A 54,900-nucleotide genomic window follows, 5' to 3' on the forward strand; every position below is an offset into this window, starting at 1 on the left:
CGATCAGCAGGCACGCCGCGCCCGGTACCGACTGGCCTATCGCCGAACCCCGGCGGCGCAGCTGCGCCAGGCACAGCACAGGCGTCGCCGTCTGCAGGATCATCCCCGTCGTCACGCCGTACTGGTCGCCCAGGGCACGTCCGGCGAGCTGGAAGGCCGTCGCCGTGACGACGAGTGCGATCAGCACGGACAGCATGAGGCGCCGGCGCGGGACCCCGGGGTAGTCGGCGGGCCCGTAGCGCCAGAAGAGCCAGAACAGGTAGATCTCGAAGGCGACCAGGAACGGCTCGAAGGCATAGGTCAGGCTCCACGCCGTCGTGACGCCGAAAAGCATGAAGCCGTCCCAGGCGAAGATGCCGCACAGCACCAGCGGCGGCAGCGGGGAACGACGGTCCCGGTGGCCCTGCACGACCGACAGGGCGATCCACAGCAGACCGAAGACGAACCCGATGAGTCCTGAGATGACGAAGGCAGGCTGCACCGCCCCTCCTCACCGCCGCGCATCACACTTGACACCCGACGCGATCAGCTGAACGGGACCGTCAGGTCCGGCGTGTCTCCGCAGCACGTGGGATGTTCTGTCCTTCCGGGCCCCGCGTCAACCCCGCCGTGCACCGCGTTCCACCGGACATGGGGGCGCGCTGGCGCGCGACGCCGGCGTGCGTAGCGTTGGTGCGGCGCGTGTGACCGGGCGCGCCCCCGGCTGCCGTTGCCCACCGCCACCGGACAGGCATCTACTTGTCAGCACCCCACCGCTCCCTGCCTGATGCACGGGCCGCCTGTCGACGCGGCCCTCGATGCCGTACCCCGGCCAGGCCGAGCGACGACCGGAGCCCCCGATGACGCGCGACCCCCAGCCCCCGCCCGCCGTGATCCACGTGATCGACGGCCCGCGCCCCAACTCCTACCGCCCCAAGGTCGAGTACACCTACGACGATCCCGTCTGGATGTGGCAGAAGGCCCTCGGCTCGGACACCCTCCTCTTCCAGTTCGGCCTCTTCGACGCGGACGAACTCACCGAAGGCCCCACCCCGGGCCCGGTCGGACCGGCCGAACTTCGCCACTTCGAGCGCCAGTTGACCATCGCCGGCCTCACCCGGCCCGACTGCCCGCCGGTACGCCGCATCCTCGACCTCGGATGCGGCTGGGGCTACCTCTCCTGCCACCTGGCCCAGCGGTTCCCCGAGGCGCACCACATCGACGCCGTCAACATCAGCCGGCGGCAACTGGAGCACTGCGCCCACCGGCTCACCCAGGAGCCCCAGGCCGCAGACCGCGTCAGGCTGTTCCTGTGCGACGGCCAGGACGTCGACCTGCTGCCCGAACCAGAGGTCCCCTACGACCTGGTGATCGTGCGCGGGGTGTACACGCATTTTCTCAACGACGTCTTCGAGGCATCGGTGCGCGCCGTGTCGACGCGCATGCGCCCTGGCGCTCTGCTGGTCATATCGGACACCCTCTACAAGGGCGACCTGGCACAGTACACATCGACCATCCCCGATCGGGTCGACCGGCTGGCCTGCGGAAACCGCAAGTCCCCGGCGTACTTCGTCCGCGTCCTGGAGGAACACGGCCTGCTCCTGGAGGACATGCGGATCATGCCGTCCAACGCGGAGATCATCCACTGGTTCCAGAAGGTCGGACTCAACATCGAACAGCACTTCCCGGACGGGGCGACCGGTCCGATAGAGGAACTGCGGGAGATGGCGGTGAGCTTCTCCGCCTCCCTCGCCCAGGACAAGGCATCCGTCTACAGCATCATCACCCGCCGCACCGATCCCGCCGCGTCCTCCTCTCCGCGGGTCGGCGTCTCATGACCGAGCCGGCCACCCCGCGCGCAGCGGCAGCCGCCTCGCTGCTGGCACGTACCCGGGCCGCCGTCGAACCGGTGCTGCGGGACGCCGTCGCTAGCCTCCCCGGCCGTATGAGGCTCGTCGCCGGCTACCAGCTGGCCTGGTGGGACGAGCACGGCATCCCGATCGACGCCTCGCCTGGGAAGGCCCTGCGGCCTACGCTTGTGCTGGCCGCAGCCCGTGCGACGGGCGGCGACGACACCATGGCGCTGCCCGCCGCGGCCGCCGTCGAACTCGTGCACAACTTCACGCTGCTGCACGACGACGTCATGGACCGCGACGAGCTGCGACGACACCGGCCCACCGCATGGCGCGTCTTCGGAGTCAACGACGCTCTGCTGGCCGGGGACGCTTTGCATGCCCTGGCGTTTCGGATACTGGCCGACGCGGCGGCCTCGGTACGCCTGGCGGCATGCGTGATCGAGCTGTGCGAGGGCCAGCACGCCGACTGCGCCTACGAGATCGACAGCACGGTGACGCTGGCCGACTGCGTCACGATGGCCGAGGCCAAGACCGGTGCGCTGCTGGGCTGTTCCGCCGCGCTCGGCGCCCACGCGGCCGCTGCCCCGCAGCACCGGGTGGTCCAGCTGGACGCCTTCGGCCGCAGGCTGGGGCTCGCCTTCCAGATCACCGACGACCTGCTGGGCATCTGGGGCGACCCGGAGCGCACCGGAAAGCCGGCAGGCGCCGACCTCGCCGTACGCAAGAAGTCCCTGCCCGTGGTCGCCGCCCTCCGATCCGGCACCCCGGCCGGGGAGCACCTGCGCACCGCCTACGCCGCCGACAGCGGGGCCACTCCCGCAGAACTGGCCACGCTGGTCGAGGCCGCCGGAGGCCGCAGCTGGGCCCGCACACAGACGGCCCGCCACCGCGAGGAGGCCCTCGCCCTCCTGCACCACGCCGTCCCCGACTCGAAAGAAGCAGCCGACCTCCTCATGCTGGCATACCAGTTGACGGAGCACAGCCGCGAAAGCTGAGATCATCCGCCGCCCCGGGCTGGGGAGCGCCCCGCGAAGAACCTCACCTTCTCCGAACCGCGCGACCCCGGCAGGCCCCTGCTCGGCCTGCATGCCTTCGAGCACGTCGAGCTGCCCCGCCTGCTGATGACCACCAGCCGTCCCGACGGCCACGCCTCCCCCGTCCAGGTCGCCGCCGCCGACCGCCTCCTCCAGCAGGCCCCCTTCGGACCGGCCGGACTCTTCTCCGACATCGACCCCACCGCCGCCGCCGTCGCCGCAGCGCACTGGCTCGCCGCAGCGGCCGAAGTCACCGCCGACACCTCCGGACACAACCCCGTCCAGGTCGTCCAGGAAGCCGACAACATCGAAGCCCTCCCCCACGAAACCCCCACCCTCGTCCTCGGTCTCATCGACGACGGAGCCACCCCACACGAAGCCGTCACCGGACTCGTCCGCCACGCCATGCACGTCGCCGACGGCCTGCTGCCCGACCCCGGTGCCTTCCGCGAGCAGCTCGACGACGTCGAGCAGACCCTCGCCCGCAGCAGCGACGACGGCCTCGATCTCGAAGACGTCCTGCTGCGCCTGACACCGCTGGACCCCAAGCGCCCCGCCCGCGACCTCCTCGAAGACCTCCTCACCGGCATCCACGCCTGCTGGCTCCTCCACAGCGAATACGACGACTACGCCGGCGAGGACGACACCGACGACGCGCAGGACTGGGACGACGCACAGGCGGAGCAGCACGACAACCGCAGCCGCGAACGCTTCGCCCAACTCGTCCGCGACACCGCCGCCACCCACCACGACCGCCTCCTCTGAGTCGGCCCCGACGATCGAACGGACCTGCGGGTCTCCCTTTGCCGCTGGTCAAGGGAGACCCGCAGGTCACAGGCATTCTGCGAGCTTGGTGGTCGCACGGTGGTCGCCCCGCGGAGGCAGACTGGAAGAGCAAGAACGACCCCGCGCGCGATCCTTCGAGGCGATCACCATGCGCTGCTCACCGAACCCCGGCAACGACCGAGGCCGCGTCTACCGGCGCTGCGGCTGCCGCGACGACCACCGCCGCCAGCTCGGCACCGCCTGTCCCCGCCTCGCGGTCGACCCCCGCCACGGCACCTGGGCCTTCGCCGTCGACACCCCGCCCGTCGACGGCCACCGTCACACCGTCCGCCGCGCTGGCTTCCCCGACGAACTCGACGCCCGCACCGCACTGCGCCGCTTCAACGAGGGCCTGGCCCTGTGCGTCATCACCGACCCACGGCAACGCACCGCCGAGTACCTGCGGGACTGGCTGGACGAGAAGGAACTGCACCTCAAGCCCACCACGATGGCCCGCTACCGCGCCTACGTCGAACAGGACCTCATCCCCGCCCTTCGGCCAGATCACACCCGCCGGCGGCTACGTCTTCCACCGCCACGGCCGCCCCCTGCACCCCAAGCACGTCCTCGACCGCTTCCACCTGCTCTGCGACAACGCCGGCGTCCCCCGCATCGCCCTGCACGACCTGCGCCACCTCACCGCCAGCTTCGCCACCGCGGCCGGTGTCCCGATGCCCGTCGTCTCCAAAACCCTGCGCCACCGCACCCTGTCCACCAGCGCGAACATCTACACCGACCTGACCTTCCCCACCGCCCGCGCAGCCGTCGACGCCGTCGCCTGGATCCTCGACAACGCCGACCGCGCAGCCCTCGGCCGACCCACCTGTCGCGCCCAGCGCCCCTGGCACCAGAACCCCCGCCCGCACCGGCAACTGCCCGCACACCAACCGCAGCGAACAGATGAACCATCAGCGACCTGGCCGATGTGGCGCGGCGATCACCATGCGACCACCACCTGACCGAACAACAGAAAGAGCCGGCACTCGGTTTCCCAAGTACCGGCTCTCACAACCGACTTCACAGTCGGGACGACAGGATTTGAACCTGCGACCCCTTGACCCCCAGGGGTTCAACTATTGTCGGCAGCCGAGACCTTGAGGTCTCGGCTTCTTTGTTGCTCAACCATCCTGAGGCACACGTGAGTTGGCGGCTTTCGACGAGAGCGGTGCGGCGAGCAGCTGACAGTTCGCCAATGTTTACTTTGTGCACGAGCGTCCGTTTTGGTCCATCGGCGTTCATGAGCGCTCATCGCGTGTGGTCCCAAAATGGTCCCCAAGCCGACCGCCCCGCCCCAGCTACTGCCGGTGACCGAGATCTGTCGGACCTTCAGCAAGCACCACCTTGCGATCCCGACAGCCGCTGCTTCGACGGCGCCTGCCGGCTCGCGGAGCCGGCTCCCGCGGGCGGATCATGGTCGCTTACCCACCGGTTGCGGATCGTGATCTTCCGGGCGGTGTGTCGTCTTGAGCGTGTCGTCTCCAGATGGTTCTGACGTGCTTCGCGCACCGCCCCGCACGCTCTGCCGCCACACCCGACACGGCAGCCACTCTTATCCCAGAGTCACCACCCAGTCCAAGAGAAGGGGAAGCTCATGGGACAGCGTGCGCAGCGTGGTCGGGTGTACCGGCGGTGTGGTTGTTCGGACGGGCACGGGAGGCAGTTGGGTCCGTGGTGTGTGCGGTTGTTGGAGGAGGCGGGTCACGGGTCGTGGACGTACTGCGTCGACGTGGCCCCGGAGGACGGGAAGCGAAAGACCCGTCGGCGCGGTGGGTTCGCCACCCGCGCCGAGGCGGCCCGGGAGATGAAGGCGGTGCTGGACGGTGAGCTGCGCGGGGTGTACGAGGACCGTCGCGTCACGGTGGCGAGCTTCCTGCGGCAGTGGCTGGCCGTGAAGAAGGAGGAGCTCGCGCCGAACACCTACGCCGGCTACGAGGCGTGCGTGGAGCGAGACCTCATCCCCGCCTTCGGCCACTACCGGCTCCCCGACCTGCGCCCGAAGCACATCGAGCGCTGGATCGCCGCCCAGCGCAAGGCCAAGCGTGGCAAGGTCACCGTCTACCGGATCGTCTCCACCCTGCGTAACGCCCTCAACCACGCGGTGCGCGCTTGGGGGCTGCGTTACAACCCCGCCAAGCACTCCGTCCCAGCTCGGCCCCGCGCCGCCGAGCGCACCTGCTGGACCCCCGACGAGGCCGCCACCTTCCTGCCCCACAACGCCGAGCAGTATGCGGATCAGCTGACCGACCTGTTCGAGGTCATGCTCGGCACCGGCATGCGCCGCGGCGAGATCCTCGCCCTGCACTGGTCCGATATCCACCTCATGGACCGCAAGCTCTTCGTCCGCTGGACCCTCGCTGCCATCGACAACGGGAAGATCCACCTCGGGGAGCCCAAGACCGAAGCCAGTAGGGCCTGGATCAGCCTCTCCCCCAGAGTCATGGCCGCCCTCCATCGCCAGGCCGCGATCCAGATGGCCGCCCACCCCGACGGCCGGCTGGAGGGGCTGGTCTTCGCCCGCCCGGGTGGAACACCGTTGCGGCCCCAGTGGGTCCTCGACCAGCTCCGCAAGCGCACCGACGAACTCGGGCTAACCCGCATCGGCCTGCACGACCTGCGCCACACCGCCGCCAGCATCATGATTGCCGAGAACATCCCCATCGCCGTGGTCTCCAAGACCCTGCGCCACTCCACCATCGCCGTCACCATCAACCTCTACGGCCACCTCCTCAAAGACTCCGCCGACGAAGCAGTCCTCGCCCTGGCGAAAGCCCTCGACCGCGCCCAATCAGGCCAGCTCCGAGAACTCCCCCACGGCGGCCACGACCTGCCGCTCGCCGCGTAGCAGCCGCGGACGGGGCCCCGGCCGGTGCGATGTAACAGCATCGGACCGGCGCCCCGGTGTGGGCAGTCTTCAGACCGCAGGGTCGGCTGGCCTCCCGCTCCGCCAGCACAAGGGCCGCGGTCTACCAGTCCAGAAACAGCTGTACGGGGACTCCGGAGGCGGTGTTGACTCGTGCGGCCAGATCGGTCGGGATCGGCACGTCGAGCCGTACCGCGGTCGGTGTGTAAAGGTCGGTCTCGATTTCGGGTGTCGTGAGGGACACGAGCAGGGCATACGAGACCGGTCGGCCGACCCGGTCGGATCTGTTGTTGTACTTCCACCAGCCGCCGGCCGGGTAGACGGCCAGGGCTCCGCAGTCGGCGAGCTCGGCGGCGGTGCCGCTCCAGATGTCGGCGTGGGGGGGGGAGCCTCGGTTGCGGTTGTCGGAGCCGACGAGCCGTGCTTTGTCGCCCTCGAACTTGCCGACCGTGGTCATGCCGTCGTTCGCGGCCTGCGCGTCCTTCGCGACGCGCCCTTCGAAGTCCGTGAGGTTCTCCAGGGGCCCCTTGATCGCGAACCGCAGCTTGTGGGAGGCGTAGGCGTGCTGGCCCATGACACCGCGTCGGCCGGGGTTGGGTTCGACGAAGTAGGAGAGGGTGACGCGCAGCTCGACCGGGGTGGCGCCGAGGTCGAGGAGCTGCTCGCGTGGCCAGGGCAGTTCGTGGAGCTTGAGCTCTCCCAGGTGCACGCGGCCCTTGTCGCGGCGGAACGGGATGAGGGAGCCCTGGATCATCAGCTCCCGCGAAGCGCCCATACCACGTCAACGGCCCGAAGAGCCTGAGGCTACGGGTTGATGATCTGCAAGCCCTAACTTCGTGGCATTGGTCGAGTATCTGGCGGTGGCAGTAGCCCTCCGGTCGCCCGCCCCGGCCGCTCATCCACGCCGGCACCGGCAGCAGGTCCCGCACCGCCGCCCACTCGGCGTCGGTCATGTCGCTGTCGTAGCGCCGAACACGCTCGCCGTGGTCGCCCGCGTTGCCGTATCGGTGTGCGAAGCAGTCACACCTTGGGGGGACGGAGTTGCCGTCGACTGCGGCGACGGCGTACAAAAGCGGCAACAGGGCTTCCTCGCAGCTTTTCGGTCTCGACAACCTCCAAGCTGCACAGGGGCCCTGTCTTCATGCGGCGACAACGCCGAGATCACCCGAATCGGGAACCCGCGAACACTCGTGCTGGTCCCAAGCCCCGTCACGGGTTTGCGGATCGCTTCTGAGGGCTTGCCGGAGTGATGGTCATGATGCTGTGGGGGCGGCGCCACACGACTTCGTCCAGGTCGGCGACGCGCTCCAGATTCGCACCCGGATGGGCGGGCTGAGCGCCGAGCCACTGTCCGCTTCAGGCGCGCGGCGAGTGCGGCACCGACTTGCGCAACGGACTGTCCGAGGACGGCGGCCTGGATGAGGTGGAGGAGTCCTTCACCTGCCGCCGCTTCTACTCGGCGATCTGCGCGTCCTGTTCCGCCGTCCGCGCCCCCACATGCTTGATCGTGGCTGCCTACTCGGCGATCACATGCATGAGGTCGTCGTACGCCGGTTTCTGGCGCTTGACGACTCCCACGCGCGGACCAGCGACCAATCTGCCACCCAGTTCACAAACGATCGCAAGTAGTCAAAAAGGGCTCACCTTATGATGTACGTGATCGAACCAGGCCATCTTCGGGCTGATACTAACGCGATACCGGGCTGAGGGTGCCCCGATACCACCTACATCCATGATCGAAGGCACCACCAACTACACCGCACGTGACACTGAAAGCTCCGCGAGCACGCCCAAGGGGGACGGGAAGTGGTTCGGTGATATACGAGCATGCCTATGAAGTGATCACGGGCGATGTTTTTCTGTCGCTTGACGGTCTACTTTCCGAAGGGAATGCGTACCTGAAGCTGGAGGGCTTGAATCCGGCCGGATCCATAAAACTGAAGACCGCTCTAGGCCTGATCGCCAACCTGGAATCTGGCGGCTATCTGAAACCCGGATCCCGCCTCATAGAGTCGTCCTCGGGAAATCTTGGCGTCTCTCTGAGCATGATATGCGCAGCCAAAGGATACAGATTCACTTGCGTGACCGACCCCCTGGCCTCTGAAGATAACATCGTTCTCATGCGAGCGGCTGGCGCCCATGTCATCCAGGTTGATGAGCGCGATGAGAGCGGCGGATACCTGGGCACCCGAATCCGGTGCATCGAGGAGCACCTCAAAGCGGATCCGGAGCTCATCTGGACAAATCAGTACGCGAACACCGCAGGACCGAGAGTGCACGCAGACCGCACGGCACAGGAGATCTTGCGTGAATTCGATTCGGTCGACTATCTGTTTGTCGGCACTGGGACGACCGGGACGCTCATGGGGTGCCTTGACCGATTCCGGAAGCAGTCACCACACACTCGAGTCATCGCGGTCGATGCCTACGGTTCGGTCACCTTCGGTTTTCCGCCAGCTCGGCGGCACCTCCCCGGCCTGGGCACCAGCCGACGTCCAGGACTGCGTGACCTCGACGAAAACCAGCCAGACGAGGTGATCCGGCTGAAAGAGGCGGACGCTATCCGAGCCTGCCGCCACCTTGCCATCCACCGGGGAGTCTTCGTCGGCGCGTCCACCGGTGCAGTGGTCGCGGCGATGCTTCAACGTGAGCGGGACTTCCCGCCCGGTGCGACGCTGGTCGCTGTCTCTCCTGATATGGGGGACAGGTACGCCCGAACCGTCTATGACGAAGACTGGGTTCTGCAAAATTACGGGGCAGACGTCGATACTGGGGTAATCCTGCCCGACGCAGAAACGATCCGCGACGGAAATGGTTGACATGCCGTCATTCCATATCATCGACGGCCACGCTGTCGAGTCGGTTATATCAAGCTCACGAAGCCGAGTGGTGGACTGGGTCAAGGAGGCCTACCTCTTGCACGCAGACGGGGCTTCGGTGAACCCGGACAGCTACTTTCTCAATTTTCCGAAAAAACCCGGCACTCGCATCATCGCTCTCCCTGCGTTCCTTGGCGGAGACTACGAGGCAGCAGGAATAAAATGGGTGAGCAGCTTCCCGTCTAACATCGAGCGAAACATGCCCAGGGCCTCCGCCACCCTTATCCTGAACGACTATGAAACCGGCTACCCTTTCGCCTTCCTGGAGGCCTCGCGCATCAGTGCAGCACGCACCGCAGCCTCAGCAGTACTCGGCGCCGAAGAACTGACAGGAAGCCGGAGCGCTGGAACTATCACCGTGATAGGAGCGGGGGTAATAGCCCGCACCGTAGTGGAATTCTTCGAGTCTCGCGAGTGGTCCGTGGATCAATTCCTCATACACGATCAAAAAGCACATTACATGAGGTCGCTCGCACACTACATAAACTCCTCGACCCCGTACCGCGCAGATACGAGGATTTCGGTGGAGTCCGCGATATCCGGCTCCGACGTGGTGGTCCTGACGACCACCGCCACGACCCCGTACATCACGCAGCCCGGTGCCTTTTCGAGCGGGCAGGTTATTCTCAACATCTCGCTGCGCGACATCGGCCCCGAGATCGTGGCCGCCTCTCACAACATCCTGGATGACGTCGATCACTGCCTCAAAGCAAACACCTCCCCGCACCTGACCGAGCAGCTTCTTGGGCACCGCGACTTCATCGACGGCTCCCTGTCGGAGCTCATGACACGCAAGGTCCAAGTGAGTGAGGACAAGCCCAAGATCTTCTCACCCTTCGGCCTTGGTGTGCTGGACCTGGCAGTCGGACTGAACGTCTACCAGGCTGCCCTCGATCGAGCTCTGGCGACCGAGATACCCAACTTCTTCGGGGACCTGACGAGGTGGCCGTAACCAGTAGGAGGAAGGATGGAGGGCTGGGCATGACGAGCAATGTCTTCCTGCACCGGATGATCGAGAAACAGGCGAAGCGAAACCCGAACAGCATCGCCATATGCGCGGCCGGCGAAGAGCTCTCCTATAGGCGCCTCAACGCTCGGGCGAACCAGCTGGCACGGGAGATGATGGCTCGTGGTGTTGGGCCTGAACGGAAGGTGGCAATCGCCCTGCCACGCTCCGTGGACTACGTGGTGACGATACTCGCCGTACTCAAGGCCGGCGGCGCGTATGTACCGGTGGATCCCGAGCATCCGGCCGAGCGTCTGCGGTTCATGCTGAAGGATGCTGCACCCACGCTCGTCGTCAGCACCACCTCGGTGGCCCCCAGTCTGCCGTCGTCGGACGTCGCATACCTGCTACTCGACGATCTGCGTACGGCGGAGAACCTCGCCGGGTTCGCCCTGGTTGACGTCGCTGACGAGGAACGGCACTCAACGCTGTCCCTTCAGAATGCTGCGTACGTCATGTATACCTCCGGCTCCACCGGCCGCCCGAAGGGCGTCATGATCGAGCACTCCGCGCTGGCCTGCTATGCGGCACGCGCACGCGATGAGTACGGCGACGACGCAGAACAGTCGCTCGTGCTCTCGCCAATGACCTTCGATCTGACCCTCACAGCACTGTGCGCGTCTCTACTCAGCGGTGGCTGTGTACACCTCATGGACACGCAGGACCCTGCCTCACCCACTCGGCGACCGACCTTCCTGAAAGTGACGCCAAGTCAGTTCATCTATCTGACAAGCCTGTCCAAGGAGACAGCCCCCTCCCGTAAGCTCATTCTCGCTGGGGAGCCGCTGACGGGCAGTGCCATCGACGCATGGCGCGCCGATCACCCGGACGTCACCGTCATCAATGCCTACGGTCCGACTGAGGTCACGGTCAACTGCCTGGAATACGTGCTGCCTCCGGGAACGGCCACCCCCAAGGGTCGGGTCCCGATAGGAACCGCGTTCCGCTACTTCCAGGTCCATGTCCTCGACTCTTCGCTGTCCCCCGTCGCGCCGGGCGGGGACGGAGAGCTCTACGTCGCCGGCGAGGCACTCGCTCGCGGCTATTTGGGCCGGTCCAGGCTCACCGCGGAGCGATTCGTTGCGAACCCCTTCGGCTCGGCCGGAACACGCATGTACCGTACGGGCGACTATGTGCGGATCACCCCGGACGGCCTGCTCGAGCACTTAGGGCGAGTAGACGACCAAGTCAAGGTACGGGGCTTCCGGGTGGAGCTTGGCGAGATCGAAGCAGCACTGGCCCGGCACCCCGGCGTCGCCCAGGCAGCCGTGGTGCTCAGGGAGGACACGGTCGGCAACCCCCGGCTCGTCGCCTATGCGGTGACCCGGCCGGGCCATGACCTGCAGCCGGGTGACCTTCGAGTGTTCCTCGCGGCCGACCTGCCAGAATACATGGTCCCGTCGACCTGCTTGCTGCTCCCCGACATGCCACTGACAACGAACGGAAAGATCAACCGTAGCGCGCTCCCTGCGCCTGGCCCCCTCGCTCCGGGTGCGAGGCGTTCCCCTCACGACGGCCGGGAAGAGCTGCTGTGCAATCTGGTCGCCCAGGTCCTGGGAACCGAGCGAGTGAGTATCGACGACGACTTCTTCGAACTCGGCGGCAACTCCTTGCTGGTGGTGCGGCTGATCAGTCGCATCCGCGTCGCGCTGAAGGTGGAACTCAGTCCGCGGGCGCTCTTCTCGGCACGGACAGTCGCGGGGCTGGCCCGGGTCATCGATGCAGCCGACGGAGCACGCCCACCACTGGAGAGACGAGCACGTCCTGCCGTCCTGCCGCTGTCCTTCGCCCAGCAGCGGCTCTGGTTCGCGAACACCGTCGAGAACCTCCGGCTCTCCTACAACATCCCATTCGTTCTCCGGCTGACGGGGGAACTCGACGTGTCGGCGCTGAGGGCAGCGCTGGAAGACGTGGTCGGGCGCCACGAAAGCCTGCGCACCGTGTTTTCCGAGGTGGATGGGGCACCCTGCCAGATCGTGCTCGACCCGGCGCAGTCAATTGGCGAACTGACGGTGAAGGCTGTCGCCCCCGGTCGACTGGAGGAGGAAATCAGCGCGGTCATGGAGCACTGCTTCGATCTGGGAGCGGAGCCACCTGTCGCCGTCAGGCTCTTCGGAGTCGAGCCGAACCACCATGTGCTGGTGCTCGTCCTGCACCACATAGCCACCGACGAGTGGTCCCGTGAGCCCCTGTTCAGGGATCTGAGCTCGGCCTATACGGCCCGGTGTTTGGGGCAACCGCCGATGTGGTCCGACTTGCCGGCGCAATACGCCGACTACACGCTGTGGCAACGTGACCTGCTGGGATCATCCGCCGATCCGTCCAGCATGGTGTCACGTCAGCTGGAGTACTGGGAAGAGAACTTGACCGGCGTCCCAACAGAGCTGGCTCTCCCCGTGGACCGCCCTCGTCCCTTGGTGCCGAGCCGCAATGGAGGTGTCGTACATCTTCGGGTGGGCACCGAGGTCCATCGGAAGATGGTGCGGCTCGCCCAGTCCTCCGGAACCACAGTGTTCATGGTGCTGCATTCGACCCTGGCGGCACTGCTTCACCGACTGGGCGCCGGAACGGATATCCCGATCGGTACTGCGGTTGCCGGGCGCGCGGACGAGGCCCTCGACGATCTTATCGGCTTCTTCGTGAACACGCTCGTGCTTCGCACGGATGTCTCTCAGGACCCCACATTCCGCGAGCTGCTGGCCCGCGTGCGCGAAGTGGATCTCGAGGCGTACGCGAACCAGGACGTGCCATTCGAACAGTTGGTTGAGCGCATGCGTCCAGAGCGCTCCCTCTCCCGGCACCCGCTCTTCCAGGTCATGCTCATCCTGCAGAACCTCGACGGAAGCGAACTGAGACTGCCTGGCCTGTCCGTCATTGAGACACCGCCGAACCCTGCGCGCGGCGCGTTCGACCTCACCTTCGAGTTCACCGAGCACCTGGGACCCGGCGGTGAAGCAGCTGGTCTAAGCGCCGTCGTCGAGCACAGCCGCGATCTGTTCGACGATGCTACCGTCGAGGGATTCGCCCAGTACTTCCTGCGGATTCTCGATCACGCCGTGGAGGCTCCGGACGAGCGCGTCTCGGGACTCGACCTGCTTTCACCAGACGAGCGGCGCATGATGCTGAGCCGGTGGAACGACACTGCGATCCCCGTACCGTCGTCCACGATGCCGGAGCTCTTCGAGCGAAGCGTCGCGAAACACGCCGATGCAGTGGCCCTAGTGTCCCAGAATACGGCGTTGACCTACGCGGAGGTCAACGCCCGTGCCAATCGTCTGGCCAGGGTCCTGCTTGAACATGGTGTGCGCCCGGAGGACAAGGTCGCACTGGTGCTCCCCCCTTCGGTGGAGCTCGTGACGTCGGCTCTCGCGGTGCTGAAGGCGGGTGCCGCGTATGTTCCCATGGACCTCAGCTATCCAGCCGACCGGCTGACCTTCATGCTTGCGGACGCGGGCCCCAAGTGCGCGATCACGTTGGCTGACTTGATGGGGACAGTGCCCGCTGAGCTGCCCGTCCTCGTGCTCGACACGCCGCACTTCATGGCAACGACGGGGTCCAAGTCCAGCGCAAACGTCACGGATTCCGAGCGCGGTTCGCCCCTGCTGGTCTCCCACCCCGCCTACGTGATCTACACATCGGGTTCCACCGGCCGGCCCAAGGGTGTTGTGATTGAGCACGGTGCGCTGACTAACTATCTGCTGTGGAGTCTGTCTGCTTATCCGTCTCTCGCCGGACAAGCCCTGTTGCATACGTCTCCGGCGTTCGACCTTGCGGTGACATCACTTTACGGGCCGCTGTGCGCGGGCGGACGCATTGTCATTGCGTCCTTGGACGAGGAGGTTGAGGCGGCTGGTGAGGTGACCTTCCTCAAGGGCACGCCCAGCCATATCCCGCTGTTGCGCGGGTTACCGCAGTATCTCGCCCGGGGCGGTGAGTTGGTCGTCGGCGGTGAACAGCTCACCGGTGAGATGATTACCCCGTGGCTGGCAGACCATTCCAGGACGGAAGTGGTCAATGAGTACGGTCCGACGGAGGCCACTGTCGGGTGTCTCGAGTTCCGTATAGCGAGGGACGAGGGTGCCCCGGCCGGAGTCGTGCCGATTGGCCGGCCGCTGTGGAACACCCGGGTGTATGTGCTGAATGAGTATCTGCAGCCAGTGCCAGTGGGTGTTCCGGGTGAGATATATGTCGCGGGTGTCCAGCTGGCGCGGGGGTATCTGAAGCGTCCGGGTCTGACGGCGGAGCGGTTCGTGGCGTGCCCGTTCGGGGCTGCAGGTGAACGGATGTACCGCACGGGTGACCTCGGCCGTTGGCGTGCGGACGGCGAACTGGTGTTTCTGGGGCGCACCAACAACCAGGTGAAGATACGCGGCTTCCGTGTCGAACCGGGTGAAATCGAAGTGGTGCTGGCGGATCACCCGGATGTGCAGCACGTGACTGTGCGAGCGCACGAGTTCCAGCCGGGTGACAAGCGTCTTGTAGCCTACGTCGTGCCGGCGGCGGGACGGCGTGACGAAGCAGCACTGCGTGACCACGCCCGTGTCATTCTCCCCGACTACATGGTTCCGGCCATGGTGGTCTACCTGGATCAGCTGCCGCTGACCGCGAACGGAAAGGTGGACCACAAGGCGCTGCCGACTCCCGACTTCTCGCCGCGCTCTTCGGGACGGCCGCCGCGCACCGTCCTGGAAGGAGATCTCTGCCTCCTGTTCGCCGAGGTCCTCGGCGTGGAGCAGGTAACCATCGATGACAGCTTCTTCGAGCTTGGTGGGCATTCACTCCTGGCCATCAGGCTGATCAGCCGCATCCGATCGTCGTTCCAAGCGGAGATCGGCGTGCAGGCTCTGTTCGCCACCCCCACGGTTGCCGGTCTGAGTCAGATCTTGCACCAGGGGCGGCAGGCACGGCCAGCGTTGGAACCGCGATCGCGTCCCGAGGCGCTCCCGCTGTCCTTTGCGCAGCAGCGGCTGTGGTTTTTGAACAGGCTGGAGACACAGCGGGCGGCGTACAACACGCCCTTCGTCTGGCACCTATCGGGGTCGCTGGAAATCGAGGTCCTACAGCAGGCTTTGGAGGATGTCGTCGGCCGGCACGAGAGCCTGCGCACGGTGTTTCCCGAACGTGACGGCGAACCGCATCAGATCGTACTCCCCCCGCCGGCGAGCCTGCTGACGGTCACCACCGTCGCTGCGGGCGGTGCAGCAGCAACGGTGGCCGAGCTGAGCAGTCAGGAATTTGACCTGACCGTCGACATCCCCGTCCGGGCGCACCTGCTTTCCAGCAGCACAGCTACACACACGCTGGTTCTCGTCATCCATCACATCGCGGGCGACGGGTGGTCCCAGGGCCCGCTGTTCCGGGATCTGCGCACCGCCTACGAAGCCCGCCGATCCGGCCAGCCTCCGCAGTGGTCCAGCCTCCCGGTGCAGTACGCCGACTTCACCCTGTGGCAGCGCGAGCTGCTGGGCTCGGAGTCCGATCCGGAGAGTCTGCTTTCCCTTCAGCGAGCGTATTGGACGACGGCACTCGAAGGCATCCCCGAGGAGCTCAACCTCCCGCTGGACCGCCCACGTCCCGCCCTGGCGAGCTACACCGGCGGCGCGGTGCACTTCCGACTCACCGACGAACTCCACCGCAGCGTCCACGATCTGGCCCGCGCATCGGACACCACGGTGTTCATGGTGCTGCAGGCGGCGTTGGCCGCCCTGCTGCACCGGCTGGGCGCAGGCACGGACATCCCCCTGGGATCGGCCGTCGCGGGGCGCATGGACGATGCTCTCGACGACCTCGTCGGGTTCTTCATCAACACCGTCGTGTTGCGCACGGATGTGTCTGGCGACCCCAGCTTCCGGGAACTGCTGAGCCGTGTTCGATCGGTGGACCTGGAGGCATACGACCACCAGGAGCTGCCCTTCGAACGGCTGGTGGAAGAACTGAAGCCGTCACGCTCGCTCGCGCGGCATCCGCTGTTCCAGATCATGCTGATCCTGCACAACACCGATGACGCCCGACTGGAGCTACCGGAGCTGCAGGTCACCGAGGCCCCCGCCGACCGCGTGTATGCCAAGTTCGACCTGGCTTTCGAGTTCGCCGAGGCTTCTGGTGAGGACGGCAGACCGGCCGGCGTGTCCGGTCTGATCGAGTACAGCTGCGATCTCTTCGACCGGGCCACCGTTCAGCGTTTCGCGGACTACTTCGTGCGACTGCTCGGCCACGCCGTTGGCGAGCCGGACGCTGCCGTCTCAGGGCTCCGGCTGCTCACTGCCGAGGAACGACACGAGCAGCTCCACCGCTGGAACGACACCGCCGTTAAGGAGGAGACGGACGGCTCCTGTCTGCATCAATTGTTCGAGGAGCAGGCGCGGCGCACACCCGGGGCCACCGCCGTGACCGATGGCTCGCGTTCCCTGACGTATGCCGAGCTGGACGGCCTGGCCAACCGGCTTGCTCACCGGCTGCGCGACCACGGGGTGGGCCCCGATGTGCCGGTGGGCATGTGGGCGGACCGTTCGGTCGAACTTGTGGTGGGACTTCTCGCCGTACTCAAGGCCGGCGGCGCCTACCTCCCACTGGATCCCGATGTGCCCAGCGGACGTGCTGTCCAGATCCTTGCGGATGCGGCAGCGCCGGTGTGCCTGACCACGGCCGCCCACGGTGAGCGGCTTCCCGGGACGTGCCCGGCCACGCCGGTGCCCCTCGACATCAGTGCCGTTACGTCCTATCCACAGACGCCGCCCAGCGCTCCGGTTTTGCCAGGGCACGTGGTGTCCCTCTACTACACGTCCGGCTCCACCGGTAATCCCAAGGGGGTCGCCAGCACGCACGCTGGCTGGGTCAGCCGGATGCGATGGATGCAGCGGCAGCACCAGCTGAAGCCCGGCGAGTCCGTGCTGCACAAGACCGTGCTCAGCTTCGACGACTCCGCGGTGGAGATCTTCTGGCCGCTGATGGTCGGCGGCACTGTCGCCCTACTCGGCCCCGGACTTCACCGTGACCCGCACGCGATTGCGCGGGCGATCGTCGAGCACCAGGTCGCCGTTGTGCAGTTCGTCCCGAGCATCCTCGCCCTCTTCCTGGAGGACCTACCACCACACGCGGCTGACGCAATGGGAGCTCTGCGGCACGTGATATCCAGCGGGGAGGCACTTCCTCCCGACCTCGTCGCGCTGTTCTACGAACGGATGAGGAACGCAGGCTGCGCACTGCACAACCAGTGGGGGCTCACGGAGGTCTCCATCGACTCCACCATCCACACGTGCACTGCCGACGACGTCGGCCGACCTGAGATCCCCGTCGGGCTGCCGATCGACAACCATCAGGTCTACGTGCTGGACGACCGGCTGGAACCGGCACCCGTGGGCACACCGGGGGAGCTCTACCTCGCCGGCCGAGGCCTGGCACGGTGCTACTGGGCCGATCCGCGGAAGACCGCCGAGGCTTTTGTCGCCAGCCCCTTCTCTCCCGGAGAACGTCTCTACCGCACCGGCGACAAAGGTCTGCGCCGCCCAGACGGCACGCTCCTGTTCCTGGGGCGCACGGACCACCAGGTGAAGATCCGTGGCATTCGGATCGAGCCGAGAGAGATCGAGCAGACGCTCCGGCTGCACCCACTGGTGTCCCGTGCGGTGGTGGTGAAGTGGGCCCCTTCTCCGGACGATCAGCGTCTGGCTGCATACGTGGTGCCGACCGAGACCGATCAGCCACCGTCCGCCCGGGAACTGTGGGAGTTCGCCTCCGAACGGCTGCCGTCGGCCATGACCCCCAGCTCCTTCACCCTCCTCGACGACATTCCCATGACAGCCAGCGGCAAGGTCGATAGGAAAGCCCTGCCCGACCCGGGCGACAGTGGGCTGCCCGCAGACAGCACTCCACCGAGCAGCGAGGCCGAGCACCTGATCGCGGACATCTGGTCGGCAGTGCTCGGCATACCCCGGCGTCTCGGCGTGTTCGATGATTTCTTCGCCCTGGGCGGCCATTCCTTGCTCGCCATGCGCGTCATCTCACGTCTGCGCAGGGCCTTGGACTTCGAATTCCCGGTGGGCCTGCTCTTCGAACACCGCACCATCCGCGGTCTGGCAGAAGCCGTTGAGGACGCGCTGCTAGCGGACTTGGCCAGGTCCGGTGCCGCACAACCCGGCCAGGATGTCTCGCAGCCCGAACCGCGGCCGTACCGATCAAGCGACCCGAAGGGGGAACCAGCATGACCGCGGGCGCAGACAGGGTCTCCGACGAGCGGCGTGCCCGAATCGCCGAGCGCATCCGCGCCGCCCGGGTCCGGTCTCGCGACGGAGCCTCGGACACAGTGCCGCGCCGCCCCCTGGCCCAGGGCGAACCGGTCGCCTCGTCCGCCCAGGAGCGCCTGTGGCTGCTGGACCGCCTGCTGGACGACCGTTCCCTGTACGTCATCCCCGTGATCTTGCGGATTGACGGAATCTTCGACGCGGAGCTGTTCCAGCAAGCCGCGACCAAGGTGGTCGAGCGCCACCAGGTACTTCGTACCGTGTTCGTAGAGCGCGATGGGCTCCCGGTGCCCGTGGTGAGCGAGGTGACCGAGGTACCCCTTCGGATGACCGACGTCAGCAAGGTGTCGGCCGCCGAGCGTGAAGGGCAGGTCAAGGACGCCGTCAGCGCCTCCGTTCAGGAACCGTTCGATCTGAGCAGGGCCCCGATGATCCGCATCGATGTGATTCGGCAGTCCGCACAGGAACACCTCCTGGTGCTCGGCATCCACCACATCGCCGCGGACGGTTGGTCGCTGCCGCTGCTGTGGGCCGAGATCGCCCAGGTGTACGAGGCCCTCCGACTGGGCGAGCGGCCCGCCTTCGCCGAGACCACCCTGCAATACAGCGACTTCGCACACTGGCAGCGAGAGCAGCTGGTGGGCGACGGCATGGAACGTCAGATGGGTTACTGGCGCAAACAGCTGGAGAACCTGAGGCCCCTGCACCTCCCCACCGACCGTCGCCGTCCCCGTCACTGGTCCGGACGCGGCGACGCCGTCTCCTTCACCGTCCCCGCCGCCATCACCAGCGAACTGACCGAGATCGGTCACAGCCGGGGAGCCACCCTGTTCGTCACCCTACTCGCCGCCTTCCAGGCACTCCTGGCCCGTCACGCGGGACATGAAGACATCACCGTGGGCACTCCGGTCGTCGGGCGGACCCACGCTGAGCTGGAATCCTTGATCGGACTCCTGGCAAACACCCTGGTGCTGCGCACCGACGTGTCGGGAGACCCCACGTTCGAAGAGCTCGTCGAGCGAACACGTAAGACTGTGGTAGCCGCCTACTCCCACCAAGACGTGCCCTTCGAGAAGCTGGTGGAGGACCTGCGCCCGGAGCGCAGCCTCAGCCAGAACCCGCTCTTCCAGGTCATGTTCCAGCTAAACGTCGAACAACAGGACTACCAGCTCCCGAACGCCACGGTCACCTCGGTGGTACCCGACACCCACTCCTCCAAGTTCGACCTCACCTTCGCCCTGTCCGAGCAGGCAGACGCCCTGTCCGGGCAGGCGATCTTCGCCACCGACCTGTTCAACCGCGAAACGGTGGAGCACCTGGTCGAGCACTACCAGCGCCTGCTGCTCAGCGTCGCGTCCGGGCCGAGCCGCCGGCTGTCCGAGCTGGACATACTCGGCCCTCAGGAAGAGTACGCAGCACCGTCGCAGTGTGGTGAGCGGAAACAACTTCCGCCCGTGGAACAGTGCTTGCACCACCTCATCCTGGACCAGGCCGAAGCGACCCCGGATGCCCCGGCGGTCCGCTGCGGCAACCGGACGCTGTCCTACCGGGAACTGGCGGATCGCTCGGCACGGCTGGCCGCCTGGTTGCGGCGACGCGGTCTGCGCACCGGCCACATTGTCGGCGTGCACCTGGAGCGCTCCACCGACCTGGTGGTCACCCTGCTGGCCGTCATGCGAGCAGGGGGCGCCTACGTCCCCATCGATCCGTCGCTTCCCCGACAGCGAGTGAACTCCCTGCTGTCAAACTGCGCCATCCGCCAGCTCGTCAGTAGGGGCACCCTCCTGGGCGAGACCCCCGTGCCGGCCCATGTCGACGTTGTTGACCTCGACCGCGATGCCGCAGTCATCGCCGAGGCCGCATCCGACGCCCTGCCGACGGGCACGCCGGAACAGCTCGCCTACGTGATCTACACCTCGGGCTCCACGGGGCACCCCAAGGGGGTCATGGTGCCCCACCGCGGTGTCGTGAACTTCGCCCAGGACATGAAGGAACGGCTGAGCCTGGGCCCCCACGACGTCGTCGGCGCGCTCACCACCGTGTCTTTCGACATCTCCGTCCTGGAGCTGCTGGTCCCACTCACTGTGGGAAGCACAGTGCACGTTCTGGCCCGCGAGGTCGCTCAGGACGGGCAGCTGCTCACGGAGGTCGTCGAGTCGGCTGGGATCACCGTACTGCAAGCCACTCCCACGGGGTGGTCGGTCCTCATCGAGACCGGATGGACCGGCGGCGACGTGCGGGTCCTGTGCGGGGGAGAAACGCTGCCCGAGCCGCTGGCCGCCAGCCTCCGGCGCCGGGTGAGTGTGCTGTGGAACGTCTACGGACCGACCGAGACGAGCATCTGGTCGACCGCACAAGAGCTGACCGGTCACGGCGGTGCGTCCATGCCGGGGTCTACGGCCCCGGTCTCCATCGGCAGGCCCCTCAGCCGCACCAGTGTCTACGTCCTGGACAGCAGGATGCGGCCGGTCCCGGTCGGTACAACCGGCGAACTGTATCTCGCCGGTTCCGGCGTCGCCCACGGTTACCTGGGCCGGCCAGCGCTGACAGCCGAGCGCTTCGTTTCCGATCCTTTTGGTGAGCCCGGCACACGCATGTACCGCACCGGAGACCTCGTACGCCGGCTCATGGAAGACCGGCTCGAGTTCGTCGGACGCAACGACGAGCAGGTGAAGGTCGGTGGTCACCGGATCGAGCTCCAGGAGATCGAGAGCTGCCTGCGCACGCATCCCGACGTGGCCCAGGCAGCGGTGCGCACCCACGGCTCAGGCACCGGTCGGCGCCTGGTGGGCTATACGGTTCCGCGCAACGGGATCGACCCCGGCCAACAGGCGCTCCGCGACCACGCCTCCCAGAGCCTACCCGCCTACATGGTCCCCACCGGTTGGGTGTCGCTCGACCGCCTGCCGCTCACCCCGAGTGGCAAGATCGACCGATCCGCACTCACCCAGCAGCCCGCGCCGATGACTCCGAGCATCAACGGGAAACCCGGGACCGAGCGAGAAGAGCGCATCGCGGCGGTATGGGCGGCAGTGCTCGGGCTGGAACGGATCGACGTCAACGACAACTTCTTCACCCTCGGCGGGGACTCCCGGCGCGCCGCTCAGAGTGTGGCGCGCTTGCGCGCCGAGCTCGACCTGGAGATCACGGTGCGCTCGCTGTTCGAGGCTCCCACGGTCGCCGAGTTCGCGGCGGCGCTCGGGAACGCCGAACGCGCCGCAATCATCCCGCGTCGGCCGGGAGGAGCCCCAGCTCCCGCGTCGTACACTCAGCGCCGCATGTGGTTCCTCGAGCAGCTCCGGGCGGGCGGATGCGCGTACAACGTCGCTCCGGTGCTGAGACTCCACGGGTGGCTGGACGAAGGGGCACTGCGTGCGGCGCTGGAGGACGTCGTAGCCAGGCATGACATTCTGCGTACCCGCTTCGGGTACGCAGACGGCGCCCTCCAGCAGATCGTGGACGAGTCGCCCACTCCCTGGCTGGCCACCATGGACCTCACCAGCTCCACAGACCCGGTGACGGACTCGGCTTCCTGGGCAGCCGAGTTAGCCCGCCAACCTTTCGACCTCACCGAAGGACCACTCCTACGCGCACGGCTCCTGCGGCTTCGTCCTCAGGAGCACGTCCTGGCACTCGCGCTGCATCACAGCGTCGTCGACGGTTCGTCCCTGCCCGTCCTGTTCCGTGACCTCAGCGGGTTCTACCGTGCCAGGCTCGGGCACAGCGGCACCGAACCGCCCCGGCTCACCAGGCAGTTCGGCGACTTCGCCCACTGGGAACTGAACCACGAAGCACCAGTGGAGGACGACCTCGCCTTCTGGAAGGAACGGCTGCACAGCATCGCGCCGACCGAACTACCCACCGATCTCCCCCGGCCGGCGGAGTTCACGGGCCGGGGTCGGACCCTCGAGTTCGCCATCCCCCACGATGTTGCGGAACAGGTGCGGGAGGTGTCCAAGCGGCAGGGCACCACGGTCTACGTCACGCTCATGGCCGCCTTCATGACGGTGGTCTCCCGGCTCTCCGGGCGCCCGGACATCGTGCTCGGCTCCCCCATGGCAGGCCAGGGCCGCCTGTACCCCGAACTGGAGAACGTCATCGGCCCCTTCGTCGACACTGTGGTGCTGCGGGGCCGTGTCACGGACGGGCTGAGGTTCGTGGATCTGCTGAGCCAGGTACGGCATGAAGTCGTCGAGGCGGAGGCACACCACAGCGTGCCCTTCGACCGGCTCGTGGAGGAACTACGGCCCGAGCGGGAGCTGAGCCGACATCCGCTCTTCCAGATCATGTTCGCCCATGGCTCCGACGAGCTCGCGGACCTGCATCTGCCCGGCGTGCGGGTCGAACCCTTCCCCGTCCCGGAGGAGTCCGCAAAGTTCGACCTGAGCGTGGTGGTCGTAGAGTCGGCCCAGGGCATGACGGGGACAGTCACATATGCCACGGATCTTTACTGGCGTGAGTCGATGGCGCAACTCGTCCGTCTCTTCCTCGACTCCCTCACGGCAGCAGTCGCCGATCCTGAGTGCGACGTGGCGCGGCTGCCCGCGCCCGACGCGCACGACCTGGCGCGCCTGACCCCGACGCCCGCTACGGACGAGCGTCGTGCATACGACCTGGTCCGGGCCCAGGCGCGCAGGACCCCCGAGGCGACCGCCGTCACCTGTGGCTCCCGAAGCCTCAGCTACGCGCAGCTCGACGCCAGGGTCAACCGCCTGGCCAGGTGGCTGCTCGCCCACGGCGCAGGTCCACAACGCCCCGTGGCCATGCTCGCCAATCGTTCGGTGGACACAGTCGTGGCACTGCTGGCAGTCCTTGCGTCCGGAGCCCCGTGCGTACCGTTGGACAGCGGAGCACCCGTCGGCCGCAACGCCCTCGTGCTGCGCGAGAGCGCGGCGGAGATCCTGCTCACAGACGGCCGTCACGCCGCACTGCCCGATCTCCCCACATTTCGCAACACACTGCTGCTCGACGCGACGGGGGAAGAACTGCGGGACTACCCGGACGGCCCGGTGCGAACGACCCACCGGCCGGACGACGCTGCCTATATGACCTACACCTCTGGTTCCACCGGGACTCCGAAGGGCGTGGTAACAACCCACCGGGGAGTGGTCAACTATCTGGAATACCTGCGCACGTATCACGGGCTCGGGCCCGGCGACACGGTCATGCAGCTGGCGGCTCTGTCCTTCGACGCGTCCGTCCGGGACATCGTCGGTCCGCTGGTCTGCGGCTCCCACGTGGTGGTGTCCGAGGAGGCCGGCGTTCGGGATCCCCGCTCGATCCGAAAGGAGATGAGCCGCCGGGGCGTGAACGTGCTGCTGTCGGTCGTGCCTTCCTTGCTGACCGCGCTGAGTGCGGCGCAACCGGATGACGAGGCCGGGGACCTGGATGTACGCCTCGTGCTGACCAGTGGCGAGGCACTGACCTCAGGTCAGGTCCGCCGTGCTCGGACACTGGGCTCCGATGTCGTCGTCGTCAACCAGTACGGCCCGACCGAGTGCACCATGACGTCCACCTGGTATCGCATCGCAGCAGAGGAGCCGGTTGCCGGACCGTTGCCGATCGGCAGGCCGATCCGCGGGGCAGCTTGCCTGGTCCTCGACGCACAACTCCAGCCGCTGCCGACGGGAGCGGTCGGTGAGGTCTACCTGACGGGGGCAGGACTCGCGCGGGGATACCACGGATCCCCGGCGTTGACCGCCCAACGCTTCGTGGCCAACCCTCATGGACCTGCCGGCAGCCTAATGTTCCGCACCGGCGACCTGGCGAGATGGAACGCCCAGGGGCACTTGGTGTTCCACGGCAGAACCGACCGCCAGGTCAAGATTCGTGGCGTCCGAGTGGAGCCGAGCGAAGTGGAGGCCGCACTGTGCGCTGGGCCCGGCGTGAGGGATGCGGCGGTCGTCGCCAGAAGGGCCCCCGGCGACGAGACGGAACTGGTCGCCTATGTAGAGGCCGGCGGCACACCGGTGGATACCGGGGCATTGCGCAGCCGGCTCGGTGCGACGCTCCCTCCGCAACTGCAACCGTCGCAATACGTAGTGCTCGACGCGCTCCCCAGGACGCCGCACGGCAAAGTGGATCACGCTGCGCTGCCCGAACCGCGACGTGAACCGGTCGGCGAGCACGTGCTACCGCGGGACCGTCTGGAACTGCAACTGACGGGCATCTGGGAGGAGCTGTTGGACCGGAGTCCGATCGGCGTGCGGGAGGACTTCTTCCACATAGGTGGCCATTCCCTGAAAGCCGTAGAAATGATCCAGCGGGTCCACGCCCAGACAGGTATCGACGTCCCACTCAGCACGGTCTTCATCGCCAGAACCGTGGAACAATTGGCGGAGGAGCTGGCCAGAAGCGGGGCTCAGGCCGAACGCCTGCTCTTCAAGATGAACCGCAGCACTTCCTCCTCTCCGCCCCTGTTCCTGGTCCATCCCCAGTCCGGAGGAGTGTCTTCGTACGTCGCGCTGGTGCAGGAACTCGGCGAAGCCCGGCCTGTTTACGGCGTCGAAGCGGTGGGCTACAACAGCGACGCCGCCCCGCTCACCGGAATCCCCGAGATGGCTCGCCGCTACCTCGATGCAATCACCGAGGTCCGGCCGCACGGCCCCTATCTGCTGGCGGGCTGGTCCTTCGGCGGGAATGTGGCTCACGAGATGGCCGCGCAGCTCGAGGCGGCGGGCGAGCGGGTGTCCTTTCTCGGAGTCATCGACGCGCGGGCATTCGGCGAGGACAGCATCGATGGCTGGTACGCAGAGGCCGACGAGTTGGACAGGGTCGGCATTCTGCACGGCATTGACACCGACGCGCTGCGCGGTGAGGGGGGCGCGGAGGAGACGAAGGAGCGGCTGAGCCATCTGTTGCTGTCGGAGCACCGCGTCGCACGGCACGCCGACGCGCGCGCCATTCGGCGCATGGTGGACGTCTTCACCACCAACGGCAGGATCGCGGACGACTATCGGACCACACGCCGGGTTGAGACCGACATCTATCTGTTCCGCACTGCGGACCTGCACCCCACTCTGCCGAACCCCCAGGTGCGGACGCGGAGTTGGGCTAAACGCACCAAGAGTGCAGTGCACACGGTCACCGTGCCGGGCAACCACCACGACGTGATGGAAGCGCCGCACGTACAGATCCTGGCCCAGCTTCTTCTGGAGGTACTCGCATGACCGGCGCCATCGGAGTGGTGGGCGGGGTCGGCCCGCTTGCGGCTGCCCACTTCTATCAGAGGCTGTTGCAGCTGAGCGGGGCCGACCGGGACGAGGACTATCCCACCGTCATCCTCATCGCGGACCGGGTACCGAGCCGGATCGCCCACCTGGCCGGAAGGGGGCCTAGCCCGCTCCCCGTTCTCGTGGAGGTGGCCCGTCGGCTGGTTGCGGCCGGCGCGGAGAGCATCGCGATCCCGTCCGCGACGACCCACGCCTATCGGGAAGAGATCGCCGCAGCCGGGGGCGTGCCCGTCTTCAACCTGCTCGAGGAGACAGGGCGACGGTTACGCGAGCGGCAGTACCGCCACCCCCTCGTCCTGGCCACGGAATCGACAGTCAGGCTCGGCCTGTATGAGCCGCATCTGGAGGACGGTATCCGCGCACATTATCCGTCCGCCTCGGAGCAACACGAGGTGAACGGATTCATCGAGGCGGTCAAACGCGGAACTGATCTCGAGGTCTATCGACGAAAGTTCGCGCAGTGGATCAATGAGATCGCACCGCGTTCCGGTGCGGACTCAGTAGTGCTCGGCTGCACCGAGCTACCCGTGATCAATCCGAGCGGCACTTCACACCTGCCGACCGTGGACACCACGGACGTGCTGGCCGAGGCGGTATTGCGGGCACAGTGGCACCGTAAGGCAATGAAGCAGTGCCAGCATCACCTCCAATCCTAGTAAATAAATCTCTCTAAAGGTACGCATAGTTATTTCACGAGTCGACCGAGGACGCTCCAAGCCACCTAGGGCCACCGTCTTACGGGAAGGGAGTTCGATGAACGAAGAGCAGCGCGCCAAGGATGTGGACGCGCTCATGCAATGGTCCGACGACACCGGTATCAACCGATCCGCACTGGAGCGGATCTTCGACGGCCTGGAGGGCGCCGGTGACCGCGGTGCCCCGTTGCAGGGTCCGGCGTTCCTGTGTCCCGGCCTGGAGGCGCGGCCGTGGCACGACCCCGACCACTTTCCGTGGGTGAAGGTGTTAGAGCGGAACTACCCGGATATCCGGCGTGAACTGCTCGAACAGTCCGGCGCCATGTCAGCACACCCGGAATCCGGGACGCTGGCGGCGAGCGGTCAGTGGACGACGTACCGCTTCTTCAATCTGGGGCGGCGCTACGAGGAGAACCACGCCCAGTGCTCGGCCACGTCTCAGACTCTTCAGCAGGTGCCGGGCATCGCATCGGCCGGCATGGCGTACTTCTCCCGGATGGCGCCGGGCACCGACGTCAAGCCGCACTGCGGCTTCACAAATACGCGCATTCGCGCGCACCTCGGCCTGGTCATACCACCGAACTGCGCTATGCGGGTGGGCGCAGAAACCCGAAGCTGGGAGGAGGGCAAGGTCGTGGTCTTCGACGATTCCTTCGAGCATGCCGTACGCAACGACGCGGACAGCTGGCGCTCCGTACTCCTGCTCGACACCTGGCATCCGGAGCTGAGTCAGCATGAATGCCGTGCTCTCAGCTTCCTTATGACGCTGTGGAGGTCGTTCCTCTGATGAGCAGGGGACGGAGGGGGCTGTCGATGTACCTGCACTTCGGTGAGCCGGTCGCACCCGACGAACTACGCGGCTTCAGCACGGCGGTGTGCCGCCGCATGGGTGCGGAGGCCGACGTGGCCGCGGAGGTGGCGGAGCACCTCGTCGATGCCGACCTGGCCGGGCATCCGTCGCACGGTGTCATGCGCCTAACGCAGTACTTCGACGAGTGGGAGCGAGGCGACCTCGTGCCCCAGGCACGCCCTCGGCTCGTGCGGGACGGTCCGGGCGCCGCACTCTTCGACGCTGCCCGGGGTTTCGGCCACTTCTCCACCATGGTTGCCTGCCAGTGGGTGGCTGCACGAGCGGAGCGGCAGGGTGTGGCGATCGCCGCCGTCCGGCACTCGGGCCACACCGGACGACTCGGAACCTACGCCGAGTATCTGGCGGAACGCGGTCTGGTGGCTATCGTGCTGGTCGGAGCTGCCGGACACTCCGTGGGAGCCGCGGTGCTCCCCGGGACCTCGACCCGATTCCTGGCCGCCAACCCCTGGGCCATCGGAATACCGGCAGAACAGAGGGCGCCCGTCGTGGTCGATGTCTCCACCACGATGCTGGCCGAAGGAAAGATCACCGTCGCGAGGGAGAACGGACAGTCCCTTCCTCCAGGATGCATCGTCGACGCGGACGCCCAGGACGGTCGGGACCCGGAGGACTACTTCAACGGTGGCGGGCTGCTCCCGCTCGGCGGCCACACCGCAGGGCACAAGGGGTTCGGTCTGGGGTTGGCCGCGGCCCTGATCGGTTCCCTCGCCATGATCGGCGACCCTGAGCCCACTCTGGCCGGAAGTCAGCTACCTACTCGAGCCGACCCCCGGGGTCGTGCGGGGGGCGTCGCAGTCATCGCCATCAACCCCGAGGCTCTCGGCGATGGCGCCCTTTACGCCCGCCAAGTCGCCCAGACCGCCACCGCCGTGGGCCGCGCCGCGGGCAATGCGAGTCACATCCAGGTTCCCGGCACTCCGGAGGCCATCGCCAGGCAGAGGCAGACACACGGCATCCGACTTGCCGACGCCACACACAGCGCGCTGGAGGAGCTCGGCAGACGTCTGGGGATCGCCCCCGGCTACGACAGAACGCCGAGCCTGCGCAGATCTACCGAGATCTCATCAACAGAGGGGACGGACCATGACCACATGGGTTAAGGACAGTCGGCCGTATCTGGAGGGCTGGATCAACCGCACCAATGCCGACCGGTCACAACTGACCAGAATATTCAACGGCATGGACGAGGGAGAGAGTCGCACGCCTTCCACCGAGGCCGGTCCGCAACGCCCCGAGATCCTGTGCCCCGGGCTGGAGGCCTCCCCTTGGTGGGACAAGAACCGTTTCCCGTGGATCGCCGGCCTGGAGAAGGCATACCCGGACGTCAGGGGTGAGTTTCTCAAGGCCTGGGGAGCAGCCGGCCCGAATGCCAACGGGATCATGCGGCATCCCAACTCGCACAACCTCGCCCGGAGCGGACGATGGAGCGCTTACTACTTCCATCTCCTGGGCCAGGTCAACCAGAGAAACATGGACTCCTGTCCCCGCACCAGCGCGGTGCTGTCCGGAATTCCCGGGGCCGACTCCGCCGGGATGTCCTACTTCTCTGTCATGGACCCGGGTACGCATGTAGCACCCCATTGCGGTTTCATCAATGTCCGTGTCCGCTGCCACCTCGGCCTAGTCGTACCCGAGGACTGCGCCATGCGGGTCCATGAGGAGACCCGGGACTGGGCGGAAGGCGTGGCATTCACCTTCGACGACTCCTTCGACCACGAGGTGTGGAACAAGAGCGAGGGCATCAGGGCGGTCCTGCTCTTCGACGTATGGCACCCGGATCTCAACGACACAGAGAAGGCCGCGATGACCTACATGATGCAGGTCTGGAAAGAATTCCTTTACCGGGACGTGAAGTGACGGCACCCGTCCGTTCCGGCGCAGCCGAGACGAAGGCGACCAGTTCCTGGCTCGTCGCGAACGATGTACTGATCAAGACCACCGGCTTCCCTTTCGAATCGCTGGCTTCCCTACGCGCCCAGGACATCTCCGAGAGTGTGCGGGCACTGCTGGAGGTGTGTCGCGACGACCGCTTCCTCGAGGCGGTGATGATGTCCAGCCCGGACGCGTTCGAGCAACTCGACCGCTGGCTGGCCAAGAACCCCGATCCCACACGCTTCCGCTCCGACGACCGTCGTAAGGCTCTGCTGGCGGCCATGTACCTCCAACGATTCTGCGCCAAGAACGAAAGCACCAGCTTTTTCGGCCCCGTCTTCTGGGCCCGTCTCACTGACGACAGCACCGTCACCCTGGAACAGGGAGAGGCAGGAACTGAAGCGCGCCGCGCGGTGTTCTGGAGCCATTGGGCCGCACAGGTCATTGCCGATCGAATGGCCGCCGACGCGGACGTGATGCCCTTCCTGGTTCCGGTACGGCCCCCCAACCTCGTCGAGCGGGAAGGTCTCCTGCGCGGGGTGCACTTCGTCGATCATCCGATCCAGGTGAGCGACATACCGCCGCCGGCAGCGGGCTCGCCCCAGTCCGTGCTCTTCAAGCTGGTGGACGGCAACCGCACCGTGCAGGAGTGTTCCGACACACTCGGGATCACCGTGACAGAGGCCGCCGAGCTGCTCCGAGGCCTGGAGGCCCACGGGCTCGTCCGTCTCCGGTTGGACATCCCCGTCGGGATGCTGGAACCCATGCACCACGTGCGGACCTTCGTCGCCACCTTGCCCGGCGAGGCGCGCACGCGGTGGACGCGCATATGCGACGAACTCGACAGACTCCGTGAGCGGTTCCGGCGCGCGGAAGGACTGCGTGAACGCCAAGCCGCATTGGGCGCCACCCGCACGCGCTTCGAGGAGATCACCGGTGCCGCCTCAACCAGGGGAGCGGGCGGTCACTACACGGACCGGGCCATCGTGATCGAGGAGTGCCTGCACACATGGAAGCGCTTCGACATCGGTGGCCCCGTCCGGGACTACCTTGAGAACGAGCTGCCGATCGCTCTCAACCTCCTGTTCGAACTGCCTCTGGCCCGACGCCGGGCGCGCGCCGCCGAAGTCGACCGCTGGTTCCTGCATTGTTTCGGCTCCGACCGGTCCGTCCCCCTGGACGAGGTGCTGCTGGCGTGGTCACGGGACGGCCACGCCTTCGGCACACAGCTGCGGGCCCTGGATCGACGGGTTCTGGAGTCCGGACCGTGCGCCATCAGCGACGTACTCCATCAGAACTCGGACCGCAGGAGCGTAAACCTCGATCTGGCCTGGGGACGGGAGCGAGCCGGGACTGTCAACTTCGACACCTGGTGTGTGGCTGGCGCCGACGTTCTCTTGGGAGCGACGGACCAGGACGCCCTGAACCGGGGCGACTTCCTGTCGGTCATCGGCGAGGTGCACGGGCTGCACGACCAACTACTGCAAGGGCTGTGGACGGATCTACACCCGAACGCGGACGCGTTGACGAGAGAGATCGCCGACATCGTCTCAGAGCTGAGCGACACAACCATCTGCGATCCAGTGATGTGGCACTGGCGCAAGACGATCGCGCGGGCTCCAGCCCTACCGGAGGTCGAGTTCGCCGGCCGCAGCCCACGCCCCCTGGGGCGGTTCGCTCGTGCCCGCGACCTGTCCGTGCGGCATGCGGGCGACCGTCTGCATCTGTATGCAGAGCCGCTCGGCCGCATCTCGCTGACCAGACCGCCGCTGCGGTCGTGGGGCGACGAAGTCGAGACCCTATTCACCCTCTTCACCGGGGCCCGCAGCATCGGCCCCGATGACGGACTGCGTCGCGTACCGGAGCATGTGAACCACCTGCCGCGGCTCACGGTGGGACGCACGGTGGTGCACAGGGAGACCTGGTGGCTGCCACCTCCGCCGAAGGCCCGATGGCGGGCCATGACGGCCGAGAATCAGCGCCTGGGACGGTGGGCACAGGAAGAATTCGGTCTGCCTGACGAGGTGTACGTCAAGTTCAGCGCAGAGCCTAAACCCGTGTTCGTGGATTTTCGCATCCCGGTGCTCGTAGAGCTCTTCACCAGGTTCTGGCAACGCGCCACAGCACCGGCAAAGGTGGTCGAGATGCTGCCAGACTCGAAGAACCTCTGGGTTCGGGACGGGAGCGGCCGGCACACCTGCGAATTGCGCGTCGGTTGCTATCATTCAGAGAAATAGGAGCAGAAGCATGGATGTGACGAATCCGTTCGAGAATCCAGAAGCACAGTACGTGGTCCTAGTGAACGACGAGAATCAGCATTCCCTCTGGCCGTTTTCGATCTCGGTGCCGGATGGCTGGACCATTGCCCACGGCGAGAGCAGCCGCGAGGACTGCCTCCAGTTCATTGAGACGAATTGGACGGACATGCGCCCAAGGAGTCTTGTCGAGGCAATGGACAGCGGAGAGGGATCAGCTGCTTAACGGAGGAGATCGGCGGCGAGCTGAGCCGAACCTGCGCCCACACCGCGAAAACGTTCGACGCGCCCGCAGTGGACAGCGTGGCCGCTAATTCCGCGCGGCACACTGCGGGTGGCAGGGGTGATGCGCCCTCGAAGGGGTCCGCGTCTCACGATCCGAGCCGATTCGCAGGAGGCTGCGTCTCGAGTCTCGAGCACACATCACCCCTGCCACTGGACCTGACGGGTCGTTACCACTAGCCGCCAGACACCGTTCCGCACGCACTCATCAGCCACCTTCCGTGACATCCGCGACGACGGAAGCGAAAGAAAGTCAGGTATGGACAGCGATCAGGTGGCGTTACTCCTCTTCGACCTCGCGTTCATCCTCGTCCTCGCCCAGGGGCTCGGGTACCTGGCGACGAAGGTGCAGCAGCCGCCCGTCGTGGGAGAGATCCTCGCGGGGGTCCTCCTCGGGCCGACTCTGCTCGACGGGGCGGTCTCCGACAAGCTCTTCACCGACACGATCCGACCCGTGCTCAGCGGCATGGCCAACGTCGGCGTGGCGCTCTTCATGTTCGGCGTGGGCCTGGAGGTCGAACGCCACGCACTGCGCGGCAGGGGGCGCATGACGGCCGCCGCGACCATCGGCTCAACGATGGTCCCGTTCGTCCTTGGCACCGGTCTCGCGTACTCCCTGCTGCGCACCCACGACACCGAGAACAAGGCTGCGTTCATCGTCTTCATCGGCTTGTCCATGTCCGTGACGGCCTTCCCCGTCCTCGCCCGGATCCTCACCGACCGAGGGCTGACCAAGACCACACTCGGTGGTATCGCACTGGCCACGGCCGCTGTCGTCGACGTGGTGGCCTGGACGGCGCTCGCCGGGGTGCAGGCCACAGTCGGCAGCGACGGCGAATACTGGCGTATCGCCCTGATGGTGCCGTTCGTCCTTCTGATGCTGCTCCTCGTTCGCCCTGTGCTGCGCCGCTGGATCCTGCGCCACAGAGACGGCGACGGCGGCGGGCCCACCTCCCCGCACGTCTACGCCCCCGTGCTCATCGGTGCCCTGGTGTGCGGGGCCACCACTGAGATGATGGGCATGCACTACATTTTCGGCGCCTTCATTTTCGGTCTGATGATGCCGAGGAAAGGTGCGACAAGACTGCGTTCCGACGTGATGGACCACACCGGGCGCGTGACCTCCGTCCTGCTACCGGTCTACTTCGTCGTGGCCGGCCTCAAGGTAGACCTCGGCGGGTTCGGCTGGACCGAGATCGTGCAACTCGGCGCGATCCTGCTCGTCGCCGTCGCCGGCAAGTTCGGCGGCACCTATCTGGGCGCTCGGACTACCGGGCTCCCCGCGCGTCCTGCGACAGCGCTCGCCACGCTCATGAACACCCGTGGCCTCACTGAACTCGTCATCCTGGGCGTCGGCCTCCAGACGGGGCTGCTCGACGGCTCCCTGTACTCCCTCATGGTCGTCATGGCCCTGGTGACCACCGGGATGACGGGACCGATGCTGTCGCGGATCTACAAGGAGCCCGTCGTCGTCCCGCACGCCGTCGCCGAAGAACGGGATCCGCGGGGCGATCCGACACCGGCTGGCAGTCGAGGGGCCAAGCCCGTCTTTACGAAACCAGGTGATCGACTGCTGACACTCGCCCACAACGATCAACGGCTAAGAAATCTTGGAATGACCAGTAGGCCCGCCAGTCCGCAGTCCCACGAGCGAGGACCGAGGAAGAAGTGAGGAGACGAACCTTGATCGACTTAAACTCGAGGACATCGAGGGTCCAGTCGCCGCACGGCAGCAGGCGGCGTTCGACCGACCTGCCGGCGGTCGACCCGATACAGACCGAATTCCTGCGCAATGCGCCTATGATGCCGCTGGTGGTCACACCCCCGGTCGACGGGGCCGACCTGCCCGGCTGGCTGCGGGAGGATCGCGATCTCGTCGACTCCTACCTGCACCCCCACGGCGCCTTGCTGCTGCGTGGTTTCCACGAACGATCGGTCGCGGAGTTCGAGGCCGCGGCGTCCGCGATCTGCCCCACCCTGTCCCGCGAGAAGGGCGACCTGTCGAGGGAGGGCGACTCCGACAAGATCTACCAGTCCACGCTTTACCCGAAGGACAGGTCGATCTCGTTCCACAACGAGAGCTCTCACCTAGGCAGCTGGCCCATGCGGCAGTTCTTCTCCTGTCTGGTGCCCGCGCGGGCCGTGATCGGCTCGCTGCCGGGCACGGGCCTGCGGCTCCGGGGTAACCCACTCGACGGGGTCCCCTCTCAGCAGGGCCGGCAGGGCTCGCCGTGGCCACCGAGCAGCTTGCGCAACACATCGTGCACCCGCCGAGCCCGAGAGGTAACAACTCCACCCGTGAGAGCTGCCGAAGGGATGGTCCTTTGATGAGCCCGGTGCAGCGCCCGCCTGGGCGACCTGGCCTGGGGCTGGCCAGCCCTCACGAACTAGCCACACACGCAGGGAAAAGCGTCGCGGAGCAGGGGGGAAACGCGGTGGACGCCGCGGTGGCCGCCGCGATCACTCTGTCGGTCGTCCTCCCTCATCAGTGTGGCATCGGCGGTGACTTGATGGCACTCGTGGCTGTGCCCGACGGGCGGGTCCTGGCGGTCAACGCCACCGGAGCGGCGCCTGCGGGGGTCACCCCCGCCGATTTGGCAACCGTAGGGGCAATGCCAACCAGAGGGCCAGACACGGTGACGGTACCGGGAGCTGCCGCTGGCTGGGCCACCCTGTCCCGGCTCGCGGGGCGTCTCCCCTTCCCGCGACTGTTCGACTTCGCGGTCGCGTGTGCCACAGAGGGGGTTCCCGTGTCGCCAGATTTGGCTCGTGTGCTCTCACACGAACAGGAACTCCTCGCGCGGGACCCCGGCATGCGGGCGGTGTTCTATCCCGGCGGGGTGCCGCCAGTGGTCAACTCCGTTCTGGCGCAGCCGGCGCTCGCGAGAACGCTTGAGGCCGTCGCGGAAACACATACCTCTGCCCTGTATGGCGGTAATGTCGGAAAGGCCCTCGTTACCTTCCTACGCGGGCATGGCTCTGCGTTGAGCACCGGGGATCTGGCCCGGCACGAGACAGAGATCACGGTGCCGATCGGGAGGGTCTTCGGCGGGGAGGAGTACCTCACCGCCCCCCCGAATTCCCAGGGGGTGCATTTGTTGCAGATCCTTGGTGCACTCGACGCCCTCCCCTCGAACCTCGACCCCCTCGGCTCCGCCGCGAGGGTGTATGCCCGCGTGTTCCAGGCGGCTGCGGATGACCGTGCTGCCTACCTTGCAGATCCCCGGGCCGCCCCCGTCGACATCGAGTACCTACTGAGCGACGAGCGCATCGCGGAACTGTCATGCGACGCTCCGCAACTTACGCGGCATATCGCTTCGGCTCCCCCCTCGACAGGGGACACTGCGGCAGTCGTCTCGGCGGACGACGAAGGATATGCCGTCTCTCTGATCCAGAGCCTCTTCCAGAGCTTCGGTTCCGGGCTGCTCGATCCAGGGACGGGCATTGTTGCGCACAATCGCGGCTCCGCCTTTTCCCTCGATCCGGCATCACCCAATTACCTGCGAGGGGGGAAACGCCCGGCGCATACACTCCTGCCAGTCATCACCCGCAGAGACGGTGAGATCACGGGGGCACACGGAACCATGGGTGGGCCCGCGCAGCCCCAGATTCACGCACAGTTCGCCGCGCACCTCAAAGCCGGGATGGACGCGGCCGACGTCCTTCACCGCCCACGGTGGTCCGTCACGGGACGGGCGCCAGGAGACCTGACCGGGACGGTCGTCGCCGAGCACGAGGTTCCCGCGGACGCAGTAGACGCCCTTGGCAGTGCAGGCTTTCCAGTTGTACGGCGCAACGACGACGCGGTGGGGCACGGCCAGATCGTGCGGCGTCGACCCGACGGCCTTTTCGCAGCTGCAGACCCGCGATCCGGCGGGACTGCGGTGACCTTACTCTCGCGCGCTGGGCGGGAGTCGCGTGACGACCAGGCTCCGGATCGCAGGGTCTCCAGTGGAGATACCAATCGGATGGAATCGACCAAATCGCGTGTAACTTCCTCTACCGAAGAAAGATGAAGCCGACAAGTCGGTTTATCGAGGTACGCCCATCAGGACCAAGCCCGTCTTGCCGCTCCTACGGCAAATGATCTTCACTGCGATAACATTGCCGCCACTTCGGGCTGTCGACCCCCGCCGATGCAGAGCCTGCGGCTCTAAACACAGATTTCGGAAATTACGCCGGCGGACGAAATACCTGCGGGGACTAGTACTCCGCACTCTTCGATTCGCCCCTACTGCCCTGGGGCGGCATCCACTTATCTTCGGCAGACAACTGTCACTCTCCCCTCGCCGATCGCAGCGGCGGTCGTGGAAATCCTATCGATCTGTATTCTTATCAAGGAGCCCGCATCGTGCGATACGAAATGCTGGGGACCCTTCGGGTCGTCGACAATGAATCGTGCAGGACGGCCGCTGGCAAGAAGTTCGAGACGGTTCTCGCCACGCTTCTCATCCGTTCGCCCGAGATCGTCACCTCTGAGCAGCTCACGATGGAGATTTGGGGAGCCCGCCCGCCCGGCCGCGCGTCGGCCGGTCTCCACGTGTACATCTCCCGACTGCGGAAGTTCCTCGTGTCGCAGGATCAGCCCGTGAGCCCGGTAGGCACCAAACCGTCCGGGTACACCTTGCGGGTTGGGGACGACGAGGTGGACTTCGCCGAGTTTCTGCAACTCGTCGAACAGGGTCGCAGGTACGTGCGGGAAGGCAGGTTCACTGCCGCCACGTCATGTCTCGACAAGGCGCTCAGCCTGTGGCGCGGCCCGGTTCTCGGTGGCCACGGCAGAGGGCCGATCACCAGCGGGTTCATCACCAGGATGGACGAGACGCGCCTGGAAGGGCTGGAGCTGATGACCAATGCCCAGCTGGGGCTGGGCCTGCACCGGGAACTCGTCGGCAGGCTCTACTCGCTCACCTCCGAGCACCCATTGTGCGAGGCATTCCATCGCCAGCTAATGATCGCGCTGTACCGCTCGGAGCGCCAGGCGGACGCGCTGAAGGCGTATCACGTAGCGCGCACCACACTCAGGGAGGAACTGGGCGTGGAACCGGGCCGGGCGCTCAGAGAACTACAGCAGGCCATCCTGCAGGATGATCACCGCCTCAGCCCCTCTGCCGCCCTTACGGCCTGAGGGCCCACGCCGCCCCGCACCAAGGCAACCCACTGCCAGGCTCGCCGGCCCGGTACGAACCGTACTCGGGCACGGCTGTCGGTAAGCTTCACCCAGCCGGGTCGTCGTCCGCGCGGGCATGGGCTCGACTGTTGTGCAGGTAGCGGGCGGGTCCGCTTGCATCTCCGACGAAGCTCAGCGTGCGGTAGGGCCCATGCCCCTTACCCTCGGCTACGAAAGTGTCCTCCCGGAGCCAGGCATACCGCTCCGGCCGGCCGGCTCCCTGGGGCCGCCCGGCCTCCCGCGGGCTCGTGGCGCGGATGTCGAGACCGTGGCCCTCGGGTGCCGGGGAGACCCTGAAGGTACCGTGCGGCCCCCGATAGGTCCCGGCATAGCGCTGTGCCTTCGTGGCCGGCAACCGCGTAAGGGGTTCCGGCGGTACCGGGGTTCGGGGCATCCGTACGCCGCACACCTCCTCGACCAGCCTGGGCACGGTATCCTCATACATTGCGCGATCCCGGCCGCCATTGACCGCTAGCACCACTGACAGGCCGCGGTCGGGCAGGTTTCGCACGAAGAGGGACTGCCCGCTGTACTCCCCGTCATGGCCGAACGCGCGGGCGCTGCCGCAGTCCCACAAGGCCCAGCCGAGACTCCAATGGTCCGCCATCGTGGACCCCGGCACCGCTACCTCGGGGCGGGTCATGGCCGCCCGCGATTCTGCGCTGAGGAAGCGAGAGGCGGCGTCACCGGGGTCGGGCCGCAGATAAGCCTCGCAGAAGGCCAGCACAGCCAGGCAAGACATCCGGAGTTTAGCTCCGGTCGGTGAGCACGAACGCTGCGGCTGCTGGACCGGGATCACGACATGGGTCTCGTCCGCCACCACGGTGTGTCCGACACTGTTGCGGAAGAACATCGCCTCATCACTCGTCACAGCAACGCCGTCGAGCTTCAGCGGCAGCGTGACGTGGTCCCGCACCTGTTGTTCCCACGTCGCGCCGTCCACAGTCGCGAGCACGTGACCGAGCAGATTGAAACCCGCGTTGCAGTACGAGAAGAGCTCCCCTGGGGGGTGGAGCTGAGAGACTTGGGAGAGTGAGTCCACGTAGCGGCCAAGCGCGTCGTCACCCGGGCCGAAATCGGACATGCTCTCGCCGTTGAACCCCCCGCGGTGGCTCAACAGGTGGCGGATCGTCAGGTGCTCCGAAGCTTCCCGATCTGCGAGGGTGAAGCCCGGAAGGTACCGACGCACCGGTTGGTCCAGGGAGAGCGCGCCCTTCTCCACCAACCGCAGGGTGAGGGCGCTGGTCCACACCTTCGCCAGGGACCCGACGCCCACCAGGGTGTCTGGCGTCATCTCCAAGTGGGTGCGCTGGTTGGCGAGGCCGAACGCGGCAGTCCTGCGGTGCCCGTCGTGCGACACGGCGATCACCGCGCCGGGTACGCCATGTCGCGCTGCCGTTGTCCGCAGCAGGTCCGCAAGATCCGTGTCCCCGTGTGTCTTTGCTGCCTGCGGTGTGGGGTGCTCCGGCGTCACGGTCATGGTGGGTCGTCCCTCCTGTGCGCTGGTACGGCGATCCGACTGCTGAGTCACGGCGGGTCGGTTAGTGCACGACGAGTGCGGCGATCTTGCGCACATTGCGAAAGTTCGCGCCGCTGATCTGTGTCATGGGGATGTCGGTGGACAACTCCCTGCGAATGAACGCAAGCAGCACTACGATACGCATCGAGTCGATAACGCCCCATTCCAGGAGCGGCGTACCCTCGTCCAGTTCGCGGTCGGGATCTCCGGAAAGGAACGTCTCACGGATGAACTCAATGAGTTTGTCCTTGACGACCTGCTCCGAAAGGTGTGCGGCGGTCATCGCAGTTTCTCCTTCGTAGCGCTGTCCGCCCTGGCCGCAAGGGCCGTGCGGTCGATCTTCCCGTTACTAGTGCGAGGGAGTGCGGGAACGTGGTGGACGACGTCCGGGATCATGTAGCGGGGCAGCCGTTCTGCGACGTGCCGCTTGAGGGACAGCACTCCCGGGGCCGCCCCACCTCTGGTGGCCACGAAGACGTCGAGGTGACGCAAGAGCCCTGCTCCTGCCACGACGGCGGCGACCTCCAAAACCTCCGGGTGCTGGGCGATGGTGGCCTCCACCTCGCCCAGCTCCACCCGGTGGCCACGCAGCTTCACCAGACCGTCCTGCCGGCCGAGGTAGTCGAAAGAGCCGTCCGGAAGCACGCGCACGAGGTCTCCTGTGCGATACGGGCCGGTGAGAGGGGGGCGACCCCAATAGCCCGGCATGACAGTCGGCCCCGTGACAAGGAGTTCGCCCTCCTCCCCAACTCCGGCTGTCTGTCCGTTGTCGGTCACAGCCCAGACAGTGTTGCCGGAGCTGGCCTTCCCGATCGGCGGGGGCCGGTCCATTTCGAGCGTGGCGGTAGTCACCTCATGAAAGGTGCACACATTCGTCTCGGTCGGTCCGTACAGGTTCAGTAGGCGCGCCCCGGTCCACGCGGCCAGTTCACGCACCGTGGGGATGGGACAGGGCTCGCCGGCGAACAGCACCGCGCGCAGGCAGGGCGGAGCATGGTCGTCCAGCAGGCCGCCCTCGCGGATCATCAGCGACAGGGCGGAGGGCACCGAGTACCAGATACTGATCCCGCGTTCGCGCAGGAAGCGGGTTAGGTGCTCCGGGGCGTAGCTGAGTTCCGTGGGCACCAGATGCACCGAAGCTCCGGCGGCGAAGGCGCCATAGAGGTCAAGGACCGAGAGGTCGAATCCGAAAGGTGCGTGGTTGGCGAACCGGTCCTCCGGCAGCGCTGCCAGCTCCGTGACCCACCAGTCCACGAACGCCCGGGCGTTGCCGTGGGTGACTCGCACCCCTTTGGGGCGCCCCGTTGATCCTGACGTGTAGAGGATATAGGCGGGGTCCTCCGCCGCGCTCGGGTGGTCGAAGGGGCCCGCCGGGGCAGCGAAGTCGCCCCCGAGCACGAGGCGTTGGGGACACCCGCGCGCGGCGGGGGCCAGGCGAGGTGCGTTCTCGGGGTCGGTGCACACGGCCGCCGGCAAGCAGTCGCGCACGATCGCGGCCACCCGGGCCGGGGGGATGCTGCCGTCGACGGGTACATAGACGGCGCCGAGACGGAGGACGGCCTGCATCGCCGCAACACACTCCGCGGACTTGCTCGCCCACACCACGACCCGGTCTCCGACGCTGACGTGCTGGGCGGCCAGGTGTCCGGCGAGCGCGTCGGCGCGCTGGCTCAGCTCGCGGTAGGTCACCGTGGCGTCCGGGCCGCTGACCGCGACCCGCTCGGGATGGCGGGCCGCCGCTTCCAGTACCAATTGGTGCAGGCTCACAACCCGGCCTCCCGGGCGATCAGCTCGCTCTGGATCTCGGTTGTCCCGGAGAAGAGGGTTGCCGGGATGCTGTCGCGCAGCTGCGCCTCGATGCCGCCGCCGCACAAGTAACCCGCTCCGCCGAAGATCTGTACGGCGTCCAGGGAGTTGGCTACCGCTGCTTCGGATACGGCCGTCTTGGACAGGGCGATGGAGGTCTCATCGTGCCGTTCGTGGTCCAGGAGCCAACAGGCGCGGTAGAGCAGCAGTCTGGCGCCCTCCAGTCGCAAGCGCATGCGCGCGACGCGGTGCGAGACCGCCTGGTACTTGCCGATCTCCCTGCCGAACTGGCGCCGGACGCCAGCATGTTCCGTGCACTGCTGCAACTGCCTTGCCAGTAGACCAAGATAGAGCGCGGGCAGGCAGGAGCGCTCCCATCTCATGGAGTGCTGGAACACGGCGCTGCCCTGCCCCTCCTCGCCCAAGCGGTATCGCTCCGGGACCGCGCACGCATCGAACCGCACCTCACCCGCTGGGCATCCCCACAGCCCCATCTTGGGGAGCGGGTCGCCCACCGCGACCCCGGGCAGCTCGCAGGGCACGGCGAAGGCGCTGATCCCGAGAAAGCCCGCCCGCCTGTCGGTCGTGGCGTAGCTGACGAGGACGTCGGCCAGCGGGGCGTTGCTGGCGAAGGTCTTCACGCCGTCCAGAACGTACGCCTCGCCGTCCACCGTCGCCGTCGTGTCCAGCCGGCCCACGTCCGACCCGGCAGCAGCCTCGGTCATGGCGTTCGCCGCGATCAGCGTGCCGTCGGCCATGCCCAGCAGGAGCTGGTCTCGGGTCTCCGGGGTGGCGAAGGCCGCAACCGGCACGCCGCAGGCCAGCAGGTGCGCCGCAACTCCGAAGGCCAGCCCGGTGTCCGGACAATGCTCGCCGAACGCTTCCAGGCACAGTGCCGTGTCCAGCGCCCCCAAACCGCCGCCGCCGTGGCTGACCGGCAGGCACAGGCCGGTCAACCCCAGTTCAGCCGCCTTGGCCCAGTCGGCGCGGTCGAAGTGGTCATCGGGCCCGGCCCGAAGCCGCCCGGGGGAAAGGGTCCGCACGCCCTCAGCGATCGCCTCCCGGCGCATTCTCTGGGCGGCGGTGAGGTCGAAGTCCATGGGCGTCACCGCTCCTTCCGGCTTGTTGTGGTGTCGGCGGAGGGCCCGCCTACGGGTTCCCGCTGCTGGTGCGTCGCGGTTGCGCCTGGTGGCGCATCGGCGCGCTCGGGTGGCCGGGTCGGTCACCTGAACTCCCGAGGCTGCGTGCGCGGGGTTCAGAACGACGGAGGGTTCATGGCGCGGATGGTGCCCAGATAGGGGTGCCACAGGTGGTCTGGGTTGGACTCCACCTCCTGCACCATCTCGCGCATCGCGGTCAGCGCCTTTGGCTCGTCCTCGTCGTAGAAGTCGCCCTGGAGCATCTTGAGGACGTCGAGCCGGTAGCGGGGGTCCTGCACGAACGCCGTGAAGAGCACGTTCAGCCGGTAGTAGATGGAGATGAACTCGTACCAGTTGCGGGCCGCCCGCCGCAGCTTCGTCTCGAACGCGGCGAACCGGGGGCGGGAGAAGTCCCCTGCCTTGTTGGCGGCGATGATGTCCTTGGCCGCTAGGCGCGCGCTGTTTAGCGCGACGCTCACGCCGCTGGAGAAGATCGGATCCACGAAACGGGCGGCGTCCCCCACCATGACGAAGCGGTCACCGCAGATCTGCTTCATGGCGTAGCTGTAGTCGCCCTCGGTCTTGAACTCCCGCAGGCGCTTCGCCTCCTGGAGACCCTCCCTCAGGTCCGGGCGGCTGGAGACGAAGTCCCAGAAGAACTTCTCCCGGTCATCCTTGGCCGCCGCGAACCGTTCCTTTTGGGTGACCACGCCCACGCTGGTGATGGTGTCGTCAATCGGGATCTGCCAGACCCAGGAGTCCTCGATGGGCAGGAAGTGGACGTGGATGTAGTCCTCGGTCCCGGTGTTGACCGCCATCTTCGTGCGGTCGAGTCCCTCGAACCAGGTATGAATTGCGTACTGGTTGAAGACCGGGTCCGGGACCTTGAGCTTGAGCTGGCGGCCGAGGACCGTGTGCCGCCCGGAGGCATCGACGACCATTCGGGTGGTGAAGTCGACGCTGCGCGGGCCCAGTCGGCAGTGCAGCGTGACCAGTTTCGGATCGGAGTCAAAATCCGCCCTGAGGACGCGGGCCCCGGAGAAGACGTCGGCGCCCCGGCTCTCAGCGTGCTTGAGGAGAATGAGGTCGAACTTGGCCCGGTCAACATGGTAGGTGTAGTCCCGGTCGACCTCTGGCTGGTCGCGTTCCACGAACATGACCTCTGCGGCCCAACTGTGATCCAGGCCAGTGAAGCCATTCCTCGGGAGGTCACGGGTCTCGGCTGATGTCCAGGCCGCACCGTACTTCTTGGGAAACCCCGCGTTGTCGATGTCGTTCATGACGCCGATCTCGGTCAGCACCGGAGTAGTAGCGGGCACCAATGATTCGCCGACGTGTGGCCGCGGGAAGAGCTCACTCTCGAAGACCGCCACGCGTAGGCCGGCGGATGCCAGGTACGACGCGGCGGTCGAGCCCGCCGGTCCGCCACCGATGACCGCAACATCGAAGTCAGCTTCCACATGCTCCCCCTTGGGTGTTGCACAACCGGAGTTCTCGGACCAGAGGAAAGCCTGGCGCATGGCGCTAACACCGAGCTAAGCGGCGGCCAAGCCCGGAGGCGGGCGGGGTCCAGAGCGTGCCCGGCGTCGGTTCGACACGGCATGTGACGTCATGCCACCAAACCGATGTCGGTAGCGAACTTCCCAGAGACCGGTCCCCGCGGCCGCCGCTGCCGTGCGCACGGCAGCGGCGGCCGCGCCTCATGTCACGATGTCGGCCCGCGTATCGTCGCACCGGGACGGGGTCAATTCCGCTCGCCGGATGGCCGAGGACGTCAGCACGATGCCCGATCCCACCAGGCCGAGCGCGGAGCAAATGAGGAACACCGAGGGAGTACCGATCGCGGCTGCCGTGGTTCCGAACACGGGGATAGTGAAGGGCGCAACACCAAAACCCACCAAGGTCCCGAGAGACATGATCCGGCCCAGCATGGCCGGCTCGGTAGCGGTCTGCACGAACGCCAGGGCCAGGGCGCCGTTCAACCCCAACAGCCCTCCCGTGACAGCGCTGGCCACCACGGCCACGGGCAGCGTGCCCACCCAGGCAAAGCAGCCGATCCCCAGAGAACCCGCGATCATCGTGCCGCAGTACACCGCGCCCGGCCTGGGCAGGTTCGCCCACCAGGTGAGCAGCAGGCCACTCGCGCCCGCCCCCGCCCCGAAGCCCCCAATGATCCAGCCGGCGCCGGAGACTCCCCAGCGCCGGTCATCGGCCAGCAAGAGGAAGCCGACGTTGAGGGGACCTACGGTGGCGATCTCCACCAGTGCGATCGACACCAGCACCGCACCGACGAGACGCCGGGAGCGGGCGTAGGCGAAGCCTTCCATGAGGTCCCGCCACAGCTCGCCACGCGAATACCCGCCCTCCTCGTCGCCACCGCGGACAGGCAGGGTGCGGACGAACACCAACAGGAGGAGGGAGAGGGCCAGCAGCACCCCCACCGCGCCGAAGACCGCCGCGGATCCACCGAGACCCATCGCCAGACCGGCGAGGGGGGGACCCGTGACGGTGCCCAGCCGCAGGGTGACGCCGCGCATGCCCTGGAGGCGGACCAACTGGTCGGGGCCGGTGATCAGGGCGGGGAGCGCGCCCACCGACGGCATGAAGAACGCGTCTACGACCCCATACAGGATCGCGACGGCCAGCAACAGCCACAGCGTCGGCGAAGTGAGGACCAGCCCTGCCGCGAAGGTCAGGATCATTACGCAGCGGACGGTGTCGCTGACGATGACCACGAGCCGGGGCCCGAAGCGGTCTGCGCTCGCCCCGCCCACCAACATGAGCAGGACCCGTGGCGCCGCGCCGGCGGCCACCACCCATCCGACCTGGGCAGGGCCGGCGATTTCCTTGGCAGTCCAGCCGAGTGCCAGGAAGTACGCACTGTTGGCGACGCAGGAGAGGGCGTACGCGAGTAGCCAGCGAAGGACGTTGGGATCACGGTGGGCTGGTCCAGTGACGTTCCGCAATTTGGTATCTCCTAGGTGTCCCGGATCGGAGCTGGCCGTCGGTGACGTGCTGGGGCGCGCAATCGGGGTACCGAGTCACCCCACACCCGACAGCCAGTCAACTGACCTACCCAGCAATCAAGTTCGCCGCACGACGATACATCTAGCAAAACTCCTTTGCATAGGGTCTTTGCATCACCTCGTGCCAGTGCCTCAGCGTCCGCGCCAAGCGGCCCTCCGAGGGGCCGACCCCGGATCGAAGCCACCCCGGCAGCAGGTCGCCGTCCCAAGTCCCACGCTTGGCGCCGGGGCCGGTGTGCTTGTAATGTCGCCGCATGTCCCGTCATGACCATCGGGTCCAACGGCTCGACGCGCAGTCCCTGCTGGGCATCGCGCACCCGCTACGCATGCGACTGCTGAGCTCGCTGCGCGAACACGGTCCGGCGACTGCCTCCCAACTCGCAGGGCGGCTGGGGGAGTCAAGCGGGGCCACGAGCTACCATCTGCGCCAGCTCGCTGCGTTCGGTTTCGTCGAGGACGACCCCGATCGGGGCACGGGTCGCGAACGATGGTGGCGGTCCGCGTATGACAGCACCCTGGTGGATGACACCAGCGGGATGCTGGACCACGCGGACCCGCAGGTGCGCGGCGCATTCCACCTGTACCAGCAGGAGGTCGCCGCTTACCACGCCCTGGAACAGGCAAGCTTTCTCGGCTCGTTCCAAGAGTGGCCCGCGGCGTGGCGTGAGGCGTCCGAGCTCAGCGACTTCACGATGCACCTCACGGCACGGCAGGCACGAGAGCTGGTCGAACGGCTTCACTCAGTGATCACGGAGTACCGTACCGTCGCGAAAGAGACGGACGGGACTCAGCCCTTCCGCGTGCATCTGCATGCATTCCCGCATCCGCCAGCACCACCGGAGTAAGCAAGTCGATGGCGCAACGTGACTAGTAGATTGTCGCGGCTAAGTATTGTTCAGGTTGGTGGAGTTGGGGTCGGGCGGGCTCCCATGCCGCTTCCGTTCGACCGGGCAGGGGTGCGGTGTCCTCGCAGAAGAAGTATCCGGTTGCGTTGAGTGTCGAAGATCGTCAGGCGTTGGTGCGCGTGACGACGACGGGGGTCCGCAGCGCGTCGATGATCAGGCGGGCGCGGGTGCTGCTCGCGTTGGACACCGCGGGCGGCGAGGTCGCTCCGCGGGCGGTGATCGCGGACCGGCTCGGTGTCTCGTGCGAGTCGGTCCGCCTGATCTCCAAGCGGTACACGGAGACCGGCGGCGATGTCTGGGCCACGATCGGCCGGAAGGAACGCGCGTTCCCGCCGGTGCCCTCCGCGGTGACCGGCGAGGTCGAGGCGCGGCTGATCGCGCTGGCCTGCTCGACGCCGCCCAAGGGACACGCCCGCTGGTCGCTGCGCCTGCTGGAGAAGCACGTCGCGCTGGTCGAGGACATCCCGGATCTGGACCACTCCACGATCGGCCGGGTCTTAAAAAAACGAAACTGCGCCCTCACGTGAAGAAGTGCTGGACCATCCCGCCGGCCGCGAACGCGGCCTTCGCCGCGGCGATGGAGGACGTCCTGGCCGCCTACCGCCGACCCCTCGACCCGGCGCGCCCGGTGGTGTGCATGGACGAGAAGCCGTACCAGTTGCTCGGCCACGTCCGCGAACCGCTTCCCGCGCGGCCGGGCCGTGACCGGCGCGAGGACAACGAGTACGTCCGCTCGGGGACCTGCTCGATCTTCTGCTGGGTCGAGCCGCTGCGCGGATGGCGGCGCGTGGACGCCCAGCCCCGCCGGACCAGGGTCGACTGGGCGCACCAGGTCGAGCACCTGCTGACCGTGGACTACCCCGACGCCGCCACCGTCGTGCTGGTGATGGACAACCTCAACACCCACTCCACCGCCTCGCTCTACGAGGCGTTCGACCCGCAGAAGGCCTTCGCGCTGGCCCAGCGCCTGGAGATCCACCACACACCCAAGCACGGGTCCTGGCTCAACATCGCCGAGATCGAGCTCTCCGCGCTCACCCGCCAGTGCCTGGACCGCCGCATCGACGACCTCGACGTCCTCAACACCGAACTCGCCGCCTGGCAGCAGCACACCAACAGCAACCAGCGCCAAGTCGACTGGCACTTCACTACCGACGACGCACGCGTGAAACTACGCCACCTCTACCCAACCACACAGCAAAACTAAGCCGCGACAATCTACTAGTCCAGCTCGCCGTTGGCGCCGCGCCGACCCAGAACCACGCTTTCAATTTGACTCACACCCGAGCGGAGGACCAGTCCGTAGAGCATCGGTGCACCGTCTGCCAGGAAGCCCCGAAGACCGGCGGCAACTGCCGTCAGATGCAGTGGCGACGAGTTAGTCGTCGCGGGCACCGCAGTCATCGCACCGCCTGCAGCCCCGCCCTGAGCGCGTACCGGCGGGTCCGGCGGCCACGCCTGGGAAAGTCTCCCATCCATCCGGCACCAGCCGTTCAGCTATCCCCCTGCCCCGGACAGCAAACCGCAGCCAACCAAACGATTTCCGGGCGACCTCACCAGCACACCGACAGAGATCAATATTGAGCCAGAACTGATGGGTTGCCTGCTCATTGATCGGGTGTGATCAAGGGTGAGGTACCCGGCGTCCGCCGCCCGCTGCGTAGGGAGAATCTGCGGCCGCGCGTGGTCAGCGGGAAGTTGTTCCAGGCCCACGATTCGCCCCTCGCTGGCAGTCGTCACCCGTGCCGGTGCGGATGTCCAGTACCCCGCTCTCCTTCGATAGGTTCAAAGGACAGGCCTAACATGTTGGGGGGTAGTGCGATCGTTACTGCAACGCCAGGCTCATCCGCAAGGATTGCAGCATGAACACGCTGCAAGTCGGGTGCCGGCTCGATTCCTAGCGTATCGACGAGAATCCGTCGTGAGGTCTGGTAGGTCTCCAAGGCGTCAGCGCGACGTCCCGACTGATACAACGCCAGCATCAAATAGCCGCACAGCTTCTCACGGGTCGGATGGTCGACGAGTGCCATTTCCAACTCGCCGATGATTTCGCGGTGACGCCCCGTGACCAGCTGTAGCTCGAGGTATTCCTCGTAGGCGCACCAGCGCTGCTCGTTCAGCCAGGTCGCCCGCGCCTGCATGTACCTGCTGGTCAGGCCATACAGCGCAGGTCCCTGCCAGACCTGAAACGCCTCCAGGTATGCCGCTACCGCATCGTCGTGTCGCTTGCGCTTCCGAGCGCTGTGAGCGCTATCCCGCAGCGATTTGAAAGTCTCGAAGTCGAGGGAACGGTCCGCGATCTTCAGTGAGTAGCCAGTAGCGCGGGTCTCTATCAGGGCGTTGTGGCCAAGCCGAGCGAAAGCGCGCCGAAGCATGGAGATGCATGCCTGGACCTGTTTGCGCGCTGTCGACGGGGCGTCGTCCCAGATCGCCTCGATGAGGTAGTCGACGCTGACAACGTTGGGGGCATGAAGAAGGAGGGCCGCCAGGACGGCCTGCTGCCGGGGGGACTGGAACTCCAGTTCTTCTTCGCCGACAAGAGCTCCGACGGGACCGAGCACGCGGAAGCGTAAGTGCCCGGCCGTACGACTGTTGCCTGTCATAGGGTGCGTCCTCCGGCTGTGGGTGAGCTGGCGGGTTGCTCAGGTTGCCCGAGGAGGCGGGCAGCCCAGGTGCGGAGTACTCACGGGCAGAAGTACCGCGTGAGGGCCCAAGGCGTCACTGCCACCAAGGAGATGCGCATGTAGGTGCCGCTCGACGCGGCTGGCCCTCGAGAGGACCATAGGTCCCGAGGGTACGTGGTTGCAATATGTTGCCGATCGAGTGCAATATGTTGCCAAGCAAGACGGGAGGAGCTGTGACCCAGCACACAACGTCGAACAGCCCGGCGAGCCGCCCCCTCAAGGAGCAACTCCGCCTAGCCAAGACCGCCATTGCGACACGCCTGCGGTACGTCCGGCACGAACACCCCGAAGGACCGTTCACCCTGGGCGAGTTAGCTGAACGCGCCGGCGTCTCGAAGAGAACCCTGGTATCGGCCGAGTCTTCCGACGGGACGAATCTGACCGTAGAGACCCTCGTCAAGGTGGCACACAGCCTCGGCATTGAGCGATGGGCATACTTCCTCGATGAGCAGGTGTTCCGCGAGGTCAACACCGAGCTGGACATGATCAAAGAGCTGCGCGAACGGAATGTCCGAAGCGTAGCCCTGAGAACGGCACACCCAACGCACCTTCCCGTGGACCAGGTGGCCGCCCTACTCAGAGGAATCATCGAGTCGGCGGGGCAGGCCCACGAATCCTTGCGTGGCATAGCGTCGCCCTCTGAAGAGCATCAGCACCACCCGGACGAATCAGAGTGATTGTGATGCTATGGCGGCTCAAAGACGGCAGTAACAGGCTTTCCACAAGCCTACAAGCGCGGTGCGAGGAGCGAGTCCGCGCGCTGGAGATACCGGCGGCAGAGAAGTTGACGATTCCTCAATTATGCCGCCACATCGGCCGCTTGCAGAATCGATCGATCCTGCTGGTTCCACTCGAACTGCCTGTCGGCAGTCCTGATGGGCTGTGGATTTCCGCTGACGATCTGGACTACGTGGTCTTCGAGCAGCGTCTCGCCCCTGTGCACCAGCATCAGGTGATCCTCCACGAGATAGGCCACCTTGTCTGTGGCCATGAAGCGGCCCCAGTGATGACGCCGGATTCCTCCCGACTCCTCCTGCCGTCGCTCGACCCCGAGATGGTGCGCAGGGTTCTTGGCCGCCAGCACGAGCACTCAGAGGTCGAAGTCGAAGCCGAGCTCGTCGGTTCGCTGATTGGTCGCCAGATCGGCACCTGGACAGTTCGGCAGACCTGGAACGTGCCGCCGGAGGCACAAGGGCTTTCCTCGCGACTCGCTGCCCTGGAGTCCCCGAACCACCGAGGGATACATGAATAGCTTTCTATACCCAATCTGCGCCATTGTTGCGCTACTCGCGCTCATCTACAAAGTTCGCGTTCTGCGAACTGATCACTCCATAACGCAGATTGCCCTTATTGGAAACCTTTTTCTCTTGTGCATTACTTATGTTGTGTCCACTCCATTCATATGGGTGGCGATGAGTCGCACGGTGGGAATTGTCAACTTTTCAGGACTCTTCACGCAAAGCTGTGTAGTACTGATGTCGGCATGCCAGCAGATCGTCCTATTGCACCTTACCTACGAACGACGTGTTGCTTGGAGCAAAGCAGTTCCGCGCCTCACCTGCCTGGTCCTTAGTCTCGTCGCAATGGTGGCACTCTTCTCAGCAGCCACTGCCGAGCGGGAATCACCCAACGACTTCGCCCTGTCCAAAGCCCAATATTACCCCGCATACCTCATCGTCTATCTGCTGGCATACACCGCCAATCAAATCGATGTCGGCGTGCTGAGCTGGCGGTATACCGCAATTGCCTCGACGCCGTGGCTGCGTCGGGGCCTCTTCCTGATTGCAGCGACCCTGCCATTCGCCCTGATCTACAGTGGATGCCGCGTTGCCGACATCATCGCCGGACAGTTCAGCGTCAGCGGGGACGCCTGGGAACCGGTCGCCCAGATCGCAGTCACCATCGCGACCATCACGAAAATCGCGGGGTGGACACTGCCCGACTGGGGCCGCCACCTCACTGTCCTACACGACTGGCTCAGGGACCACCACACCGCGCGGGAGCTCTCCCGTGTACACCGCCAGCTCACAGCCCTGGTACCCGAGCCAGTCATACCACTGGACTCACGAGCCGATCTTCGCACCCGCCTCTACCGCACGGTAGTGGAGATCCGGGATGCCCAGTGGGCCCTGCGCACCTGGATGGACCCCTCCGTTACTCAAGCTGCGAGCCGACGAGCAAGAGGCGCCGGCCTGACTGACGACGACGTCGCCGCCATAGTCGAGGCGGCCCAGCTCAAGGCGGCAATTCGAGCAAAGACCGAGCGACGGCAACCGGCCAAATACGAGAGCGACCCGCAGGTCGCCCAGCCCGGTGACCTCGCTGCCGAACTGGTCTTCCAACGTAAGCTTGCGCGCGCGTTCAGCAAGTCCCCCATCGTCGCTGCAGCCCTCGAGGATACCGCCGGACAAAACATATCCAAGGACATGGAATGAATGCGCTAGGCCCCGCCGAAAACTTTCCGATGCCATTCGATGGAGAGTTTTTCAAAAACCCCTACCCAGTCTATGACAGGCTCCGCGCCGACTGTCCAGTTCAGCGTGTTACGACTCCGGATGGTTCGTCTATATGGCTGGTGACGAGCGAGAAGGACGTCCGTACAGGGCTAAGCGACCCACGGCTGTCAGTAAACAAAGCTCACGCTCGGCGCGGATACAAAGGATTCGCCCTGCCTCCGACGCTCGACGCCAATCTCCTCAACATTGACCCTGCTGACCATCTGCGCGTGCGCCGCCTAGTCTCCAAAGCCTTCACTCCTCGCCACGTCGAAGGCCTCCGCGTTCGGGTACATAACACCGCCGACCAACTCGCTGAGGGTCTGGCCGGAAAAGGGGTAGTTGACTTCATCGAGCACTTCGCCAAGCCGCTGCCATTGACCGTCATCGGTGATCTGCTGGGCGTCCCCGAGGACGGACGGCGCCCTTTCTCCAACTGGGTGGACTCAATGTTTGACCCCGAGCACCCAGGCCAGGTCACAGAGTCCGTCGATCATATTCATCATTTCCTCATCAACCTAATCGATGCCCGGCGCGCCACTCCGCGGGACGACCTGCTCTCGGCGATGATAACGGCTCGCGACGAGAGCGACAGGCTGAGCGAGGACGAACTTGCCTCCCTCGCTTTCCTAATCCTTTTCGCAGGCGTGGAGAGCACCCAGCATGTCATTAGCAACGGCCTCTTGGCGCTCCTCTGTCACCCAGAGCAGTTCGTCAAACTTCGAGAAGACGCCAAACTCATCGACAACGCGGTCGAAGAAATATTGCGATATTCCCACCCCAACCAAATGGCGGTCCGCCGGTTTCCCATCAGGGACATCACAATAAGCGGAGTCCACGTGCCCGCCGGCGATACAGTGATGCTTGGCCTTGCGTCAGCCAACCGCGACCCTGCCTGCTATCCAGAGCCAGATTCGTTTGATCTTCTCCGAGAGTTCAAGCAGCATCTAGCGTTCGGGCATGGAATGCATTACTGCCTCGGGGCGCCACTCGCTCGGATGGAGATCCGAGCGGCCCTCGAAACGCTACTGAGAAACTTCTCGCAAATCACCCTCGCCATTCCCGTAGATGAACTTGAATGGCGCGCTTCTTTCAGGTCTCACGCGCTGAAGAAGTTGCCAATAGAAATTTGCACCTAGTCTCAATACCAATGACTTGGGACCGGATCGAGCCGTTGATGCCGGCCGATCCGGTCCGTGGGCAGCGATGGGCCGACGACTGGCGAACGCTCGAGGCCATCGTATGAAAGTATCGCTCCTGCCTACCCTGGCGTGGCCTGCTCGCGGAGTTGGGACCCTTCCAACCTGCGCGCAAGCGGCTGTTGCGCTGGGCTGTCGACGATACTTGGCAGCGGATCTTTGCAGGCGTGCTGGCCTCGGCGGACGCCGACGACGACAACGGCTGGACCGCTTCGGTGCTATTCCACCGTGTGCCGAGCCCATCAGCATGCCGCCGGCGCCCGCAAAGGGAGACGGCGGCCAGAGTGAACCCGCCGACCATGCCATCGGACGCTCGCGCGGCGGCCTCAGCACCAAAGTACAACTGGCCGGTGACACCCGGGCCCGCCCGCTGGATCTCGTCGTGACGGCCGGGCAGGCCGGTGACACGCCAGCGTTCACGACCCGTCATGACCGCGATCCGTGGCCAACATCGGTGACCACGGTCTTGGACCGAGTGCTGTTGCGGAAGTTCCCGGACCCCGCCCTGGCGGGGCCATGCTTCTCATAGCCAAGGTGGTCCGTGATCGCGCCCTCCAGGACCCGCTTGGTCAGCTGCTGCAGCAGCCCGCCCTCGCCGCTCAACTTGACGCCGTCGGCACGCCACGGCCGCCGACCCTCCACGTCGTCCAGGAGGCCGACAACATCGAAGCCCTCCCCCACGAGACCCCCACCCTCGTCCTCGGCCTCATCGACGAAGGCGCCAGCCCAGACGAGCCCGTCACCGGCCTCGTGCGCCACGCCATGCACATCACCAACGGCCTCCTGCCCAACCCCGCAGCCTTCCGCGAACAGCTCGACGACCTGGAGGAGACCGTCGCCGAGTGCACCGGCGACGACGAGCCCGACCTCGCCGACGTCGCACTGAGGCTCACCCCCTTGGACCCCAAGCGGCCAGCCCGCGACCTCCTCGAAGACCTCCTCACCGGCATTCACGGCTGCTGGCTTCTCACGAAGAGCTCAACAACGAGGACGACCTCGACGGTGACGTGGAGGACTGGGACGACGAGCAGGCCGAGCAACACCAGCGGCGCAGCCGTGAGCGCTTCGCCCAGCTTGTCCGCGAAACCGCCGCACACCGCGACCGGCTCATCTGACCCGGCTCGTACGCGCCCTGCGGCTCCGGATCTGACCTAGTCGATCACCCTGCGGTGTCTTCGGACCCGCGGTGGCATTCGTGGGCTCGCTCCTGCTTCTGTTTACTCTCCGCGACGAGTAGCAGGAGCGGGCCGCCACGATGGGCCCGCCATGCCGGCAGCCGGAACCGCCCCACGGCCGGTGGCGGCCTCGATTGCCGGTCAGAAGACGGCTCGGCCGCGACCACCACGCGCTCACCAGTGCTGGAATTGTCGCTTGCCCTGCGACGATCCCTTGGCGCGGCGCAAGGGGCGGTCCGGAGCGAGACTATGGGAAACCCCTCCGCACGAGCCCTTGAGGCGATCACCATGCCGACCTCGACCCACGACCGTGGCCGCGTCTACCGGCGCTGCGGGTGCCGCGACGCCCAGCGCCGCCAGCTCGGCGCCCGCTGCCCCCACCTCGCCGCCGATCCCGGCCACGGCACCTGGACGTACGCCGTCGACGTCCCCTGGCCCGACCAGCGCCGCCACACCGTGCGCCGCGGCGGTTACCCCAACGAGTACGCCGCCCGCAACGACCTCAAGCGTTTCCTCGACGGCCACGCCTACGGCTACAACCCCGACCCCCGCCAGACCCTCGGCGACTACCTGCTCGCCTGGCTCGCCGCCCAGGAGCTACGGCTCAGGCCCACCACGCTCGCCCGCTACCGCGCCTACGTCCACCAGGACCTGATCCCCGCGCTCGGCCGCATCCTCCTCGACGACCTCGCCTACGAACACATCGACCACTACGCCCGCGCCCAGCTCAAAGCCGGCCGCGGCCGCGTCACCGTGCACCGCATCCTCGCCACCCTCTCCAGCGCCCTCGGCGCGGCCGTCGTCCGCCACCGCCTCGGCCACAACCCCGCCAAACCTGCGATCATCCCCCGACCGCCCACGCCGGAGCGCCGGATCTGGACCCCCGACGAAGCGGTCCGCTTCCTCGACTACACGAACGAGCACGACCCGCTGTTCGCCCACCTCGTCGAGCTGATCATCAACACCGGCATGCGCAAGGGCGAAGCCCTGGGCCTGCACTGGGATGACGTCCACCTCGACGAGGGCGTCCTGTTCGTCCGCTACACGCTCTCGTCGGTCGACAACCAGTACACCGTCCTGACCGCCCCCAAGACCCCCAGCAGCCTCACCTGGATCGCCATCAACGGCCGCGCCCGCCGAGCCCTCGAAGACCAGGCCGACCGCTACTTCCTCGGCCTCGCCATCCCCGCCCACGGTTACGTCTTCCAGCGCCACGGTCGCCCGCTCGACCCCCACTACGTGCTCAACCGCTTCCACAAACTGTGCGACCAGGCCGGCGTCCCCCGCATCGCCGTCCACGACCTGCGCCACCTCGCCACCACCCTCGCCCTCAACGGCGGCGTCCCGTTCGTGATCGTCTCCAAGACCCTGCGCCACCGCACCCTGTCAACCACCGCGAACATCTACAGCCACCTCACCCGCCAGGCAGCCCGCGAAGCCGTCGACGCCATCGCCCGCCTCCTCGACAGCGCCGAACTCACCCTCCACACCACCCAACGCGCAGAGAGGCCAAGGAACCTGATCAACCAGTTCCGTGACCACCTCACCGGCCGCCGACGCAGGAACCGCCGCGAACACGCAGCTCACACCCCCATCCCGCTGTGACCAGCGCGACCACCATGCGACCACCAGCTGACAAAACGCCAGAAGGCCGCCTCCACCAAGCGGTGGAAACGGCCTACGACCTGCGGCAATGCAAGTCGGGACGACAGGATTTGAACCTGCGACCCCTTGACCCCCAGTCAAGTGCGCTACCAAGCTGCGCCACGTCCCGTGGTCTCGGTGCCCGGCAGCGGGGCCTGGGGGGCTCTACTGTGGGCTTCTCGACCTTGTCTCCGGGCTGTCCCGGCGACATGGAAAACAATACAGCACGTCGGGGGGTGCTCGCTGCCAGGT

Annotated in this window: 37 protein-coding genes, 1 tRNA gene and 2 pseudogenes (1 of these 40 running past the window's edge); 28 read left to right on the top strand and 12 right to left on the bottom strand. The window is 66.4% G+C overall.

The genetic code is table 11. The features are described from left to right. Window positions 1-481, bottom strand: the 5' portion of a protein-coding gene (locus tag VM95_RS10225; protein ID WP_045694363.1) for a transmembrane-type terpene cyclase. 215 nt of this gene lie to the left of the window's left edge; 481 of the gene's 696 nt are visible here — the first part of the coding sequence; it begins with the start codon at window positions 479-481; its stop codon lies off the left edge, out of view. A 358-nt stretch (window positions 482-839) separates the two neighbouring features. On the opposite strand from VM95_RS10225, the gene VM95_RS10230 reads away from it, so the two are divergent. The 3 genes from VM95_RS10230 (at window position 840) to VM95_RS41380 (ending at window position 3,634) form a co-directional block, all read left to right on the top strand. Further along, the gene (locus VM95_RS10230; RefSeq protein WP_045694365.1) at window positions 840-1,817 is read left to right on the top strand and encodes an SAM-dependent methyltransferase; all 978 of its coding nucleotides are present in this window, start codon (window positions 840-842) and stop codon (window positions 1,815-1,817) included. 107 nt (window positions 1,818-1,924) lie between these two features. Further along, window positions 1,925-2,830, top strand: coding sequence for a polyprenyl synthetase family protein (locus VM95_RS10235; protein ID WP_341845998.1), 906 nt, complete (start codon window positions 1,925-1,927; stop codon window positions 2,828-2,830). Between the two features lie 126 nt (window positions 2,831-2,956). Further along, window positions 2,957-3,634: a hypothetical protein gene (locus tag VM95_RS41380; RefSeq protein ID WP_052707258.1), complete on the top strand. Its 678-nt coding sequence runs from the start codon at window positions 2,957-2,959 to the stop codon at window positions 3,632-3,634. A gap of 178 nt (window positions 3,635-3,812) precedes the next feature. Here VM95_RS41380 and VM95_RS44250 read toward each other — a convergent pair whose 3' ends face one another. Beyond that, entirely contained in the window at window positions 3,813-4,127 is a 315-nt protein-coding gene (locus tag VM95_RS44250; RefSeq protein WP_244178710.1) for a hypothetical protein, read from the bottom strand. A 115-nt stretch (window positions 4,128-4,242) separates the two neighbouring features. Between VM95_RS44250 and VM95_RS44255 the strand changes: the two genes are divergently transcribed. Then, on the top strand, window positions 4,243-4,653 hold the full coding sequence (locus VM95_RS44255; RefSeq protein ID WP_244178709.1) for a site-specific integrase: 411 nt from the start codon (window positions 4,243-4,245) through the stop codon (window positions 4,651-4,653). Window positions 4,654-5,378: 725 nt separating this feature from the next. Next, window positions 5,379-6,536 carry a site-specific integrase gene (locus tag VM95_RS10255; RefSeq protein ID WP_167352907.1) on the top strand — a complete coding sequence of 386 codons (1,158 nt, stop codon included), beginning with the start codon at window positions 5,379-5,381 and terminating at the stop codon, window positions 6,534-6,536. A 121-nt stretch (window positions 6,537-6,657) separates the two neighbouring features. Here VM95_RS10255 and VM95_RS10260 read toward each other — a convergent pair whose 3' ends face one another. Further along, window positions 6,658-7,329, bottom strand: coding sequence for a hypothetical protein (locus VM95_RS10260; RefSeq protein ID WP_052707259.1), 672 nt, complete (start codon window positions 7,327-7,329; stop codon window positions 6,658-6,660). A 1,039-nt stretch (window positions 7,330-8,368) separates the two neighbouring features. Between VM95_RS10260 and sbnA the strand changes: the two genes are divergently transcribed. The 14 genes from sbnA to VM95_RS10330 all read left to right on the top strand — a co-directional run bounded on the left by sbnA (window position 8,369) and on the right by VM95_RS10330 (window position 37,014). Beyond that, window positions 8,369-9,373: a 2,3-diaminopropionate biosynthesis protein SbnA gene (gene sbnA, locus VM95_RS10265; protein WP_045694378.1), complete on the top strand. Its 1,005-nt coding sequence runs from the start codon at window positions 8,369-8,371 to the stop codon at window positions 9,371-9,373. 1 nt (window position 9,374) lies between these two features. Beyond that, the gene (gene sbnB, locus VM95_RS10270; RefSeq protein ID WP_045694380.1) at window positions 9,375-10,385 is read left to right on the top strand and encodes a 2,3-diaminopropionate biosynthesis protein SbnB; all 1,011 of its coding nucleotides are present in this window, start codon (window positions 9,375-9,377) and stop codon (window positions 10,383-10,385) included. Window positions 10,386-10,414: 29 nt separating this feature from the next. Further along, window positions 10,415-18,643 carry a non-ribosomal peptide synthetase gene (locus tag VM95_RS10275; RefSeq protein WP_052707260.1) on the top strand — a complete coding sequence of 2,743 codons (8,229 nt, stop codon included), beginning with the start codon at window positions 10,415-10,417 and terminating at the stop codon, window positions 18,641-18,643. Further along, entirely contained in the window at window positions 18,640-25,848 is a 7,209-nt protein-coding gene (locus VM95_RS10280) for an amino acid adenylation domain-containing protein (RefSeq protein ID WP_045694382.1), read from the top strand. The genes VM95_RS10275 and VM95_RS10280 overlap by 4 nt, the downstream gene beginning before the upstream one ends. Continuing rightward, window positions 25,845-26,567, top strand: a complete 723-nt coding sequence (locus VM95_RS10285) for an aspartate/glutamate racemase family protein (RefSeq protein WP_045694384.1) — start codon at window positions 25,845-25,847, stop codon at window positions 26,565-26,567. The genes VM95_RS10280 and VM95_RS10285 overlap by 4 nt, the downstream gene beginning before the upstream one ends. Before the next feature lie 97 nt (window positions 26,568-26,664). Then, on the top strand, window positions 26,665-27,393 hold the full coding sequence (locus VM95_RS10290; RefSeq protein ID WP_052707261.1) for an aspartyl/asparaginyl beta-hydroxylase domain-containing protein: 729 nt from the start codon (window positions 26,665-26,667) through the stop codon (window positions 27,391-27,393). A 26-nt stretch (window positions 27,394-27,419) separates the two neighbouring features. Then, window positions 27,420-28,577 carry an Ldh family oxidoreductase gene (locus tag VM95_RS38675; RefSeq protein ID WP_157882035.1) on the top strand — a complete coding sequence of 386 codons (1,158 nt, stop codon included), beginning with the start codon at window positions 27,420-27,422 and terminating at the stop codon, window positions 28,575-28,577. Then, a complete protein-coding gene (locus tag VM95_RS10300) occupies window positions 28,561-29,334 on the top strand; it encodes an aspartyl/asparaginyl beta-hydroxylase domain-containing protein (RefSeq protein ID WP_157882036.1) in 774 nt (257 codons plus the stop codon). Before VM95_RS38675 ends, VM95_RS10300 begins: the two co-directional genes overlap by 17 nt. Continuing rightward, window positions 29,331-31,586, top strand: coding sequence for a lantibiotic dehydratase (locus tag VM95_RS10305; protein ID WP_045694387.1), 2,256 nt, complete (start codon window positions 29,331-29,333; stop codon window positions 31,584-31,586). Before VM95_RS10300 ends, VM95_RS10305 begins: the two co-directional genes overlap by 4 nt. A gap of 16 nt (window positions 31,587-31,602) precedes the next feature. Beyond that, the gene (locus VM95_RS10310) at window positions 31,603-31,830 is read left to right on the top strand and encodes an MbtH family protein (RefSeq protein WP_045694459.1); all 228 of its coding nucleotides are present in this window, start codon (window positions 31,603-31,605) and stop codon (window positions 31,828-31,830) included. 315 nt (window positions 31,831-32,145) lie between these two features. Next, window positions 32,146-33,558 carry a cation:proton antiporter gene (locus VM95_RS10315; protein WP_078859761.1) on the top strand — a complete coding sequence of 471 codons (1,413 nt, stop codon included), beginning with the start codon at window positions 32,146-32,148 and terminating at the stop codon, window positions 33,556-33,558. 11 nt (window positions 33,559-33,569) lie between these two features. Continuing rightward, the gene (locus tag VM95_RS38680; RefSeq protein ID WP_052707264.1) at window positions 33,570-34,214 is read left to right on the top strand and encodes a TauD/TfdA family dioxygenase; all 645 of its coding nucleotides are present in this window, start codon (window positions 33,570-33,572) and stop codon (window positions 34,212-34,214) included. Then, entirely contained in the window at window positions 34,214-35,902 is a 1,689-nt protein-coding gene (locus VM95_RS10325; RefSeq protein WP_078859762.1) for a gamma-glutamyltransferase family protein, read from the top strand. Before VM95_RS38680 ends, VM95_RS10325 begins: the two co-directional genes overlap by 1 nt. Before the next feature lie 335 nt (window positions 35,903-36,237). Further along, window positions 36,238-37,014: an AfsR/SARP family transcriptional regulator gene (locus VM95_RS10330; protein ID WP_045694389.1), complete on the top strand. Its 777-nt coding sequence runs from the start codon at window positions 36,238-36,240 to the stop codon at window positions 37,012-37,014. An 88-nt stretch (window positions 37,015-37,102) separates the two neighbouring features. Here the strand turns inward: VM95_RS10330 and VM95_RS10335 are convergent, their stop codons facing one another. The 6 genes from VM95_RS10335 to VM95_RS10360 form a co-directional block, all read right to left on the bottom strand. After that, the gene (locus VM95_RS10335; RefSeq protein WP_157882038.1) at window positions 37,103-38,536 is read right to left on the bottom strand and encodes a serine hydrolase domain-containing protein; all 1,434 of its coding nucleotides are present in this window, start codon (window positions 38,534-38,536) and stop codon (window positions 37,103-37,105) included. 61 nt (window positions 38,537-38,597) lie between these two features. Next, on the bottom strand, window positions 38,598-38,858 hold the full coding sequence (locus VM95_RS10340; protein WP_045694394.1) for an acyl carrier protein: 261 nt from the start codon (window positions 38,856-38,858) through the stop codon (window positions 38,598-38,600). After that, window positions 38,855-40,342 (bottom strand): amino acid adenylation domain-containing protein, encoded by a 1,488-nt coding sequence (locus tag VM95_RS10345; protein WP_045694396.1) that lies wholly within the window; start codon window positions 40,340-40,342, stop codon window positions 38,855-38,857. The genes VM95_RS10340 and VM95_RS10345 overlap by 4 nt, the downstream gene beginning before the upstream one ends. Then, window positions 40,339-41,481 (bottom strand): acyl-CoA dehydrogenase family protein, encoded by a 1,143-nt coding sequence (locus tag VM95_RS10350; RefSeq protein ID WP_045694398.1) that lies wholly within the window; start codon window positions 41,479-41,481, stop codon window positions 40,339-40,341. The genes VM95_RS10345 and VM95_RS10350 overlap by 4 nt, the downstream gene beginning before the upstream one ends. Window positions 41,482-41,636: 155 nt before the next feature. Then, complete coding sequence (locus tag VM95_RS10355; protein ID WP_045694400.1) at window positions 41,637-42,980, bottom strand: NAD(P)/FAD-dependent oxidoreductase; 1,344 nt, start codon at window positions 42,978-42,980, stop codon at window positions 41,637-41,639. A gap of 240 nt (window positions 42,981-43,220) precedes the next feature. Next, the gene (locus tag VM95_RS10360) at window positions 43,221-44,486 is read right to left on the bottom strand and encodes an MFS transporter (protein WP_045694403.1); all 1,266 of its coding nucleotides are present in this window, start codon (window positions 44,484-44,486) and stop codon (window positions 43,221-43,223) included. A 314-nt stretch (window positions 44,487-44,800) separates the two neighbouring features. On the opposite strand from VM95_RS10360, the gene VM95_RS10365 reads away from it, so the two are divergent. The 3 genes from VM95_RS10365 (at window position 44,801) to VM95_RS43650 (ending at window position 46,658) form a co-directional block, all read left to right on the top strand. Continuing rightward, window positions 44,801-45,391 (top strand): ArsR/SmtB family transcription factor, encoded by a 591-nt coding sequence (locus VM95_RS10365; protein ID WP_045694406.1) that lies wholly within the window; start codon window positions 44,801-44,803, stop codon window positions 45,389-45,391. Between the two features lie 116 nt (window positions 45,392-45,507). Further along, on the top strand, window positions 45,508-45,978 hold the full coding sequence (locus VM95_RS43645) for a helix-turn-helix domain-containing protein (protein WP_045694408.1): 471 nt from the start codon (window positions 45,508-45,510) through the stop codon (window positions 45,976-45,978). Next, window positions 45,975-46,658, top strand: a complete 684-nt coding sequence (locus tag VM95_RS43650; protein ID WP_208615434.1) for an IS630 family transposase — start codon at window positions 45,975-45,977, stop codon at window positions 46,656-46,658. Before VM95_RS43645 ends, VM95_RS43650 begins: the two co-directional genes overlap by 4 nt. 529 nt (window positions 46,659-47,187) lie before the next feature. Here VM95_RS43650 and VM95_RS10380 read toward each other — a convergent pair. Beyond that, window positions 47,188-48,054, bottom strand: a complete 867-nt coding sequence (locus VM95_RS10380) for an AfsR/SARP family transcriptional regulator (RefSeq protein ID WP_078859765.1) — start codon at window positions 48,052-48,054, stop codon at window positions 47,188-47,190. 254 nt (window positions 48,055-48,308) lie between these two features. On the opposite strand from VM95_RS10380, the gene VM95_RS41390 reads away from it, so the two are divergent. From VM95_RS41390 to VM95_RS43655, 5 genes and pseudogenes are all read left to right on the top strand, one after another. Beyond that, window positions 48,309-48,812 carry a helix-turn-helix domain-containing protein gene (locus tag VM95_RS41390; RefSeq protein WP_045694410.1) on the top strand — a complete coding sequence of 168 codons (504 nt, stop codon included), beginning with the start codon at window positions 48,309-48,311 and terminating at the stop codon, window positions 48,810-48,812. 5 nt (window positions 48,813-48,817) lie between these two features. Continuing rightward, complete coding sequence (locus VM95_RS42370) at window positions 48,818-49,387, top strand: M78 family metallopeptidase domain-containing protein (protein ID WP_157882039.1); 570 nt, start codon at window positions 48,818-48,820, stop codon at window positions 49,385-49,387. After that, on the top strand, window positions 49,380-50,570 hold the full coding sequence (locus tag VM95_RS10395; RefSeq protein ID WP_341845999.1) for an MAB_1171c family putative transporter: 1,191 nt from the start codon (window positions 49,380-49,382) through the stop codon (window positions 50,568-50,570). Before VM95_RS42370 ends, VM95_RS10395 begins: the two co-directional genes overlap by 8 nt. A gap of 140 nt (window positions 50,571-50,710) precedes the next feature. After that, window positions 50,711-51,769, top strand: coding sequence for a cytochrome P450 family protein (locus VM95_RS10400; RefSeq protein WP_341846000.1), 1,059 nt, complete (start codon window positions 50,711-50,713; stop codon window positions 51,767-51,769). A gap of 11 nt (window positions 51,770-51,780) precedes the next feature. After that, window positions 51,781-52,247, top strand: a pseudogene (locus tag VM95_RS43655) (IS5 family transposase); the annotation flags it as partial. Window positions 52,248-52,273: 26 nt separating this feature from the next. Here the strand turns inward: VM95_RS43655 and VM95_RS40145 are convergent. Next, window positions 52,274-52,510: pseudogene (locus VM95_RS40145) on the bottom strand (hypothetical protein); the annotation flags it as partial. A gap of 782 nt (window positions 52,511-53,292) precedes the next feature. On the opposite strand from VM95_RS40145, the gene VM95_RS38700 reads away from it, so the two are divergent. Beyond that, entirely contained in the window at window positions 53,293-54,609 is a 1,317-nt protein-coding gene (locus VM95_RS38700) for a tyrosine-type recombinase/integrase (RefSeq protein WP_052707270.1), read from the top strand. A 95-nt stretch (window positions 54,610-54,704) separates the two neighbouring features. On the opposite strand, the gene VM95_RS10415 is transcribed toward VM95_RS38700, so the two are convergent. Further along, window positions 54,705-54,778 (bottom strand) — tRNA-Pro (locus tag VM95_RS10415). Between the last annotated feature and the right edge of the window lie 122 nt (window positions 54,779-54,900).

This window comes from Streptomyces rubellomurinus (genome assembly GCF_000961885.1).
GTDB lineage: Bacteria > Actinomycetota > Actinomycetes > Streptomycetales > Streptomycetaceae > Kitasatospora > Kitasatospora rubellomurina.

Coding starts and splice junctions, on each gene's coding strand:
- VM95_RS10350 (WP_045694398.1), bottom strand. CDS start 41,481: ATGGACTTCGACCTCACCGCCGCCCAGAGAATGCGCCGGGAGGCGATC.
- VM95_RS10365 (WP_045694406.1), top strand. CDS start 44,801: ATGTCCCGTCATGACCATCGGGTCCAACGGCTCGACGCGCAGTCCCTG.
- VM95_RS10290 (WP_052707261.1), top strand. CDS start 26,665: ATGAACGAAGAGCAGCGCGCCAAGGATGTGGACGCGCTCATGCAATGG.
- VM95_RS10315 (WP_078859761.1), top strand. CDS start 32,146: ATGGACAGCGATCAGGTGGCGTTACTCCTCTTCGACCTCGCGTTCATC.
- VM95_RS10335 (WP_157882038.1), bottom strand. CDS start 38,536: ATGACCGTGACGCCGGAGCACCCCACACCGCAGGCAGCAAAGACACAC.
- VM95_RS10285 (WP_045694384.1), top strand. CDS start 25,845: ATGACCGGCGCCATCGGAGTGGTGGGCGGGGTCGGCCCGCTTGCGGCT.
- VM95_RS10260 (WP_052707259.1), bottom strand. CDS start 7,329: ATGGGCGCTTCGCGGGAGCTGATGATCCAGGGCTCCCTCATCCCGTTC.
- VM95_RS10380 (WP_078859765.1), bottom strand. CDS start 48,054: ATGACAGGCAACAGTCGTACGGCCGGGCACTTACGCTTCCGCGTGCTC.
- VM95_RS10275 (WP_052707260.1), top strand. CDS start 10,415: ATGACGAGCAATGTCTTCCTGCACCGGATGATCGAGAAACAGGCGAAG.
- sbnB (WP_045694380.1), top strand. CDS start 9,375: ATGCCGTCATTCCATATCATCGACGGCCACGCTGTCGAGTCGGTTATA.
- VM95_RS10340 (WP_045694394.1), bottom strand. CDS start 38,858: ATGACCGCCGCACACCTTTCGGAGCAGGTCGTCAAGGACAAACTCATT.
- VM95_RS10235 (WP_341845998.1), top strand. CDS start 1,925: ATGAGGCTCGTCGCCGGCTACCAGCTGGCCTGGTGGGACGAGCACGGC.
- VM95_RS10230 (WP_045694365.1), top strand. CDS start 840: ATGACGCGCGACCCCCAGCCCCCGCCCGCCGTGATCCACGTGATCGAC.
- VM95_RS10325 (WP_078859762.1), top strand. CDS start 34,214: ATGAGCCCGGTGCAGCGCCCGCCTGGGCGACCTGGCCTGGGGCTGGCC.
- VM95_RS10280 (WP_045694382.1), top strand. CDS start 18,640: ATGACCGCGGGCGCAGACAGGGTCTCCGACGAGCGGCGTGCCCGAATC.
- VM95_RS38675 (WP_157882035.1), top strand. CDS start 27,420: ATGTACCTGCACTTCGGTGAGCCGGTCGCACCCGACGAACTACGCGGC.
- VM95_RS38700 (WP_052707270.1), top strand. CDS start 53,293: ATGCCGACCTCGACCCACGACCGTGGCCGCGTCTACCGGCGCTGCGGG.
- VM95_RS42370 (WP_157882039.1), top strand. CDS start 48,818: ATGCTATGGCGGCTCAAAGACGGCAGTAACAGGCTTTCCACAAGCCTA.
- VM95_RS10300 (WP_157882036.1), top strand. CDS start 28,561: ATGACCACATGGGTTAAGGACAGTCGGCCGTATCTGGAGGGCTGGATC.
- VM95_RS10395 (WP_341845999.1), top strand. CDS start 49,380: ATGAATAGCTTTCTATACCCAATCTGCGCCATTGTTGCGCTACTCGCG.
- VM95_RS41380 (WP_052707258.1), top strand. CDS start 2,957: ATGACCACCAGCCGTCCCGACGGCCACGCCTCCCCCGTCCAGGTCGCC.